This window comes from Shouchella oshimensis (assembly GCF_002019765.1).
Lineage (GTDB): Bacteria > Bacillota > Bacilli > Bacillales > Bacillaceae_D > Shouchella > Shouchella oshimensis.
Genome location: NZ_KV917380.1, coordinates 1,050,436 through 1,108,106, shown reverse-complemented (window position 1 = coordinate 1,108,106; position 57,671 = coordinate 1,050,436). Strand labels below are relative to the sequence as shown.

The 57,671-nt window shown below is 37.8% G+C and carries 58 protein-coding genes (2 of these 58 only partly in view); 19 read left to right on the top strand and 39 right to left on the bottom strand.

Annotated elements, in window-relative coordinates:
• The 6 genes from ftsE to BK583_RS05410 form a co-directional block, all read right to left on the bottom strand.
• Positions 1-564 carry the 5' portion of a cell division ATP-binding protein FtsE gene (ftsE, locus tag BK583_RS05435; protein ID WP_038482661.1) on the bottom strand. Its footprint begins 129 nt before the window's first position, so the window shows 564 of its 693 coding nt (coding positions 1-564); it begins with the start codon at positions 562-564; its stop codon lies off the left edge, out of view.
• 275 nt (positions 565-839) lie between these two features.
• Positions 840-1,163, bottom strand: coding sequence for a c-type cytochrome (locus BK583_RS05430; RefSeq protein ID WP_055737536.1), 324 nt, complete (start codon positions 1,161-1,163; stop codon positions 840-842).
• 163 nt (positions 1,164-1,326) lie between these two features.
• Positions 1,327-2,434, bottom strand: a protein-coding gene (prfB, locus tag BK583_RS05425; RefSeq protein ID WP_180316749.1) for a peptide chain release factor 2 whose coding sequence is annotated in 2 segments (ribosomal slippage) — positions 1,327-2,361 and positions 2,363-2,434 — 1,107 coding nt in all. Because the reading frame shifts where the segments join, the coding sequence is not laid out codon by codon here.
• A gap of 26 nt (positions 2,435-2,460) precedes the next feature.
• Positions 2,461-4,983 carry a preprotein translocase subunit SecA gene (gene secA / locus BK583_RS05420; RefSeq protein WP_038482664.1) on the bottom strand — a complete coding sequence of 841 codons (2,523 nt, stop codon included), beginning with the start codon at positions 4,981-4,983 and terminating at the stop codon, positions 2,461-2,463.
• Positions 4,984-5,134: 151 nt separating this feature from the next.
• The gene (gene hpf / locus BK583_RS05415) at positions 5,135-5,701 is read right to left on the bottom strand and encodes a ribosome hibernation-promoting factor, HPF/YfiA family (RefSeq protein ID WP_035394645.1); all 567 of its coding nucleotides are present in this window, start codon (positions 5,699-5,701) and stop codon (positions 5,135-5,137) included.
• A 158-nt stretch (positions 5,702-5,859) separates the two neighbouring features.
• A complete protein-coding gene (locus BK583_RS05410) occupies positions 5,860-6,057 on the bottom strand; it encodes a cold shock domain-containing protein (RefSeq protein ID WP_011247912.1) in 198 nt (65 codons plus the stop codon).
• A 606-nt stretch (positions 6,058-6,663) separates the two neighbouring features.
• Between BK583_RS05410 and BK583_RS05405 the strand changes: the two genes are divergently transcribed.
• A complete protein-coding gene (locus BK583_RS05405; RefSeq protein WP_038482665.1) occupies positions 6,664-7,506 on the top strand; it encodes a DUF6612 family protein in 843 nt (280 codons plus the stop codon).
• A 67-nt stretch (positions 7,507-7,573) separates the two neighbouring features.
• Here BK583_RS05405 and BK583_RS05400 read toward each other — a convergent pair whose 3' ends face one another.
• The 16 genes from BK583_RS05400 to BK583_RS05325 all read right to left on the bottom strand — a co-directional run bounded on the left by BK583_RS05400 (position 7,574) and on the right by BK583_RS05325 (position 19,557).
• Positions 7,574-7,918: a flagellar protein FliT gene (locus BK583_RS05400; protein WP_055737537.1), complete on the bottom strand. Its 345-nt coding sequence runs from the start codon at positions 7,916-7,918 to the stop codon at positions 7,574-7,576.
• Complete coding sequence (fliS, locus tag BK583_RS05395; RefSeq protein ID WP_055737538.1) at positions 7,918-8,307, bottom strand: flagellar export chaperone FliS; 390 nt, start codon at positions 8,305-8,307, stop codon at positions 7,918-7,920. The genes BK583_RS05400 and fliS overlap by 1 nt, the downstream gene beginning before the upstream one ends.
• A 12-nt stretch (positions 8,308-8,319) precedes the next feature.
• Positions 8,320-10,080 (bottom strand): flagellar filament capping protein FliD, encoded by a 1,761-nt coding sequence (fliD, locus tag BK583_RS05390; RefSeq protein WP_038482668.1) that lies wholly within the window; start codon positions 10,078-10,080, stop codon positions 8,320-8,322.
• Between the two features lie 15 nt (positions 10,081-10,095).
• On the bottom strand, positions 10,096-10,398 hold the full coding sequence (locus BK583_RS05385) for a flagellar protein FlaG (RefSeq protein WP_038482669.1): 303 nt from the start codon (positions 10,396-10,398) through the stop codon (positions 10,096-10,098).
• Positions 10,399-10,434: 36 nt separating this feature from the next.
• Positions 10,435-10,668 carry a carbon storage regulator CsrA gene (gene csrA / locus BK583_RS05380; protein WP_038482672.1) on the bottom strand — a complete coding sequence of 78 codons (234 nt, stop codon included), beginning with the start codon at positions 10,666-10,668 and terminating at the stop codon, positions 10,435-10,437.
• A complete protein-coding gene (gene fliW / locus BK583_RS05375; protein ID WP_055737539.1) occupies positions 10,669-11,100 on the bottom strand; it encodes a flagellar assembly protein FliW in 432 nt (143 codons plus the stop codon).
• A 9-nt stretch (positions 11,101-11,109) separates the two neighbouring features.
• Positions 11,110-12,165, bottom strand: a complete 1,056-nt coding sequence (gene flgL / locus BK583_RS05370) for a flagellar hook-associated protein FlgL (protein WP_038482678.1) — start codon at positions 12,163-12,165, stop codon at positions 11,110-11,112.
• Between the two features lie 18 nt (positions 12,166-12,183).
• Positions 12,184-13,533 (bottom strand): flagellar hook-associated protein FlgK, encoded by a 1,350-nt coding sequence (gene flgK / locus BK583_RS05365; RefSeq protein ID WP_038482681.1) that lies wholly within the window; start codon positions 13,531-13,533, stop codon positions 12,184-12,186.
• Between the two features lie 11 nt (positions 13,534-13,544).
• Positions 13,545-13,940 (bottom strand): flagellar protein FlgN, encoded by a 396-nt coding sequence (locus BK583_RS05360; RefSeq protein ID WP_038482684.1) that lies wholly within the window; start codon positions 13,938-13,940, stop codon positions 13,545-13,547.
• Positions 13,937-14,200, bottom strand: a complete 264-nt coding sequence (locus tag BK583_RS05355; protein ID WP_051667607.1) for a flagellar biosynthesis anti-sigma factor FlgM — start codon at positions 14,198-14,200, stop codon at positions 13,937-13,939. Before BK583_RS05355 ends, BK583_RS05360 begins: the two co-directional genes overlap by 4 nt.
• Before the next feature lie 16 nt (positions 14,201-14,216).
• Positions 14,217-14,639, bottom strand: coding sequence for a hypothetical protein (locus BK583_RS05350; protein WP_038482687.1), 423 nt, complete (start codon positions 14,637-14,639; stop codon positions 14,217-14,219).
• Positions 14,640-14,649: 10 nt separating this feature from the next.
• Positions 14,650-15,360 (bottom strand): ComF family protein, encoded by a 711-nt coding sequence (locus BK583_RS05345; RefSeq protein ID WP_038482689.1) that lies wholly within the window; start codon positions 15,358-15,360, stop codon positions 14,650-14,652.
• Positions 15,357-16,712 (bottom strand): ATP-dependent helicase ComFA, encoded by a 1,356-nt coding sequence (locus BK583_RS05340; RefSeq protein WP_160319323.1) that lies wholly within the window; start codon positions 16,710-16,712, stop codon positions 15,357-15,359. Before BK583_RS05340 ends, BK583_RS05345 begins: the two co-directional genes overlap by 4 nt.
• Positions 16,713-16,734: 22 nt before the next feature.
• Positions 16,735-17,574 carry a DegV family protein gene (locus BK583_RS05335; RefSeq protein ID WP_055737554.1) on the bottom strand — a complete coding sequence of 280 codons (840 nt, stop codon included), beginning with the start codon at positions 17,572-17,574 and terminating at the stop codon, positions 16,735-16,737.
• Positions 17,575-17,687: 113 nt separating this feature from the next.
• Positions 17,688-18,395: a response regulator transcription factor gene (locus BK583_RS05330; protein WP_078440058.1), complete on the bottom strand. Its 708-nt coding sequence runs from the start codon at positions 18,393-18,395 to the stop codon at positions 17,688-17,690.
• Between the two features lie 31 nt (positions 18,396-18,426).
• The gene (locus BK583_RS05325) at positions 18,427-19,557 is read right to left on the bottom strand and encodes a sensor histidine kinase (RefSeq protein WP_038482695.1); all 1,131 of its coding nucleotides are present in this window, start codon (positions 19,555-19,557) and stop codon (positions 18,427-18,429) included.
• Between the two features lie 248 nt (positions 19,558-19,805).
• Here BK583_RS05325 and BK583_RS05320 point away from each other — a divergent pair, with 248 nt between their 5' ends.
• Positions 19,806-20,438 carry a YigZ family protein gene (locus BK583_RS05320; protein ID WP_055737541.1) on the top strand — a complete coding sequence of 211 codons (633 nt, stop codon included), beginning with the start codon at positions 19,806-19,808 and terminating at the stop codon, positions 20,436-20,438.
• Here the strand turns inward: BK583_RS05320 and BK583_RS05315 are convergent.
• Complete coding sequence (locus BK583_RS05315; protein ID WP_055737542.1) at positions 20,417-21,034, bottom strand: pyroglutamyl-peptidase I; 618 nt, start codon at positions 21,032-21,034, stop codon at positions 20,417-20,419. The two genes, BK583_RS05320 and BK583_RS05315, sit on opposite strands and share 22 nt — an antisense overlap.
• Before the next feature lie 76 nt (positions 21,035-21,110).
• Here BK583_RS05315 and BK583_RS05310 point away from each other — a divergent pair, with 76 nt between their 5' ends.
• Entirely contained in the window at positions 21,111-21,713 is a 603-nt protein-coding gene (locus BK583_RS05310; RefSeq protein ID WP_038482704.1) for a trimeric intracellular cation channel family protein, read from the top strand.
• A 45-nt stretch (positions 21,714-21,758) separates the two neighbouring features.
• On the opposite strand, the gene BK583_RS05305 is transcribed toward BK583_RS05310, so the two are convergent.
• The 6 genes from BK583_RS05305 to BK583_RS05280 are packed head-to-tail and all read right to left on the bottom strand — an operon-like array spanning position 21,759 to position 27,936.
• A complete protein-coding gene (locus BK583_RS05305; RefSeq protein WP_078440057.1) occupies positions 21,759-23,594 on the bottom strand; it encodes an oligopeptide ABC transporter substrate-binding protein in 1,836 nt (611 codons plus the stop codon).
• Between the two features lie 14 nt (positions 23,595-23,608).
• A complete protein-coding gene (locus BK583_RS05300; RefSeq protein WP_055737544.1) occupies positions 23,609-24,520 on the bottom strand; it encodes an ABC transporter permease in 912 nt (303 codons plus the stop codon).
• A 17-nt stretch (positions 24,521-24,537) separates the two neighbouring features.
• Positions 24,538-25,500, bottom strand: a complete 963-nt coding sequence (gene opp4B, locus BK583_RS05295) for an oligopeptide ABC transporter permease (RefSeq protein ID WP_055737545.1) — start codon at positions 25,498-25,500, stop codon at positions 24,538-24,540.
• A 2-nt stretch (positions 25,501-25,502) separates the two neighbouring features.
• Positions 25,503-26,429, bottom strand: a complete 927-nt coding sequence (locus BK583_RS05290; RefSeq protein WP_038482714.1) for an ABC transporter ATP-binding protein — start codon at positions 26,427-26,429, stop codon at positions 25,503-25,505.
• A complete protein-coding gene (locus tag BK583_RS05285) occupies positions 26,410-27,432 on the bottom strand; it encodes an ABC transporter ATP-binding protein (RefSeq protein WP_038482717.1) in 1,023 nt (340 codons plus the stop codon). Before BK583_RS05285 ends, BK583_RS05290 begins: the two co-directional genes overlap by 20 nt.
• Before the next feature lie 45 nt (positions 27,433-27,477).
• Positions 27,478-27,936, bottom strand: coding sequence for an Lrp/AsnC family transcriptional regulator (locus BK583_RS05280; RefSeq protein WP_055737546.1), 459 nt, complete (start codon positions 27,934-27,936; stop codon positions 27,478-27,480).
• Between the two features lie 446 nt (positions 27,937-28,382).
• Between BK583_RS05280 and BK583_RS05275 the strand changes: the two genes are divergently transcribed.
• Both BK583_RS05275 and BK583_RS05270 read left to right on the top strand, forming a co-directional pair.
• Positions 28,383-29,405, top strand: a complete 1,023-nt coding sequence (locus tag BK583_RS05275; RefSeq protein WP_038482723.1) for an LCP family protein — start codon at positions 28,383-28,385, stop codon at positions 29,403-29,405.
• 204 nt (positions 29,406-29,609) lie between these two features.
• The gene (locus tag BK583_RS05270; RefSeq protein ID WP_078440056.1) at positions 29,610-33,575 is read left to right on the top strand and encodes an SH3 domain-containing protein; all 3,966 of its coding nucleotides are present in this window, start codon (positions 29,610-29,612) and stop codon (positions 33,573-33,575) included.
• A 70-nt stretch (positions 33,576-33,645) separates the two neighbouring features.
• On the opposite strand, the gene BK583_RS05265 is transcribed toward BK583_RS05270, so the two are convergent.
• From BK583_RS05265 to BK583_RS05230, 8 genes are all read right to left on the bottom strand, one after another.
• Positions 33,646-35,046 carry a polysaccharide pyruvyl transferase family protein gene (locus tag BK583_RS05265; RefSeq protein WP_055736461.1) on the bottom strand — a complete coding sequence of 467 codons (1,401 nt, stop codon included), beginning with the start codon at positions 35,044-35,046 and terminating at the stop codon, positions 33,646-33,648.
• Positions 35,047-35,069: 23 nt separating this feature from the next.
• The gene (locus BK583_RS05260; protein WP_437182795.1) at positions 35,070-36,884 is read right to left on the bottom strand and encodes a CDP-glycerol glycerophosphotransferase family protein; all 1,815 of its coding nucleotides are present in this window, start codon (positions 36,882-36,884) and stop codon (positions 35,070-35,072) included.
• Positions 36,885-36,901: 17 nt separating this feature from the next.
• Entirely contained in the window at positions 36,902-37,927 is a 1,026-nt protein-coding gene (locus BK583_RS05255) for a ribitol-5-phosphate dehydrogenase (RefSeq protein ID WP_055736462.1), read from the bottom strand.
• Positions 37,928-37,936: 9 nt separating this feature from the next.
• Positions 37,937-38,674 carry an IspD/TarI family cytidylyltransferase gene (locus BK583_RS05250; protein WP_055736463.1) on the bottom strand — a complete coding sequence of 246 codons (738 nt, stop codon included), beginning with the start codon at positions 38,672-38,674 and terminating at the stop codon, positions 37,937-37,939.
• A gap of 65 nt (positions 38,675-38,739) precedes the next feature.
• The gene (locus BK583_RS05245) at positions 38,740-39,936 is read right to left on the bottom strand and encodes a CDP-glycerol glycerophosphotransferase family protein (protein ID WP_055736464.1); all 1,197 of its coding nucleotides are present in this window, start codon (positions 39,934-39,936) and stop codon (positions 38,740-38,742) included.
• A 15-nt stretch (positions 39,937-39,951) separates the two neighbouring features.
• Positions 39,952-40,710 (bottom strand): CDP-alcohol phosphatidyltransferase family protein, encoded by a 759-nt coding sequence (locus BK583_RS05240; RefSeq protein ID WP_055736465.1) that lies wholly within the window; start codon positions 40,708-40,710, stop codon positions 39,952-39,954.
• A gap of 57 nt (positions 40,711-40,767) precedes the next feature.
• A complete protein-coding gene (locus BK583_RS05235) occupies positions 40,768-42,147 on the bottom strand; it encodes a sugar transferase (protein WP_236702402.1) in 1,380 nt (459 codons plus the stop codon).
• A 160-nt stretch (positions 42,148-42,307) separates the two neighbouring features.
• On the bottom strand, positions 42,308-43,333 hold the full coding sequence (locus BK583_RS05230; protein WP_055736466.1) for a glycosyltransferase family 2 protein: 1,026 nt from the start codon (positions 43,331-43,333) through the stop codon (positions 42,308-42,310).
• A 129-nt stretch (positions 43,334-43,462) separates the two neighbouring features.
• On the opposite strand from BK583_RS05230, the gene BK583_RS05225 reads away from it, so the two are divergent.
• The 8 genes from BK583_RS05225 to BK583_RS05190 all read left to right on the top strand — a co-directional run bounded on the left by BK583_RS05225 (position 43,463) and on the right by BK583_RS05190 (position 51,275).
• A complete protein-coding gene (locus BK583_RS05225) occupies positions 43,463-44,242 on the top strand; it encodes an SGNH/GDSL hydrolase family protein (protein WP_134258686.1) in 780 nt (259 codons plus the stop codon).
• A gap of 259 nt (positions 44,243-44,501) precedes the next feature.
• Positions 44,502-44,894, top strand: coding sequence for a class Ib ribonucleoside-diphosphate reductase assembly flavoprotein NrdI (gene nrdI / locus BK583_RS05220; RefSeq protein WP_038482752.1), 393 nt, complete (start codon positions 44,502-44,504; stop codon positions 44,892-44,894).
• Positions 44,815-46,959 carry a class 1b ribonucleoside-diphosphate reductase subunit alpha gene (nrdE, locus tag BK583_RS05215; RefSeq protein WP_078440055.1) on the top strand — a complete coding sequence of 715 codons (2,145 nt, stop codon included), beginning with the start codon at positions 44,815-44,817 and terminating at the stop codon, positions 46,957-46,959. The genes nrdI and nrdE overlap by 80 nt, the downstream gene beginning before the upstream one ends.
• Positions 46,960-46,996: 37 nt before the next feature.
• A complete protein-coding gene (gene nrdF, locus BK583_RS05210) occupies positions 46,997-47,980 on the top strand; it encodes a class 1b ribonucleoside-diphosphate reductase subunit beta (RefSeq protein ID WP_038482758.1) in 984 nt (327 codons plus the stop codon).
• A gap of 115 nt (positions 47,981-48,095) precedes the next feature.
• Entirely contained in the window at positions 48,096-48,719 is a 624-nt protein-coding gene (locus BK583_RS05205) for a hypothetical protein (RefSeq protein WP_055736468.1), read from the top strand.
• A 42-nt stretch (positions 48,720-48,761) separates the two neighbouring features.
• Positions 48,762-48,953 carry an SE1832 family protein gene (locus BK583_RS05200; RefSeq protein WP_038482763.1) on the top strand — a complete coding sequence of 64 codons (192 nt, stop codon included), beginning with the start codon at positions 48,762-48,764 and terminating at the stop codon, positions 48,951-48,953.
• Between the two features lie 122 nt (positions 48,954-49,075).
• Positions 49,076-50,368, top strand: coding sequence for a glycoside hydrolase family 18 protein (locus tag BK583_RS05195; protein WP_055736469.1), 1,293 nt, complete (start codon positions 49,076-49,078; stop codon positions 50,366-50,368).
• A 154-nt stretch (positions 50,369-50,522) separates the two neighbouring features.
• Complete coding sequence (locus tag BK583_RS05190) at positions 50,523-51,275, top strand: SDR family oxidoreductase (protein WP_055736470.1); 753 nt, start codon at positions 50,523-50,525, stop codon at positions 51,273-51,275.
• Between the two features lie 476 nt (positions 51,276-51,751).
• Here BK583_RS05190 and BK583_RS05185 read toward each other — a convergent pair whose 3' ends face one another.
• Positions 51,752-52,585 (bottom strand): NYN domain-containing protein, encoded by an 834-nt coding sequence (locus BK583_RS05185; protein WP_038482775.1) that lies wholly within the window; start codon positions 52,583-52,585, stop codon positions 51,752-51,754.
• Positions 52,586-52,896: 311 nt separating this feature from the next.
• On the opposite strand from BK583_RS05185, the gene BK583_RS05180 reads away from it, so the two are divergent.
• The 4 genes from BK583_RS05180 to BK583_RS05165 are packed head-to-tail and all read left to right on the top strand — an operon-like array spanning position 52,897 to position 55,958.
• Entirely contained in the window at positions 52,897-53,721 is an 825-nt protein-coding gene (locus BK583_RS05180; RefSeq protein WP_038482778.1) for a hypothetical protein, read from the top strand.
• The gene (locus BK583_RS05175) at positions 53,721-54,872 is read left to right on the top strand and encodes a hypothetical protein (protein WP_055736471.1); all 1,152 of its coding nucleotides are present in this window, start codon (positions 53,721-53,723) and stop codon (positions 54,870-54,872) included. The genes BK583_RS05180 and BK583_RS05175 overlap by 1 nt, the downstream gene beginning before the upstream one ends.
• A 17-nt stretch (positions 54,873-54,889) precedes the next feature.
• Complete coding sequence (locus BK583_RS05170) at positions 54,890-55,276, top strand: GntR family transcriptional regulator (RefSeq protein WP_038482784.1); 387 nt, start codon at positions 54,890-54,892, stop codon at positions 55,274-55,276.
• Positions 55,263-55,958 (top strand): ATP-binding cassette domain-containing protein, encoded by a 696-nt coding sequence (locus BK583_RS05165; protein WP_038482786.1) that lies wholly within the window; start codon positions 55,263-55,265, stop codon positions 55,956-55,958. Before BK583_RS05170 ends, BK583_RS05165 begins: the two co-directional genes overlap by 14 nt.
• A 4-nt stretch (positions 55,959-55,962) precedes the next feature.
• On the opposite strand, the gene BK583_RS05160 is transcribed toward BK583_RS05165, so the two are convergent.
• Positions 55,963-56,727 (bottom strand): MBL fold metallo-hydrolase, encoded by a 765-nt coding sequence (locus BK583_RS05160; RefSeq protein WP_055736472.1) that lies wholly within the window; start codon positions 56,725-56,727, stop codon positions 55,963-55,965.
• A 100-nt stretch (positions 56,728-56,827) separates the two neighbouring features.
• Between BK583_RS05160 and BK583_RS05155 the strand changes: the two genes are divergently transcribed.
• Together BK583_RS05155 and BK583_RS05150 are read left to right on the top strand one after the other, a co-directional pair.
• On the top strand, positions 56,828-57,331 hold the full coding sequence (locus tag BK583_RS05155) for an Rrf2 family transcriptional regulator (RefSeq protein ID WP_038482792.1): 504 nt from the start codon (positions 56,828-56,830) through the stop codon (positions 57,329-57,331).
• A 17-nt stretch (positions 57,332-57,348) separates the two neighbouring features.
• A protein-coding gene (locus tag BK583_RS05150) for a metallophosphoesterase (protein WP_051667609.1) crosses the window boundary here: on the top strand, positions 57,349-57,671 show its 5' end (the start). 523 nt of this gene lie beyond the right edge of the window; only the first 323 of its 846 coding nucleotides appear in the window; its start codon is at positions 57,349-57,351; its stop codon lies off the right edge, out of view.

Genomic DNA, 57,671 nt, shown 5'->3' with positions numbered 1-57,671 from the left:
TAACGCATTAACATTTTCAAGAATATCCATAATGCTCCACGCTGTATCAGGATCAAGGTTACCAGTCGGTTCATCTGCAATTAAGATGTCAGGACGATTCACAACGGCTCGCGCAATGGCAACGCGTTGTTGCTCTCCTCCTGATAGCTCACTTGGATAAAATTTGGCTTTACTTTTTATTTTCACTAAGTCTAGTACATCCATTACTTTTTGCTTTATCTTTGCTGGATCTTCTTCAATAACTTCTAAGGCAAAAGCAATATTTTCATAGACTGTCAACGATTGTAGAAGCTTGAAGTCTTGGAAAACAACACCGACTCGTCTTCTTAGGTGAGGAACTTCTTTTTGCTTTAATTGGGATAAATTCACATTGTCAATGTAAATCTCACCTTTAGAAGCCTTCTCTTCTCTGTATAACAAGCGTATAAACGTCGATTTACCAGCACCACTTGGGCCAACAATGTAAACAAATTCGCCTTTATTAAACTCTATAGACATACCATTTATCGCTTTAACGCTATTTGGATACACTTTCCAAACATCGTTTAACTTAATTAAACTCACTTCATCACAACCTTTAATAAAAAATGCCAAGGTCAATTTGTATTATCAAACATTTATTGTACATATTCAGACATGCTTCGCGGTAATTATATCATTAGATCAATCTAGTAAATATTACATTTTTATTTCAGTTTGATGTTTCATGTCAAAAATGATCGGGTATACAATATGACTTTGTTGAAAAAAGGGGGTTTTTCAGGCTCAGACAACAAAAAAAGCGCTCTATTCGGAGTAACCTTACTTAACCATCCTCCGATAGCACTTTTTCAATTTCCCTACCGTTCACTTAGCCATTCAACTAGCGCTGTGCGATCTTCGTCATCCAACTTCTGAGGCGGCATAAACCCTACCCCGTTTACGATAATCGTTTCTATTTCATCAGCCGTTAAAGCAATATCTAGAAGTGGCGGACCTGATGCGCCTTGTAGGCGATCGCCATGACAGCTTATACAGCTATTTTCTTTATAAACTTCGTAGCCATCGTCGCTAAAGATCACTTCGTCGTCACCTCTGCTATCATCTTGCTTCGTGTTGTCGACTTCTGGACTACAAGCAGCTAAGAGGATGAGGCAAAGAAGAATACAGCGTACATGGTTCAAGCCCGGTCACTCCTTTCTATCACAAATAAAAAGCGCATAGACGGTGTTTGTTAGATAAGTAGTAGCAACAAGATAACAAGTGTGAGACACCTTTGTTAGCAGAAGCATTACTTTTTAAACATCCGTCCGTAGCGCTACATGACGTTTATACATTACGTGTTCGTTAATCAATTCGAATGGTTTGCCTTAAATATGCATCAATGAATGGGTCAAGTTCACCATCCATTACTGCATTTGAATTTCCATTTTCATGATTTGTACGATGATCTTTCACCATTGAATAAGGATGAAAAACGTATGAACGAATTTGACTTCCCCAGCCAATGTCTTTTTGCTCACCACGAATTTCTGCTAATTCACGTTCCTGTTCTTCGATCTTTAATTGGTACAGCTTAGCTTTCATCATTTTCATGGCTTGCTCACGGTTTTTAATCTGTGAACGTTCGCTTTGACAAGTCACTACCGTGTTTGTTGGCAAATGCGTAATACGAACTGCAGAATCTGTCGTATTGATATGCTGTCCACCGGCTCCACTTGCACGGTATGTGTCAATTTTCAAATCTTCTGTATTGAGCTCAATGTCCACTGTATCATCAAGCTCTGGCATTACTTCACACGAAACAAAGGATGTGTGTCTTCTTCCAGAAGAATCAAATGGTGAAATACGGACGAGACGATGAACACCCTTTTCTGCTTTTAAATAGCCATAAGCATTATGACCTTTAATCAATAACGTTACGCTTTTAACACCAGCTTCTTCACCAGGTAAATAATCAAGTGTTTCAACAGAATAACCCCGTTTATCTGCCCAACGTGTATACATTCGCAATAACATAGATGCCCAGTCTTGCGATTCTGTTCCACCAGCTCCTGGGTGGAGCTCCAAAATGGCATTATTTTTATCGTAAGGCTCGCTTAGTAGCAGCTGTAATTCAAACTGGTTCATCTTTTCAATTAATGCACGCACACCTTCTTCTAATTCAACAGCTAGCTCAGAGTCGCCTTCTTCTCGCACCAGTTCTAAACTAACTTCTAAATCCTCATAGGCGTCAGACATATCTTTAAACGTATGCACCTGTTCTTTTAACCCGTTTGTTTCTGAAATCACTTTCTGTGCTTCTTCTTGGCTATTCCAAAAATCAGGGTCCGTCATCTTCTCTTCTAACTCCGCAATCCGCTCTTCCTTATCTGCGACGTCAAAGAGACCCCCTAAACTCGGCTAACCGTTTCTCTAGTGCCGCTAAGTCTTGCTTAATTTCTACTAAATCCAACTCTTTCACCTCATTAGTTAATAACCTTAGCCATTCGCCCCACAGCAATTTTTATATTTCTTGCCGCTTCCACAAATACAAGGATCGTTTCGGCCAATATCTTCGCCTTTACGAACTGGTTTCTTTTTGGCTTGCTTTTGTTCATTGTTTACTGATGGTTGAACCGCCTTACCTTGAGCGACTTCTTGTCTTTGTAAGTTTTGTTGAACTTCTGCTTTCATTACGTACATAGATACTTCTTCTTCAATTTCAACGATCATGGCTTCAAACATATTAAACCCTTCAAAACGATATTCACGCAAAGGATCATTTTGACCATATGCTCGTAGATGGATACCTTGACGAAGCTGATCCATTTGATCAATATGATTCATCCACTTACGATCAACCGTTCTCAACATAATCACTTTCTCAAATTCACGCATTTGTTCGGGCGAAACCTCAGACTCTTTTTCGTGATAAGCAGCAAGTACTTTTTCCGTTACAAGTTCAATCACTTCTTCTTGCTCAAGTCCAATGATTTCTTTTTCAGTTAACGCACCTTCACTTAGCAATTGTCCGTTAATGTACGTCACAATGGCAGTTAAATCCCATTCTTCTTGTACGAGTGAATCTGGCGTATGCGTTTGAACAACATGAGTGACCGTTGCTTTTAACATGTTTTTCACAATCGACTGTAAGTTTTCTGATTCCAATACTTCCATACGTTGCTTGTAAATAATTTCACGCTGTTCCCGCATCACATCGTCAAACTGCAAGATTTGCTTTCGTGCATCATAGTTATTACCTTCAACACGCTTTTGCGCAGTTTCTACCGCTCGGGAAACAAGCTTTGATTCAATCGGTTGATCTTCTTCCATTCCAAGCCGTTCCATCATATTACGCATATTATCTGAACCAAACCGCCTCATCAATTCATCTTCCATTGAGAGATAGAATTGTGAAGAACCTACATCTCCTTGTCGACCTGAACGACCTCGAAGCTGATTATCAATTCGACGTGATTCGTGTCGCTCTGTACCTAATACGTGTAAACCACCTAAATCTTTTACACCAGGCCCTAATTTAATATCCGTTCCACGACCAGCCATATTTGTTGCAATTGTTACAGCACCTTTGTGCCCTGCATTTTCAATGATTTCTGCTTCTCGCTCATGGTTTTTCGCATTTAATACATGGTGAGGAATACGTTTCTTTGTTAACATTTTAGAAACAATTTCACTTGTATCAACGTTTACTGTACCAACTAGTACAGGCTGTCCTTTTTTGTGTAATTCTGCAATTTCATTAACAACTGCATGAAACTTCGCCTGCATCGATTTGTAAATTAAATCAGAGCGATCATCACGTGCTACATCTTTATTTGTTGGAATGACCATTACATCCATCCCATAAATATTACGGAATTCTTCTTCTTCAGTTTTAGCTGTACCAGTCATCCCCGCTAGCTTTTGGTACATTCTAAAATAGTTCTGGAATGTAATAGACGCTAGGGTAATGCTTTCTTTTTGTACTTGCAAGTTTTCTTTTGCTTCTAGCGCTTGGTGAAGACCATCGCTATAACGACGCCCTTTCATTAAACGACCTGTAAACTGATCGACAATGACTACCTCGCCATCTTCAACAACATAATCCGCATCACGATGCATTGCCACATGCGCTTTTAATGATTGATTAATGTGATGATTTAACGAAACATGTTTTTGATCATAAAGGTTGTCAATATTAAATGCACGTTCTGCTTTATTCACACCTTCATCTGTTAATTGTACGGCTTTTGTTTTTTCATCATACGTATAATCTTCATCAACTTTTAGAACTCGTACAAACGTATTTGCTTGTCCATATAGCTTAGTTTTCCGTTCGACAGAACCAGAAATAATGAGCGGCGTTCGTGCTTCATCAATTAAAATGGAGTCCACTTCATCAATTAGGGCAAAATGGAGCGGGCGCTGAACCATTTGATCTTTATATAGAACCATATTATCGCGTAGGTAATCGAATCCTAGCTCGTTATTTGTACTATACGTAATATCAGCTGCATACGCCTTTTGCTTTTCTTCTCTAGAGAGACCATTTTCATTCAAGCCTACTGTTAGTCCTAAAAATTGGAATACGCGACCATAATTTCCAAGGTCACGGCTTGCTAAGTAATTATTTACTGTCACAATATGAACACCCTTGCCAAGCAACGCTTGAACATAACAGGCAATTGTTCCTACAAGTGTTTTACCTTCACCTGTTTTCATTTCGGAGATGTTTCCCTGGTGAAGGGCAAGCGCACCAAGAAGCTGAACACGATACGGATATTCATTTAAGACTCGTTTAGCGGCCTCTCTTACTGTTGCAAGTGCAGGAACAACGACTTCATCAATGGAAATACCTTCTTCAATTTGTCGTTTGAATTCTTGTGTTTTATCTCTTAATTGTTCATCGGAAAGCTTTGCCATTTCATCCGCTAAAGCTTCGACTTGATCAATAACTTTTTCATTTTTCTTTAATTGCTTTTGAGCAGGATCGCCTACTACTTTTCGAAGTAAACCGAGCATATTCATCTTCCTCTCTTAACGGCAATACACACTACATGACTTTTTTTGGGTTTATCATACTTATATTAGCAGTTTAGACCCTGGCTTACAAGACTGCCTACTTATGTACAGCATGAAAAAGTGCCAGCACGCAGCTGACACTTTATTATTATTATGCTTCAGATTCAATTAAACCATATTTGCCGTCTTTTCGACGATAAACAACATTTGTACTACCGCTATCTGCATCTGAGAAGACAAAGAAATTATGACCAAGCAGATCCATTTGTAAAATAGCTTCTTCAGCATCCATTGGCTTTAAGTTAAAGCGCTTCGTTCGAACAACCTGCAGATCATCTTCTTCGTACTCTTCTTCAATGATCTCCTCACGAAGTGGCTCTAGTTCATTTTTGAACATATGCTTGAGGCTACCCTCTTGTCTGAACTTACGATTTACCTTTGTTTTATGCTTTCGAATTTGGCGTTCCAACTTTTCAACGACTACGTCGATTGCTGCATACATATCCGCATTTGTTTCCTCGCCTCTTAATAATAGCCTAGGCATCGGAATGGTAACCTCTATACTTGATTCGCTACTATTAATAAGCTGTAGCTTTACATTTACATCAGCCACAGGAGTTGTGTCGAAATAGCGTTCAAGCTTACCGACTTTCTTCTCTACATACTCCCTAATTGCTGGTGTTACTTCAATGTTCTCACCACGAATATTATAATGCATCGTTGAACTCCTCCTTTTCCCTTGCTTACTTCTACATTTCCCTCTAAAATCCTTCTTAAACATTAAAAATATGACAAAAAAAACAACAAAAAACTCACCCTACTACTTGTAGAGTGAGTTGAGATTAGCTATTATTCATATCCTTACAGGAATGTGAATTAAAGCTTTACTACGTTTGCAGCTTGCGGTCCGCGAGCGCCTTCAACGATTTCGAATTCTACGTCTTGACCTTCATCAAGAGTTTTGAATCCATCAGAATTGATTGCAGAGAAATGTACGAATACGTCATCTCCGTCTTCACGCTCGATAAAACCAAAACCTTTTTCTGCATTAAACCATTTAACTTTTCCTTGCATGTTTCACATTCCCTTCGTTACATAAAATTCAATGTATGGTGTTATACCACAGTTTCAATATACCAGTACGATTCTTATAAGTCAAACTCTTTCTTCAAATGGCACAATAGGCATTTGTCTAATTCTGTCGATACAAAACACTCATTTTGTTAACGCTTTCTTAAAACAGCTACGAGAATAAAAGGTTTGAGTATCTTGTGAAAATAAGAGAGAATATGAAATTTGTCGAAATTTTTTTAGAAGTTTTTAAAAAGATTGCTCTAGCTGAAATAAAAATGAGTATTAACTTATTTCATTGTTAAAGAACAACAACACAAATTTCCGCAAACTTTAGAAGCAACGTTAAAAAAACGCCTTAAACCTTTACTACAGTCAGTGAATGGAAAAGCTGATTACATAAAGCTATTTGAATTTCAAAAGTAAAACCTAGTTTCTTCATTTAATTATGAAACCTACATACACGTAGTCGATAGTAGTCCGACGAAACACCATGGTTCTATTTTCCTATTTGCATTCACGGTCAGGTTTGTTACAATATCACAAGCGCTTGTAACACAAATGTAATATTCTGTAGCGCCAACTTAAACCAACCAGGAGTAGATGACTATGTTACACAGAAACTGGCTCTATTCAAGTGTGACCTTATCAATCCTTCTTGGAGCATGTTCTATAACGGATGTTGAACAAGAGGAAACGCTCATTTTATCTGATGAGATCGAGGATAAAGAGGATCTGTTCGTTAATCAAAGTCAATCGATCATTAAAAACACGATTGACGTAGAGAAAGAACTTAAAAATTACGAAGCTACTATAAAGATAACAGACTTTATTTCTTCTCAAACAAAGCAAGTAGAGAAAGTAACAGAAGGCGCATTAGCGTACCAAAAAGAACCTGAAATTACGTATACTACCTTTTCTCGCTATGGCTTAGACCAAGAAGGAAATGAAGAAAAAGTAGAGGAATCTCTTAGTGTTTTAGCTACAGAGGCAGCCTTTTTTTCTAATTACAATGGTGAAGGCTGGGAAGAATCGAATAGCGATGTCGAGTTCAGTTCACTTTTATCGTTACATTATTCTCCTAAAGCCCAATTATCTCTTTTGCAAGGCATTTCCGAGTTTGTAAGTGTTCGTGAATACGATGATCTTTATATACTTTCTATTGAAGCAAACGGTGACGACCTTGATGACATGGCTTTACATATGGAGCTATTTGATCAGTCATTACTCGGTATTGAAGATATTCCTCAACATGAGGGCACCTTCGAAGTGTCACAGTTAGACTTCTTGCTGTTTATAAATAAAGATAGCTTTCAACTTGAAAAGTCTACGACTGTGTTTGAATTTGTTATACATGCTCCTAATGAAGAATACGCTATTCGTAAAAATGTAACGGTAACACGTCCATCTGTGAACAACCCAGAAGGCATTCAATACCCTTCTGTTCATTAGCAGATATCTAAAAAGCCCTCACTTGATTGGTGAGAGGCTTTATTTTTTATAGATTGAAGCAAAGGTATTACGTAGAAGTCTTATCTAAAAACACACCAGCTTGTGTTGATGCATAGGTACGCTGATATTTATGCCGTCCGTCTTTCTGTTTCGTAAATCGTTGAATATCTTGTTTAATTTCTGTTCTCTGTGTACCAAGGAATTCATTTATCTGTTTTTCTTCATCTTGCAGAAATCCACTTTTTATCTCATCAATAGAAAGATGCTCAATCAGTTGCTGTCGCTCATTCAATAACTGCATTACTTGATCAATATAGGCATCTCTTTGATCGTCTTCAGACGGTAGTCCTGTCTCAAGGTGAGTAAGAAGAGTCTTTGTTATAAGAGACAAAGGATTTGGCGTGACTGTCATTACGTCGCAACCCCACCAAAACGATTCTGACGATCCAATTTAATGACTTCTTTCCACGTATCTCTAAATTCCACAACGTAACCTTGTGCCTCTTGTAAGGCTGTAAGGTCACTTTTGATGTTGGCTTCAATTAATTGATAATGAATGTATTCGTACATTCTCATCATATTTTCACCAACTTCGGTATCGGTCTTCAACGTAATCATTAACTCTTTTATAATGGCCTCTGCTTTTGTTAACGCTTCGTTTTTTTGTTGAAAATGACTCTCCTTAATGGCATTTTCTGCAACTCGTAGCTGCTTAAGGCAACCATTGTACAACATAAGTGTTAACTCGCCAGGCGATGCTGTTTGTACAGATTGCTGTTTATAGGCTGCTTGCTTGAGCATGTGCTGCCTCCCTTAATTATATAATAGATTAAATAAAGATTCACTTTGCTGGTTAGCCATTTGCATCGCTCGTTCCATTGCAGTAAATTGTCTCCAATACCTCGCCTCTTTTTGTTCAAGCCTGCGCTCAAAGTTACTGAGCTGCTGGTCAATGGTACGTGTCTGTTGGCCGATTGTAAATTGATGAAGCTCATGAAACCCTTCTGACCCTCCAGCTCTTCTTGCAATGGAGGACATTGAGCGTTGTAAATCCCGACGCATGGATTGTGCTAACCCTTCCGTTTCTTGATTTCCGTTGAACAATGTAAAGATAGCTTCTGGATCCGTTTCAATCGCTTTCCTTAACTTATCTTCATCAATTTCTAGCTTCCCACCGTCAGCATAATCTCTAGTAGTTGTAATGCCAATTTGCGATAGATGAGTGAATGCGCCTCCTGTTAAAATCGGTTTATACAGGCTACTTCTTAATTGATTTAAACTCGTTTGAACGAGTGAATCATTCCGTAATAAACCACTTTGTGCTCGTTCATCCCATCGTTTTGCTTCTGCCTCTGACAATCCATCTCTCTCTTCGTCCGTTAATGGATCGTAATCACGGTAATAGCGCTCATTTACTTTACCATTCATAAAATCAATTAACTCATTATACTCATTAACAAACGACGTAATGGTTTTATAGATTGAATCTACATCCGTAGAAGCTGCCAGCGTGATTGCTTGATTCGTTGTATCTTTTAACGTAATTGTCATACCACTAACTGAAAAGGTGTTCTCTCTTCTTTCTGTTTCAAGTCCGTTAATGGTAAATTGAGCATTTTGCCCATTTTTGACTTCATTCAAACCAAAAGTAGACGTAAACAAGCTACCTTCAAACGTAAATTCCTTCTCTTCTCGATTAAATGTTCCAGTACTTTTATTCGTCAGTACAAATGTCTTCTGGTGTTCATCAAAAAAAGCAGTAACATTCGCTTTAGACTGATTCATTGCCGTTACAACAGATTGAATAGAATCATTCTCACTAAAATAAAAAGACGTAGTTTGATAGTCTCCGCTCTCATTGGTCATAAGGGATAGAGAGTTAAATGTGAAGCGCTGAGCCTTTTCTTCATCTTCCACCCCAGCTATATACTCTACTTGCACTTGGGATGAGAGTGTTACATCCTCATGAAAGGTAAGCCTTCCAGCATCGTCCATTGCTACTTGGTTTCGTGCCAATTCACCAGCTTGATCACTGACAATTTCATATGCCTGTCCTTGAATCAGAATGTGCTTTACACCTTCTGCTAATGGTTCTTTAAGCTTAATGGAATGGTTTTCGTCAACTTGTACGGCTTCTCTCGTCCGCTTACCAACTACCCATTCCATCTCGTTTGTTGCAATATCTTTTAATAACGTTCTACTCGTTACTGAATCAGATTGTCCATTTGTTTTTGAGATGGTGCTACCAATAGCGGTAGTTGCTGTTGCCAATTGTTTTACTTCGTTAATGGTAAAACTCGTATTTCCTACATTTGAAGAAGCTGTCGCTGATATAATCGACTCATTGGAAGATACCACAGATCTTCTCTGCATAGAAGACGCACGCATAATAGAATCGAACATGGACGTATGGAGGGCACGAAGTTTTAAATTCATTTCCCGATACTGATCCATTTTCCAGCCTAGTTCTGTTTTTTTCTTTTCTAATTTATTTACTGGCATTCGTTCTGCCTTCATGAGATCTTTCATCATCTGATCAATATCAAGACCAGAAGATAACCCTGATAATCGCATATGGTTCACCTCTTTTTATACTTGCCGATCAATAATTAACCCAGCAGATTTCATCATTGACGCGAGTAAATCTAGTAGTTGCTCTGGAGGAACCTCTCTAACAACTTCATCTGTATCCGAATCAATTACTTTCACATAGACTCGATCTAAATCAGTATGAACATGAAAAGATAATGCTCGTTTGATTGGTTTGTTACTCACAACCATGTGTTTTTCATCATGGAAGGGTTCTTGTTGCCTTGGTTCTTGTATAGTCTGCTTAAACGTATTGCTTTCTAAAAAACGATTTACACTAGCTGGTTGGATCTCCATTGACATGACCACGCCACCTTAAAAAAGAAATGTAAAAAGCTACTACGAATCTTTCTCATGCTCAAACAATGACTTTATTGTATCAACTGTTACAGATTGAACAGCTTGCTTATTCTCGTTTTCAATGACCTCAACTATTTCTTTCCGAAATATGTCAATTGACTTCGGTGCTTGGATACCGATTTTGACCTGATCCCCGTTTACCTCTAAGATCGTCAACTCAATTTGATCCCCAATACAAATGGATTCCGTTACCTTTCTTGATAACACAAGCATTTAAGCGCCCCCCTTTGTGGAGAGTAATGCTTTTGAAGAATACGGTTGTCCTTCTTGGACAAGTTGTTTTCCTTTATTATTCCGTGTATTAATGATAATTGGTGCGTTTAGATTCGCCGTTGATTGTGAAAACGGTTGTTGGATTGTAATGATAACAAAAAGCGCAACATCTGTAGGCTGTGTTACCTCTAGCAGTTGAACCGTATTTGCATCAAGATCGATGTGATAATCTTTCCAAATTGAAAAAGGGTTCAAGCAAACAAAAGCAACATGCTTATGCACAATCGATTGTAGAAGATAAAATTCGCTTTCTGGAAAAGGAAGTAGCGCAAATTCTTTTTCTTCTGGAAATCCTGGAATACCTAAAGAAAACTGAAGTTTGTTTCCATCCTCTACTTCAATTGTTCCTAAATAATTTGTTTCAAGTTGCATAAAAACCACCTATCTTAAAAAGTCTAATAATGATGGCTGCAACACTCTGGCACTTGCAGCTAGAGCAGCGGAATGAATTGTTTCAGCCACAAGCAACTTCATTACAGTCTCTTCAAAATCAACATCTTCATTCTCAGACTTAATTTTCTCTAACAAAAATTGCTGTGTATTCAAACGATCTTCTATTAAATCAACGCGATTCATTCTGGCACCCAATTGACCATTTACATCAGCAGTCACTCGTAAATGATTGTCTGCTTTCCCTACAAACGTATCTAAGTCTTCTGCTGTTATGTTTGGATCAAGCAACGCTTTTTGAAACTCAAATAAATCACTAAAAAAATCAGTTGTAAACAAGCGGTGGGCATCTGCCCCAACTGTTATGTGGATTCCTTGCTGCAGTTCAAGTTCATATGCAGAAGTGGCGAATTGATTGTTCATCATACGGACATCTTCAGGTTGAATAACCTCGTCTCCAGCAAACAGTTGACCATCGTTAAAGGTTACCTGCTGTCCATTTTCATTTTCAAACAAGCCATTTCCTTCATAGCTGTACGTTTCACCATTGTAAAAAAGAACCGTATGCTCGTTAAAATCTTGCTCTGTTACTTGCGCTGGATTTAATGTTTTTATAGGTGGAACATTGCTTAACTCACCGTTAAAGATGTATTTTCCTGCGGTGTTTGTATTGGCAATCGTGACTAAATGGTTTGTTAATTGCTCTACTTCTTGAGCAATGCTTTTCCGCTCATCAGCACCGAAAGTATCTGTTGATGCTTTCACAGCTAATTCGCGTATTCTTGTAATGATTTGACTCGTCTCTCGTAACGATGCATCACTCTGATCCAATCGATTGTGTGCTTCACTTAAGTTACGTTGATATTGATTTAATTGACCAATTGATTCTCGATACTGCATTGATTTTCCAGCTATTACTGGGTCTTGAGAGAAACGAGAGATTTTCTTTTGTGTGCTCATTTGTTCTTGTAAAGTGGATAAACGTTGATAACTCGCTTGTGAATAGTGTAATGTATTTGCTGTTAACATTGATTGAGTTACTCTCATGAACTCCATTCCTTTCTTTTATCGACCGACGATCCCCATTCCATTAATGACCGTGTTTAGCATTTCATCCATGGCAGTCATCACACGAGCAGCTGCGTTATAAGAGTGCTGGAACTGTACCAACATCGTCAATTCTTCATCTAATGATACTCCACTAATTGACATTCGGTTTCCATCAATATTGCGCAACCTTGTAAGAGCAGCGTCAGTTTTCCGCTGCATGCTTTGCGCTTCTACCCCTAGCTGTCCCATCATTTGCTGATACTCTTTTGTAACAGATCCATCTTTTTGACTAAGGTTTGCTACAGCTTGTGCCGTATCTTTGCTTACAGTGAACTGGCTTGGGTCTGCTTTAATAGACTCTGATACCCTACCAGTAGAAACATCAAAGAAATTAGGTACTAGCTCATTTACTTCACTCATTAATTGTTGTTTAAGTTGGCCTACTTGATTTATAGCTTTTGCAACATGAGACATCGAAGCATCAATTCCGATTAGTTTCCCGCTCATCACTTCACTATAAGACTGGTCATTAACAAGTAAATGGCTTACGCCATCTTCTTGTTCAACCGTAAAACTCATTGGTGAAAACGACTCATCACTACTATCTACTAGAACAATGTCGCTGTTTAACATTTTAATGTTATAACTACCTTCTTGACCTTTATGTGCACTTGTACGTTCTACTTCAATAGGTAATAGAATGGCTAGTTCATCTATTAAACGATCCTGTTGATCATATAATTCATTCGCCGCTTGACCACTCTCTTCAATTTTTTGAATTGCTCGGTTATTAATAGCAATTTGTTCAAGCAAATCATTAATTGTAGCTTCTGTTCCTTCACGCTCTTTTTCAAGCAGACTCATTTCGGACTGAAACGCTTTTTCAAGAGACTCTAGAGTATCCATAACCGCTTCAGACTGTTCAATTAAAACAGCTTGATTGTCTTGACCAGCTGCCAGTTCCCTCCAACCATTAAAGAAATCATTGAATTGACTAGAGAGGCCACCTAAGTCACCGTCATTAAGAGGACCTTCATTAAATAAATCTTCTAAGCGTGCAAACGTACGACTTTGAACAGCTGTATAACCTGATACATGAGCTTCTAGTTGAAATTGTTTGTCTAAAAATTGATCACGAACTCTTTGAATACGATCAATTCCAACTCCCGTACCAACCCTTCCTTCCATAACTGGTCGACCAAAGGGACCCGTTCCGGGGTAGCCAGGGGTTGATTGCATACTTACTCGCTGTCTTGTATAACCATCTGTACCTGCGTTTGCAATGTTATTTCCGACCGTTTGCAAAGCTGCTTGATTAGCGGCAACTGCTCGCCTCATCGTTTCCATACCTAAAAAAGTTGACAACGTTACACCTCCTATACTTGTGAATCAAAAATGGATAATTTTCCAGACTTTGATTTTGCTTCTTTTGTGTAAACTGAACGATCTGTTTGAAATAATTGTAGTGACCCTTTTACAAATGAAAGTGAATCCTTTATCAACAAGGTATTTCGTTCATTTCTGTGCTTCAGTTCCATAACGGATCGTAACAATTGTTCTTTTAATGAGGAAAGATGATCAGCTGAAAAATCAATGCTTCCCTTCATTTTGTTCTCCAAACCATTTGCTTTGGAAACGAGAGCCGATTCTTTTCGAACAATCCCTTGTAGATCTTCAAGGTGGTTTTCGATTAGAGCGTTCTCCTTTTGTTTCGCTAGTTCAATTAATGCCTCTTGTACTTCAATCATCTGGTGGATTAACGCTTCGCTCATTTAATGACTCCGCTTTCTTTCCATGCAGCCATAATGGCTTGTGCTGTTTTTTCTGGTTGAAACACATAGGTACCTTCTTCAATTTGTTGCTTCAACTCTTGTAATCGCTCTTCTTTCACTTTGCTAGTCTGAGCATTTAACTCTAGAGCCTCTTTTGATATTTCGACTTTATCTTTTTTATCTTCTTGTACAGTTGGTGATTGTACTTGAGTCTTATACAACTTGTTTGCTTGAATGTATTGAGAAGAATGAATTTTCATTGTTGAAGAGCCTCCTTTATCGATTCTTCTTTAGAGTATATGTGAGCGATTGATTGTCATCCTGTTCTCTTACTAATGTAACCTTATCATTTTTTCCTTCTTCATAATGAGATAATTCTCCATTTAACTCGTTTACACACGAATGACAAAAGCGAGTCTCTTGTGTTGGCTTTTGACATCTTTCGCAAAAGTGTTCTAAGTGAGGGAACTGAGACAGTTTAAGCCTTCCAGAACGGATAAGTGATTGTAAAAACTTAAATGGTATCTTTGTGTTGTCCATTAACATTTGCTGTGTAACCATAGTGTCCTCGTATTCTTTCAAATACGTACGAATCGTTTTTAACCATTGCTCTTCTTCCATTTGACATTTCTTACACGTTGGTTGATGCACCTTAACAAACAATCCTCCACAATGTCGACAATTCGCAAGCTGTTGCACGTTTAATCCCCTACCCTTTTATCGCTCTAGCAACTGTTAATGACGAAACACGTTCTGCTCCTGCTTCGAGCAATGTCTTTGCAGCCATTCGCACAGTTACGCCTGTAGTATATATATCGTCTATTATTAAATATTTTTTACCCTTAATAAACGACTTTTCTTCTTCTACAAGATTAAACGGATTTTGCTTCACTAAACTAATTCTCTCATACCGGGTCTTTTTGCTCTGTTTTCGATCATCTTTTCCTATATTGCGGGTCAAACACTGATGAATTCCAATACCCTTTATAAGTTCATCAGCCTGATTAAATCCCCGTTCTTCCACCCTTTTCTCTGAAAGAGGAATGGTCGTAACAACATAATCGTTGAAGTGATCGCAAATAACTGCTTGCAACGAAAATGTGAAGATATGCCCAATTGCTACATCTCCCCGATATTTATAGTGCGAAAGCAAGGTTTTCAAAAAATCATTATATTCATATAGGGAAATATTTTTATCGAGGTAATCCACAGCTAAAAGCTTTCTCCACCTAATGCAATCTCCACACTCTTGTTCAATAAAAGGACCAAATCGATTTGGCTTACGGCATCGTTTACATCCATTACAATGAATAAGCTGTTTTCTACACGCTTCACAAACACTCTCTTTCTTAGGCGTAAAAAGAGAATGAACAGATATTTCCTGAAAAAAGTTCCGCTGACAAACAACGCAGTTGCTCATAGCATTCCTTCTTTATTCATTTTATCAATATGGTGCTTTGCTTTTAACATGGAAGCAGTTATTCCGTAATGCCAGTAAAGAATATCACCATCTGGAAACTCTTGTTTCCTACCGACTCTTCCTGCTATTTGCACAAGGCACGCCTCATCAAATATTGGTTGCTCAGCACCAAGTACGGCTACTTGCAAATTTTCAACGGTAACCCCTCTTTCTAATATTGTCGTGGTTAATAGCAAAGAAAGACGCTTTTGTTTAAATGCTTGAATGACTGGATGTCGATTTGGTGCTTCAGAGTAAACGGAACCATGATCAAGCTCAAGCTCATTTAATATCATGGAACATGTCTTCAATGTTTGAATAGAAGGGAAAAAGATTAATCGTGGCTTGTCTGTATGGAGTTGGATCCACCGCATCATTTTTTCCGGTAGTGTTCCTTTTTGAAGATGTCGATTCCAGTTTCCAATCCATTGAAAAGCTGGCAAGGGAATGGGCTTCCCGTGAAATCGTCGTGGAATTTTCGTTACTATAAGATTGGGCGTGTTTCTCAACTTTACGGAAGGTGTTGCACTTAAAAAAATCGTGGTAGCTTGAGGTTTTTTTGCTCGCATACTTGCGTATTGTAAGGAAGCATCATACGTGTAGGGAAATGCATCCACTTCATCAATGACGAGAACATCAAAAGCATGAGAATAGCGAATAAGCTGGTGGGTTGTTGCCAGCACTAGCTGGGCAAGTGGGTTCTTATCACGACTACCGCCATAGAGACTGGCTTGGCTAACTGTAGGAAACGCATATTTTAAACGAGGACTTAATTCTTTCACAACATCTGTTCTAGGCGTGGCAATGCCTATTCGAAAACCTAATTCAATGCTTTTTTCAATCATTGGAAAGAGAATTTCCGTTTTACCAGCACCACAGACTGCCCAAATAAGATGCGCTTGATTTCTTTGTTCAACTGCTACTACAAGCCGATTGCTGGCTTGTTTTTGGTAAAGAGAAAGTTCTCCTTCCCATTGACAAGTGGTTTCTTTTCGTTTGTAGTGAAGAGAATCTCCAGTCCAAACAAGAAACTGTTTACAGGAAGAAGCCTTTCCCATTTGAATACAGTGTCGACAATACGTACAGGTAGTTTCACAATGATAACAAAAATGACTATAAAAAAGGGACGGCTTATCATTTCCACACCGTACACATTTCCAGATACCCTTCTTATATACTAAAACAGGTTCTGAATGCACGAGCTGCTTCTGTTTTGATTGAAGCAATAATTCAGCCGAAAAAGGCCATTCACTAGACAGCATACAACGATGATGCAACCAATGCTGGATCTTTTTAACGTCTTTCTTGTTCAACAACATACCTCCCTGTATTGAATTAACACCAACCAATCCCTAAACTACTCGGTCCTAAATGAGTCCCAATGACTGGACCAAAATAGCTAATTTCTACATTCGCTTCAGGATAAGCGTCTTGAATTTTTACTTTTAGGCTTTCCGCTCCTTCTGGGCGATTAGCATGAATAACGGCGATTTCATTCACATGACCATTCTTCAAGTCATCGAATAATAGATCAAGCATGCGGTTAAGCGCTTTTTTCTCTGTTCTCACTTTTTCAAACGGCATAATTTGACCTTCTTCAAAATGAAGAATCGGCTTTATTTGTAACAAACTTCCAAAAACGGCTTGAGCTCCGCTTAAACGCCCTCCACGTCTCAAATGGTTTAAATCATGAACCATAAAGTAGGCACGAACTTGTTGTTTTTGCTTTTCTAAATATGTAAGTATATCTGCACCACTACTCCCTTCAAGAGCTAATTTAGCTGCAGAGCGAACATAAAACCCTTGTGGAGAACAGCTTATTTCCGAGTCAAATCCATATACGTTTAACTTCTCTTTCATTTCCCCTGCAGATAAAGCGGTTTGAAGCGTTCCACTTATTTTCGCTGAGAGATGAATACAAACGACGTCTGTATAACCTTCTTGCTCAAGACGATCAAATAACTCAACAAACTCTCCTATCGCTGGCTGAGAAGTTGTTGGTAACGCTTCCTCTTCCTCAAGCTTTTGATAGAAAGCCTCCGTTGTTAGATCCATTCCTTCTCTATAAGTGCCATCAGAAAAATTAACACTTAAAGGAATTGTATTGATCTTCAGTTCTTCAATCGTCTTTTTTGCTAGGTAGGCTGTTGTATCAGTAATTACCGCGGTTTTTATCATTCGTTATTCCTCGCTTCTTTTCTACAATCAGTCACTTCCCTTAAATTTAGCGGAAATAGTCCTGACATTCAAGAAATAATAAAGAATTTCCCGAGAAATAATATCGTTTCTTATCGAACAATGACATAACCTTTTTTAATCGCTTCAACAACCGCCTGAGTTCGATCATTTACATTCATTTTTTGCAAAATATTACTAACGTGATTTTTTACGGTTTTTTCGCTAATGTAGAGAGATTCACCAATTGCTCTATTATTCTGGCCATCCGTCATTAACTGAAGCACTTCACACTCTCGTCTCGTTAAAATATGAAGCGGCTTACGATATTCAACTTCTCTATAACCAACAGAATCTTGATGCTTTTCATCTTGCTTTGCTAAACGACGATACTCTTTAATTAAATTTGACGTTACTTTTGGATGAATATACGCTCCACCAGTAGCTACCACTTTCACTGCTTCTACTAGTGATTCCGCATCCATCTCTTTTAATAAATAACCTGATGCTCCTGTACGCAATACGTGGGATACATACGATTCATCATCATGAATAGACAGGATTAATACTTTTACTTTTGGAAACACTTTTACAAGTTCCTTAGTTGCCTCAACGCCATTAAGCTTGGGCATATTTATATCCATTAAAATAACATCTGGACGATGGTTACGGACAAGATCAATTACTTGGGAACCGTCCTCTCCATCTGCTACTACATTGAAGTTCTGTTCCATTGAAAGAATTCGTTTAACTCCTTCTCTAAACAATGGGTGGTCATCTATTATGACAATTCTAATTTCATCTGTCTCTTGTAAAATCACTGTTTATCACCTCTCGTAAACGACTACATTATTAAACTGTTGTTATAGGCAGCTGTATTAAAATACTTGTCCCTTGCTGTATTTCCGAATGAATCGTTATCGATCCGTTCAACATGTTCACTCTTTCTTTCATGCCAATTAAGCCAAAGGATGCTTCTTTTTTCTGGGATGGGTTAAAGCCAATGCCATCATCTTTCACGACAACCATCACTTGATTCGGTTTCATTTCAATTTTCACAAGAATCTCTGAAGGCTTGGCATGCTTTAATGCATTTTGAACGGCTTCTTGCACAAGCCTGAAAAGAGCAATCTCAAAATGCTGCTCTAACCTGTTATCAATGCCAAAATGTTTAAAATGAATGGTTAAATCATGGCGTTCTTCGCTATTTTCCAAATACTTCCTTAGAGTCGGTACTAAACCAAGATCTTCCAGTGCCATCGGTCGCAAATCATAGATAATTCTTCGCACTTCTGCTAAGGAGGACCGAACCATTATTCGCAATCCACGAATTTCTTTTAATGCCTCTTGAATTCCTTTTTCATTGTAAATGCGTTCAATTAATTCTGAATGCAACATTACATTTGCCATCATTTGAGCTGGTCCATCATGAATTTCGCGAGATAACCGACCTCTCTCTTCCTCTTGAGCTTCTATTATCTTCAACCCAAAAGATTGCTTTTCCTTCGCATCTTCAATAATTTCTCCAACTTTTTTCAAATCGCTAGCTAAAAAATCAAACACCACTGACATTTGAACGGAAAGTTGTTCAGCACGACTTATTGTATCTTGTAAGTTTCTTAATCGTCTTTCAATATCGTCTCTTCTCGTCCGTAATAGTTTTTCTTCCTGTTGTAAAACGGCCATCTCGACTTGAAATTCACTAGCTTGTTCATATGCCGCTCGAACTTCATCATTCGTATAGTTATTAAATTCTTTACTAACTTTTGCTAAACGGTTTCTTGCATGCCTTGCATTGAGAGACGATTTATCCACTTTTTCAATGACTTCTAACACTTTTTGTTTGGTTTGCTCAAGTTCCTTACTTAAATAAACATGCTCAGTTCTTGATCGTTCTCCAATTTCAAAAATCTTTTCTCTACTTGTTGAAACTGTATCTATTGTTTGAGAAATAATCTGATTTAAAACTTTTACTTCTTCCATTTATATCCCCACTTTATTAAAACAATGGTTTCGTTGCTACAACTGGGCTTAAAGCCTTATACTTTAAAATTAAGCCACTATCCGTTATTCTTATCTTACACTATCCGATGGAGAAAGAAAGACGTATATAGTAAAAGAGTATGATTTTTATCTCAGTAGTAGAGAATACCGCCAATACTATCAGACCAGTGTTACATCACGGTTTCGTGAATATGTAAAAATATAAAAATTATTATAGGAGGAAACCATTGTTAGCGAACTATAAAACGGTGAAACAATCAGGTAGTCATGAAATTGTAATTCAAAAATCACGATTTATTTCCCACTTTAAACGCACACCTACAGAGCAAGAAGCCCTTGATTTTATTCAAGAAATCAAAAAAAATCATTGGAATGCGACCCACAATTGTTCCGCCTATTTAATTGGTGAAACCGACCATATACAAAAGGCGAACGATGATGGTGAACCGAGCGGAACAGCTGGTGTACCCATGCTTGAAGTCTTAAAGAAACGGGGATTAAAAGACACTACCGTTGTTGTCACCCGCTATTTTGGTGGCATTAAACTAGGTGCAGGTGGGTTGATTCGTGCTTATGGTGGTTCTGTAAGTGAAGGGTTAAATCAAATTGGCATGGTAAACCGTACTCTCTGTTATACAATGGCCACGGCTATTGATTACACATGGCTCGGAAAAATTGAAAATGAAATTCGCCAATCTTCTTATCCTTTAAAGGAAATCACCTATGCTGATTCTGTCACGGTGCACGTATTTGTTCAATCCGATCAGATCAATGCATACAAAGACTGGATAACAGAACTGACAAATGGACAAGCTGAAACAACACAAGGAAAAAGCGTCTATTTAGAGACAGACGCTTGAATCGAAAGAGACAATCTATCAAGTAATACCGTTACAGCATGATGAAGATTTTCTTGTGTGAGTGGGTTTTCTTCCTTTAATTCTTTCGTAAAGGGGATATGAATAAATCCGCTCGGGACACGCTTGTCCCAATGCTTTAGCTCATGCAACGTTTCATACATAAGGGCATTGCAAACATACGTACCAGCTGTATTTGACACATAAACATGTGGATCGTATTCCTTCACCGCTGTCTCTATCTCTCGAAGTGGGAGCGTTGAGAAATAAGCAGCTGGTCCTTTTTCGTTTATTCGTTGATCGTTCATAACAACCCCGTCATTATCTTCTGGACCATCCATTACATTAATTGCTACTCGCTCTAACGAGATAGCCGTTCGTTTTCCTGCAAGACCTAACATCACAATAGCTGCTGGGTTCTCTTCCTTTATTAGCGTTTTCATTTTTTCTGCTGCTCGTTGAAAGGAGACTGGTAACACAACGCTTTTTACCTGTAGCCCATTTATCACTTTTTCATCTAATGCTGACACAATTAACTCACTTGGATTCGCATCATGATCAAGGAATGGTTCAAATCCAGTTACAATCATTTTTTTCATTAAAAGTATGCCCCTTTACTTTCCATCTTGTTATCACTATCATATCATATGACAACATAAGAATGAGGGACGCTACGTGGACACTTGGGAAATCTTTACGATAATTGGCACAATTGCTTTTGCTCTATCTGGCGCAATCGTTGCCTTTGAAGAAAAATATGATTTATTTGGCGTGTATACACTCGCTTTCATTACGGCCTTTGGTGGTGGAATGATTCGAAACATCGTTGTAGGCATCCCTGTTTCCGCTTTTTGGAGTCAAACATCTTTGTTTATCATTACCTTCTGCCTCATTACCGTTCTATTCTTTTTACCTGCATTTTTATTTAAACTATGGGATCGATGGGGCGTCTTTTTTGACGCAGTCGGCTTATCTGCCTTTGCCATTCAAGGTGCACTCTTTGCCAAAACGGCGAACGAATCTATATTTGCTATGATGCTCGCTGCCGTGTTAACCGGTGTAGGCGGAGGCATTCTTCGTGATGTTCTCGCCGGTAGAAAACCGATGGTGCTTCATAGCGACATTTACGCTGGCTGGGCGTTGATGGGCGGTATCGTAATCGGACTTGGTTTAGACCACCCCATTATGCAATATAGCTTATTTGTCTTAATTATTGTCATGCGTATGCTAACCGTTCATTACAAATGGCGATTGCCACAAGTGGATAAGAGGATTTAGAAAAGAGCTAGGCAGAAATTCTACCTAGCTCTTTCGCTATAACTATTAATCAACTGCTGCGTTTTCATCATTTAACTGAACTGTGTGCCAGCCATAATCGTTGTTTCCAACTTCATATGAAATCCCGCTCACACGCTTATTAATTGGGAATGTATCAATTTGATAAAGTGTTGGTGCAAGTGGTAGTACTTCATTAATATAAGATTGAAACTCATTATACACTTCTTGACGGTATGTTAGATCGAAAGATTCTTCAGAAAGCCCATCCGCTAATATTTCCTCTAACGTATCATCTGTATAACGTGGGTAGTTAAACATTGCTTGTGGGCCGAATAAACTTGATGGATCAATATCAGATCCTACGCCCCACCCAGCTGTATACATGTCAATCGCCGGATCGTCTTCTTCAATGCGATCATAAAACGCATTTGGCTCAGTTAAAGAGCCTTCTAAAAGTTCAATATTTAAACCAATATCTTTCCATGCCTGCATTTCATAATTGGCTACTGCCTCTGCTGTCGCGTCACCTTGACGAGCAGCATATGTGATAACGAGCTCTTCTCCATTTGGATCTTCAACAAATCCATCGCCATCTAAATCTTCATAGCCAGCTTCTGCTAAAAGCTCTTTTGCTCTCTCTGGATCGTAATCAAACCCTGGGTTCGTATCATCATGATACAAAGCATGGTATGGAGTAATCACTGTTGTTGCTGGATATCTTAAGCCTTTGTACATCCGGTTACCTAAATCTTCGTAATTTACAGCTAGTCTGACAGCTTCACGAAGTGATTGGTTAGACATCTTAGCGTCAGGATCATATGCTACTTCTCCTGCGTCTGCATCCCAAGTTCCTAGTTTAAACCCAGTATACGTGTAGAATCTTGACGTTCTGCCCAACCAATCCACATTACTCATATCTGCATTATCTGCAAATTGCGTAGCCGGGAATGTTGTAACGATATCAATTTGGCCTGTTTTTAACGATTCGACTACAACATCTGGGTTTACAACTGTCAACACAACTTCATCAACGAGAGGTGCCCCTTGCCAATAGTCTTCATTTTTAGACAGCGTTACAGACTCACCTGGAACGATGTTTTCCACAACGAATGGACCGTATCCTAATGGCTCTCTACGCACTTGGTCAGATGAAGACATATCTGCTACTTCTACACCTTCAAAATAATGTTTTGGCATCGCATAGTACCAAATACCACCGCTCATTAGCGATGGGTTCGCTTCTTTGAACGTTAATTCTACTGTTTTCTCATCAATAATATTAAATCCTGAAATCTCGTCCGCTTCTTCATTGTGGTACTCTTCCATCCCAACAATGTTTCTTAACGAAGCATCGTAGCGGACACCGTCATAATCTTTATGACCAATAACTTCATGCGCAAAGACAAAGTCTTCTGCTTTTACAGGTTCGCCATCGTGCCAGTTAACATTATCTTTAATCGTAATCGTATATGTTAAATTATCTTCAGAAACGTCAATAGTTGCCGCACCTTCATCTGTAATGTTAAAGGCTTCATCCATCGTAAACAATGATTCACTAAAAAATTGAATGATATCTGCATCAGTTGAACCAGAATAATGTTGCCAATCAAGTGTGCCTTCAAAAGGGGAAGCAGCTACAACACCAACATTTAAAGTACCACCTTCAATGGCTTCTCCATCTGCTGTTTTTGTCGGTTCAAAATCGTCTAAAGAATAAATACCATCTTCATTTTCAATGGTTTCTTCTGAGCCCTCTTCTTCTCCAGTACCACTTGGTTCAGACGATCCTCCCCCATCACCATTATCACTACAAGCCGCAAGTGCTAGAACGGCAACAAGCGTAGGTGCTAAATAAAATTTAGGCTTTAAAAGCTTTTTCATAATTGCTCCTCCTTTTAACCTCTTCTTTGTTTTGCATCAGTCGCGCGTTTTAATGCTTGACCAACATTATTTATACACAGCATCAACACTAAAACTAAAATCGATGCAGGTAACCATACCCAGGGGCGTAGCTCAAAAATCTGTGGATTTGTCGCGTGACTCATTAATGTCCCTAAACTTGGTGTGGACTCTGGAAAGCCAAATCCTAAAAACGATAATCCTGTTTCAATTCCAATATTCGCAGCCAAACTAAGCGTTAAGTTTACGATAATAATAGAATTTAAGTTTGGTAGTAAATGACTAAAAATAATCTTGTAATGGGGTGTCCCTAATGTACGAGCTGCTTGTATATATTCGAGTTCACTCTGTTGTAGAGCTTTTGAACGTATTAACCTTGCCATTGATATCCATATAAAAGCAGACATAATTAATGTAAATTGAAGAAGTGAGTAATTAGGCACAACCGCCACAAACGCAATGATAATCATTGTAGTTGGCAGTACTAAAAAGAAATCAACAATTCGCATAACTACGTTATCAGTGTGACCGCCAAAATAGCCTGCAATTAAGCCCATTCCTAATCCAACAATTCCAGACAACACCGTGACCGCAATTCCTATTAATAAAGAATTACGTGTACCAATGATTAATTGACCAAACACATCACGTCCACCATGATCGGTACCTAACCAAAATTCTGATGACGGAGGTTCAAAAATTGCTAGTAAATCAACCGCGACAATTTGATCTTGATCTAGAATAAATGAAACACTGAACACAAACACAGCAATTAACAATAAGAAGATTGCTGAAATTAATGCAACTTTATCTTTTAAAATTTCAACAAGTATAACTTTGGCTCCTGATGGTGTTTTGATAAGAGCATCTTTACTTGGATCGATTTGTATCTTTTTTTGTGCTTCCATTTTTAATCCTCACCCTCTTACTTAATACGAATTCGTGGGTCTACCATGCTTAAAATAATGTCTGACAACATTGTTCCAATTACAGCTAAACAACCAGATAGTAATAAGAGCGCAGTGACGACACTATAATCTCTGTTATTAATTGAAGATATTAGCAAATCCCCAATTCCCGGAAAGCTAAAAACCCTTTCAATAAAAACAGAACCACCTAATATCCCTGTAATTTCGTATCCGAAGAAGGCAGCGATAGGAAGTAGGGAATTTCTGAAAATATGCTTATTGTAAACTCTATTTTCACTTGCTCCCTTTGCCTTAGCTGTTAAGATAAATTCTTTATGTTTAATATCAATAATCTCGCTTCTTAAATACTGCACAGTTCCAACAGTCGTTATGAGAGCAAGAGATAGTGCCGGTAACGTCATATGATAGATTTTACTTATATAGTATTCAAACGTCCCTGTTACAAGACCAGGAGAAACACTTCCGCTAACAGGAAACCAGTTTAAACGGAAACCAAAAACAAATAGTGCGATAAGCCCAAAAATAAAGCTTGGAACTGCGAAACCAACGTATGTATAACCTGCAATAGCACGGTCTGCCCATGTATCATTAAAGCGTCCACTTACAATTCCTAAAGGAATGGCAATCAAATAAGAAAAGAGTAAGGTAAGCACCCCTAGTCCCGCTGTGTTTAACAAGCGATCGCCAATGAGTTCTGTAACATCCATTTTGTAGCGAAACGACTGACCAAAATCCCCTGTTATGGCGTTTCCTATCCACCGCCCATACTGTTGATACCAAGGATCGTTCAACCCATGTATCTCCCGTAATTCTGCTAAACGCTCTGCCGTAATACTAGGATCTATCATCCCTGTAAACGGATCACCTGGCATTTGACTAGCTAAAATAAACACAAGTATACTTAGAAAGAACAACTGTGGAACTGCAATTAACATACGTCTAACAATAAATTTCCACATCGTTAACTCCCTTCCGGCATTGCAACTCTATGAGTTGGAGACAAACTTTTTAAAGGGTATGCAAGTCCTTCGTTATCAAAATAATCTTGTGTATTCGTTTCATACTCTTGATTTATTTTCTTCCGAATCAATTGAATATCTCCTCTTTTAGTTGGATCAATATCTGGAATAGAGGATATTAACCTTCGCGTATAGATGTGCTGCGGGTTAGTAAAGATGTCATCAGGTGTTCCTTCCTCTACAAATCGACCTTTATACATAATGCCGATATGATCGCATATATGGCGTATGATGCCTAAATCATGACTTATAAAAAAGTAAGTTAAATTTAGATCTTTTTGAATATCTTGCATAAAGTTTAATACTTGAGCTTGCACAGATACGTCTAATGCAGAAACTGGTTCATCCGCTATTATTAATTTTGGCTTTAAAGCTATGGCCCTAGCAATACCAATACGTTGACGCTGCCCTCCTGAGAATTCATGTGGATATTTAAAAATACTATCAGGACTTATACCTACTCGTTCTAGCAATTCTTGTACAGCTCGTTGTTCTTCTTGCTTTGTCATTTTTTCGAAATTCCTAAATGGTTCTGCAACAATGTCTATGATTCTTTTTTTAGGATTTAATGAAGAATAGGGGTCTTGAAAAACCATTTGTACATCTCTTCTAAACTCTTTTATATTTCGCTTCGTTACTTCTTTATTATTAATAAAGATCTGACCAGACGTAATATCATTTAATCCAATAATGCCTCTTCCAGTTGTTGTCTTTCCGGAACCGGATTCACCAACTAGACCATATGTTTTTCCTTCCTCTAATGAAATGTTTAATCCATCAACAGCCTTTACATACCCAACGGTTCTTTTTAAAATACCTGCTTTAATAGGAAAATGTATTTTTAAATCTTTAATTTGCAGAAATCCCATCCGCTACTTCCTCCTTAGGTGCAAATTCAAATGTCTTGTAGCAACTACAACGAACATAATGATTTGGTGATATTTCATGAAGTTGAGGGTTTTCTTCATGCGCTGCATCACCAATCCATGGAATGCGTTCTGCAAATCGACAACCCGTTCTAGGTAAATTCACTAAAGAAGGCACTACCCCTTGAATAACATGTAACTTGGTTTTAGCTGTATTATTAGTTGGGTTTGATTGTAATAGCGATCTCGTGTATGGATGCTTTGGATTAGCAAATAACTCTTCAACTGGAGCTAATTCAACAATTTGACCAGCATACATAACAGCCACTTTATCTGCCATTTCCGCGACAACACCTAGATCATGGGTAATTAAGATAACACCACTGTTTAATTCATTTTTAAGTTTGCTTATAAGTCCTAATATTTGCGCTTGTATCGTTACATCAAGTGCAGTCGTTGGTTCATCCGCTATTAAAAAAGCAGGATTACAAGAAATGGCGATTCCAATTACCACTCTTTGCCTCATTCCACCAGAAAGTTCGTGTGGATATTGACTATAAACCACATCTGGTCTTGAAATACCAACTTGTTGTAAGAGTTCTAATACTCTATTTTTTCTCTCCGTTTTTGATAAATTTGTATGTAAAATAAGCGATTCTTCAAGTTGTTTCCCAATTATCATGAGTGGGTTTAGCGCTGACATTGGGTCTTGAAAAATCATCCCTAACTCTCCACCTCTTAACTTTTGCAACCTTGCTTCAGATACTTTAGCAATATCCTCACCTTTATAATTGATTTCACCTTCAATTTTCGATTTATCTTTTGGATGTAATCCTAGAATGGAAAATCCTAATGCACTTTTCCCTGAACCGGATTCTCCTACAATTCCAAGAATTTCATTCTTATTTACAGTGAGCGTGACATCGTCAACAGCTGCATAATATTCATTATTAATTCGAAAAGATGTTTTTAAATTCTGAATCTGAAGAAGTGTATTGTCCGACATCTTATCCCACCTAACTAATTAAATGTTTCGTTCACATACGTTATCTCATTTATCTGTCAATGAATAACCTAAAACATTCTTGTACGCTTTTAGCTGTATACTGACGTCCAGTTGTTGAATAAACGGTGATTGCGTCAGTGTTTCATTCACAAACCTTAGTAGTCGCTCATTGTCGTTGAAATAGGCTTGAACAATGAAGTGATGATAGCCGGAAACAGAGTCGACGCAAATGATTTCTTTAAAAGAAGCTAGCCATTTCCCAACCTCATCTTGTTTTCCAGCCTTGACATTTAGGCCGATAATCGCTTTTACACTTAAGCCTAATTTGGTTGGATCAATCTTAATAATAAAGTCGAAAACACCACTGTTGACCATTTTTTTTGAGCGTTGCCTGATAGTTCCTTCACTTACATGCAATTGTCTTGCCATTTGGCTATACGTAAATTTACCGTTTTTTTGGTATAAATCCAATATTTTAAAATCTAGCGAGTCAAGTTTCTCCATCTCGTATCACTCTCTATTTCCCAACTTCGATTTAAACTTCCGCTACGAATTCATGATAAAATAATCAGATTTATTCATTTTTTCGTAAAAGTTATTGTCAGTATATAAGAACCATTTGAAGAAAGCAACAAATTTTTTAGACAAATGTGACTATAATTTATAGTTTTACAAACTTTTTGATAGTCACGTTTTTCCAGTATACCATATCTTAAAATAATGTATATTATTATTTTTTCACATTATTCTAACCTTTAGTACGCTAAAAACAAGCTCATTTATTATACTGTCAAATTATTCTTGCTTGTTGTGACATGTTGTCAAGTAATCTAACTTAATTTCTATTATTTTACGTGCTATTCTCACGACAGATTATGCTATAATTTGACTTTGACATGTAGACAAACTTTTTATTTATAAATTAGTAGGTGAAATGAGGGATTAATAAGATGGATGATACGCGTAAATATCGTCGGAAACAAAAGAAAAGACGGTTACTATTAAAGACGATATTAGCTACAGCGTTAATTGCTATTTTAGCAGTCGGCACTGGTGCTTGGTATATTGTCAATCAGTTAAATGATACAGCCTCTAGTGCGTATCAAGGATTAAATCGTGGTGAAATGTCTGAACTAAGGGTCGAGCCTGTAGACATCGGCAAAGATAATTTTTCCATGCTTATACTCGGTAGTGACTTCCGTGAAGGCGATAGCGGCGGTGAACGAACAGACACCATGTTAGTCGCTACTTTTAATAAAGGAGATCGCTCCATTAAACTAACGAGCATTCCTCGAGATACGTATACGGAAATTATTGGTTATACAGAGGGACCTTTTTACGATAAAATTAACCATGCAAACGCCTTTGGCGGCATTGATATGGCAATTGATACGGTTGAAAATCTTCTAGACATACCAATTGATCATTATGCATTAGCCCGCTTTGACGGATTAGTTGATATTATTGATGCGTTAGAAGGAATTGATATTGATGTAACGTATGAATTTGATTTTAAAGAAAAAAGCCGCAATGTTGATTTTACATTCACAAAAGGACCGACTCATATGGACGGCGAGAAAGCTCTTGCCTATGCCCGAGAAAGAAAATCGGCTGAGAGTGGTGGAGACAAAGGACGAGGCATTCGTCAGCAACAAGTTATTGAAGCCATCATTGATCGAGCAGCATCTCTTTCTAGCATCACACGATTTAACGATCTATTTGATGCTGTTGGAAATAACCTTCAAATGGATTTAACATTCGGAAATATTGTGTCTCTACATGGCTACGCTTCTTCTATTGATACCATTGAAACACTTCAAGTTCATACAAATGGTCAAATGCGTCCAGATATTTATGGAAACAACATTTGGTATGAAGATGCAGTTGAAGAAGACTTATATGCATTGCAACAAACATTAAGAGAGCACTTAGAACTCCCGACAGATACTGAAAATGAACTTTATACGCAATAACATTAAAGACTAGACATTGATCTAGTCTTTTTTTTTGTTAAAAAAGAAAAAATGAGTCATTTTAACTAGGTTTTATTCTTTATAATAAGAGGTATAGTGACAGGATCTCTCATTATTTGCGGGATGACTAAAAATCACCTCAACTCTATTAATATATGAAACAATTGTTTCGATAGTATAGTTGAGGAAGAACAAAATTCGGAGGTGTTTATCATAAAAACGAAAATGTTAGTTACAAGTGGATCAGCCTCCGCGCTTACTTTAATCGCAACGGCTTTCCCTCTCCAAGCAACGTTTGCAAATTCTTTTAACGTTGTTGAGAATCATTACCCCATCTCATTTAATGATGCCGTCGACCGTCAAATGGGGTTGTCCGCTCCTCCACAAACCGACCGGAACGGCCGCTGGCAAAATGCGTCTAGGAACGATGTAGCCTACTACATGAATCCTAATAATTTTAATCAAGGAACATCTGCTTATTTACAGTTTCTTGACTTAAGCTCTAGTGCCGGTTTAAGTGCACAGTCCATTAACTCCCAACTTTTATCTAATAAAGGGACTTTATCTGGACATGGTCAAACCTTTATCAATGCGAGTAAACTGCATGGTGTAAATGAAATTTACCTTATCTCTCACGCTTTATTGGAAACAGGTAATGGCGGCTCTCAGCTAGCAAGAGGGGTTCAATATAACGGTCGAACCGTTTACAACATGTATGGAATTGGTGCTTTCGATGGAAATGCAGTACAAGCAGGTGCCCGTTATGCTTATAATCAAGGCTGGTTTACACCTGAAGATGCGATCATTGGCGGTGCTCGTTTCGTTTCCAATAATTATTTTGCCAGAGGTCAGACTACACTTTATAAAATGCGCTGGAATCCTGCTTCACCGGGGACATACCAGTATGCCACTGATGTAGGTTGGGCTGTCAAGCAAACCCATCAAATGGCAAATTTATATGGATTAGTCGATAACTATAATTTGCAATTTTCCGTTCCTGTCTATACGAATCAGCCGGTAGGAAATCAACCAGGTGACAATGAACTTGAGCCATTACCACCGAATACATACGGTACTACTACCGCAAGATTAAATGTAAGAACAGGTCCAGGTACAAATCACTCTGTTTTAACTACATTAAATAAAGACGAACGAGTTGAATTAATTGCTAAAACGGGACAATGGTACCAAATAAAAGTTGGGAATGTAGAAGGCTACGTTTCAGGACAATTTTTAACGTTTTCGCGAGAAAGTGAAGACCAAATTGAAGAAGTAGATGAAGAAATAATTGCAGAAGGTAAAACAACGGCCCGTTTAAACCTTCGTGCTCAGCCAAATACGAATAGTTCGATTCGCACAACTCTTTCCAAGAACCAAACTGTGCAAATTGTAAAAAAAGAAGGCAACTGGTATTTTGTCAGAGTTGGCTTTCAAACTGGATGGGTTTCTGCTGATTTTATTAAAATTGATGGGAACAATGTTGAAGACAACAAGCCTTCTCTTGGCTCTGCGACGACTACAGCTCGCTTAAACCTTCGCTCTGGCGCTGGCACGTCTCATCGCGTTTTAACGACTCTTCCGGTTGGACAAAAGCTTGAGCTTCTTCAAAAACAAGGTAATTGGTATCAAGTTAAAGCTGGTAACCAAACTGGCTGGGTCTCCGCTGACTTCATTAAAACCGATGGAAACAATGTCGAAGACAACAAGCCTTCTCTTGGCTCTGCGACGACTACAGCTCGCTTAAACCTTCGCTCTGGCGCTGGCACGTCCAACCGGGTCTTAACAACACTCCCGGTTGGACAAAAGCTTGAGCTTCTTCAAAAACAAGGCAATTGGTATCAAGTTAAAGCTGGTAACCAAACTGGCTGGGTCTCCGCTGACTTCATTAAGACCGATGGAAACAATGTCGAAGACAACAAGCCTTCTCTTGGCTCTGCGACGACCACAGCTCGCTTAAACCTTCGGTCGGGTGCTGGCACGTCTCACCGGGTCTTAACGACCCTTCCTGTTGGACAGAAGCTTGAGCTTCTTCAAAAACAAGGTAATTGGTATCAAGTTAAAGCTGGTAACCAAACTGGCTGGGTCTCCGCTGATTTCATTAAAACAAATGGTAATAATGTCGAAGACAACAAGCCTTCTCTTGGCTCTGCGACGACTACAGCTCGCTTAAACCTTCGGTCGGGTGCGGGTACGTCTCATCGCGTTTTAACGACTCTTCCGGTTGGACAAAAGCTTGAGCTTCTTCAAAAACAAGGCAATTGGTATCAAGTCAAAGTCGGTAACCAAACTGGCTGGGTTTCTTCTGACTTCATTAAAACTGGCAGGAACAATGTCGAAGACAGTAAACCTTCTCTTGGCTCTGCGACGACTACAGCTCGCTTAAACCTTCGGTCGGGTGCGGGTACGTCTCATCGCGTTTTAACGACTCTTCCGGTTGGACAGAAGGTAGAGCTTCTTCAAAAACAAGGCAATTGGTATCAAGTCAAAGCCGGTAACCAGACTGGATGGGTTTCTGCCGATTTCATTAAAACAAATGGTAATAATGTCGAAGACAACAAGCCTTCTCTCGGCTCTGCGACGACTACGGCTCGCTTAAACCTTCGGTCGGGTGCGGGTACGTCTCATCGTGTTTTAACGACCCTTCCTGTTGGACAGAAGGTAGAGCTTCTTCAAAAACAAGGCAATTGGTATCAAGTTAAAGCTGGTAACCAAACTGGGTGGGTTTCTGCCGATTTCATTAAAACAAATGGTAATAATGTCGAAGAAAACAAGCCTTCCCTTGGCTCTGCGACGACTACGGCTCGCTTAAACCTTCGGTCTGGTGCAGGCACGTCTCATCGCGTTTTAACGACTCTCCCGGTTGGACAGAAGGTAGAGCTTCTTCAAAAACAAGGCAATTGGTATCAAGTTAAAGCTGGTAACCAAACTGGGTGGGTTTCTGCTGACTTCCTTTCCACTAAGTCAGAGGTGAAAAAAGAAACAAGCGTAACAAAAGCTGGTGAAACAACAGCACGATTAAATTTACGTGAAGGTGCTGGAACGTCCTACAAAGTTCTCACTACTTTAAATAAAGGCCAAGCCGTTGAAATTCTAAACACGAAAAATGGTTGGCATCAAATAAAGGTTGGTTCACAAACTGGCTGGGTTTCTGCACAATATGTCCAAGAAAAGACTGCTGAGCCTAGTATTCAAGCCATGTCACGATCATTAATGGCTCCAATGTTTGTTGACGAACAAGAGATTGTGAGTGAAGAACCTCTACAAACAGCAAAAAATGACCAAGAGGATAAAGAAAATCCTTCCGCTAAGCAAGAAAAACCTGAGAAAAAACTAGACTCCGACAAGCAAGATACTGAAACTGTTTCAAATACGGAAGATGATGTAGTAAAATCGGAAACCGATATTAAAAACAAACAGGATTCTACTGTCGAGGTTGTAGAGAACGACTCATACGTTGACAGTGACGATGATTCTTCTTCTGACGTTGAAAACGACTCAGATGCTGACAGTGACGATGATTCTTCTGATGACGTTGAGAACGACTCAGATGCTGACAGTGACGATGATTCTTCTGATGACGTTGAGAACGACTCAGACGCTGACAGTGACGATAATTCTTCTGATGACGTTAAAGTCGACTCAGATGCTGACAGTGACGATGATTCTTCTGATGACGTTGAGAACGACTCAGATGCTGACAGTGACGCTAATTCTTCTGATGACGTTGAGAACGACTCAGATGCTGACAGTGACGCTAATTCTTCTGATGACGTTGAGAACGATTTAGACGCTGACAGTAATGATGATTCTTCTGATGACGTTGAGAACGATTTAGACGCTGACAGTAATGATGATTCTTCTGATGACGTTGAGAACGATTTAGACGCTGACAGTAATGATGATTCTTCTGATGATGAAGAGGTAGCCAATGGCGAAGAAAACACCTCTTCTGCTGAAAGTACACCGATTACAGAGCAAAGTGAAGAAGAAGGCAACTTTATTACGTTAACGATTGACACCGATCTGTTGGCTTCAGCTGCTGATGATAGTGCCATTTTGCTTCAATTGGTGAAAGGACAATCTTTTGAGGTTCTAGATACTAACTCAGGCTTTATCAAGGTTAAGATTAATGGCCAAGAAGGTTGGATAAAAGAAAACGTTATAGTTTAAAAATAAGTACCCCTGCTACTGAAATTAGCAGGGGTACTTATTTTTCAAAAGTGACCTTTTAAGAAATTTTTTATTTAACTTTTTTATTTACAATATTAGCCGTCTTTAAAGCTAATTTAACTGACCTTCTATTAAGTGTTTTTTCTTGATTTTTTATAAGTTTACGCGCTTCTTTATTTTTATTCTCAAGGTTGTTCACTTTCTTTTTAAGCTGGTCCTCTTTATTTAGAAATGAATTGTTCAGTAGATTTACATAAGTGCTGTACCTTTCAGCAATCTCTTCATGAGAAATTGTTGAGATAGGATAAATAGGATCTAATTGCTGTACTTCTGAAATTAAGCGGTCTAAAGGTGCGATTCCATTATAATTTTCATCATAAATATGCGAAATACCATTTGTATTTAGAAACTCAATGAATTTATCAAAATTCTTGTGCTGCACAGTTTCAGGTGACTTAAAATCAGCTTGTTCAATGAGATCACTCAACCTTGTATCATCAGTAATTTTGTCAGCAAAAACATGTGTTAATTTATGGTATTCAGCTAACTCTCTCATTCTTGCGTCTTTTGGTAGTAAAATACTCGGTGTTCCAGCAATTGTTGCCGTGATGTTTCCATGTAATCTTGCACCAAAACTAAAATCAACATTTTTAAGAAAATCAATCCATGTCTGGGCATTTAAGAAAAATGGAACTCTTCCATTTTTATAAACGTCATCTTTCATACTTGTTGGATAGTATTTATTTTCTTTAAGTGAACTTACACCTGTGTATACCAAGATTTTTTCTTTCATCCATTGGGGAATAAAGTAATGATTAGGATATTCCTTCATACTCCTGTCTATGAAAGACAGAACATTTTCAGGTGAAAGCATCGAAGAATTAACACTTATTTTTGAATTTGGAGTAATATTTGTTTCACGTATGTTAAGATCTCTTCCGAACGAATACATTGAAGGGCACCCAATAACAATATGGTCAGTTCCTTCTTTAAATCCTAATTTAGATAAATACTTAGCAGTTATTTCCCCTCTAACACCTATCATACTGGATTTACTTAAGACAGCACTTACAAAGTCTTTTACTGCTTTGTCGAAAGGAAAGCCTTCATCAAGCTTAGGCTCAAATGGTGCTCTTAAGCCTACACCGATAACATATACCGGTATTGTCAGCTTGTTAATTAGTTCTGTATATCTCTTTAAAGCTGGTATAAATTGTTCACGAAAAGCATCTGCTAATGGTATTACATAAGCATCATATTCTTCATTAATTTTTTCAGCATCGTTATGGTTTATTCTATAATTGTCTGGAACAAGCTCTACTTCGCTTGTTGTCAAGGTTCGATAAATTGAATATGCATATATTAAGTTACCTACATTACCTCCTATAGAATTATTAGCAATAATTTCTTCTGGAGTCATCGTAGTTAATGGAGAAATTCCAGATCTGATCAATATTTTTCTTTTTTTCATATTACACCTCGTGCATTAAAAATTTATTGTTCTTTTTCTAAAATCAACTGTTCTACAAAACGTCTAGAAGCAAAACCATCAAGATCATCAAAAAAGTATTCCACGAACGGTTTTATTTTTTTGAAATCATAATCTTCATTACGTATACTACTAATTATATCCTCTGTAGATTTTGCTAATTTACCGGGAATAAATGATTGGTATTCAAAGTAAAAATCCCTTTGTCTAATATATTCTTCCACATCATAAGCAAAAAAGATCATCGGTTTTTCTAACAAAGCAAATTCAAAGCATACAGAAGAATAGTCGGTAATGAGTATATCTGTAACAAACAGAAGATCATTTATTTCTTGGTAATCAGAGAAATCATAAAAAAAGTCAACATACTGATAGGGAATAACTACTTTATTGTTAACAAAAGGGTGGATCTTAAAAACAAAAACGTATTCATCCTTTAAGTTATTATACAATTCATCAAACTTCAGTACATCAAAAGGGTAATGTGCTGAGCTTTGACCATTACCTCTAAAAGTCGGTGCAAAAAGAATTACTTTTTTATTTTTAAGTTCTGGGTATTCTTCATAAATTTCTGCTCTTTTTGCTTCTTTGTAGACATCGTCAAAGAAAACATCTGTTCTTGGAGCACCAATTGGAACAATGGTCTCTGCCTCTTCTATTCCAAACCCTTCAGCATAATGTCGTCCAACGTTTTTAGAACTGACAACGGCTTTTGTATAATTCCGATGATTTTTTGACTTTATTGAAGGACCACCTGGTCTACCAATTCTACTGTATCCAAAGGTTTTAAATGCTCCTACAGCATGCCAGACTTGTATCAAATCAGCAGATTTTCTTATTCTTAGGGGATAAATCATTGGATAAAAGTCATCCAAAATAATCTTCTTAGATGTTGCGCACCAATAGGCTAAATTCCATATATCGGTGAATGATTTTCTTTCATCAATTGAATTTTTCAACATGAATTTATAGTCAATGTCTAAATTCATACTTCTCATTTCATCATAAATAAACGAGAAATTTCCATTCATTTCTGATCTGCTGTCAGTAGCAAATAAAACTCGGTTTTTCTTAACAGAGAAAATATGGAAGAAGATATACAACATTTTAAAAACATACTTCCGCATGAATTTATATTGCTTTGATTTAGTAGTATTAAACTCCAACTGACTTGGATGAATATCCTTAAGCTTTGTTGATGTCATCTCCAATGTTTTTGTTTTTCGGTTATAGACTGCCATTAAATTATACTCTAGTAATTTTTTCGCAGAGAAAAACTCCATCTTTGAAGAATGAAATTCATTTTTTAAGAATTCACTTATATTGCCCAAAGGTAATAACGTTTCGACTAATTCAGAGTCTTTATTGAGTGCCGAAACTGAAATATAACAATTATATTTACCGGCAGGAAGTGGTTCCCTTTGTTCAGTCAGTTGTGCAAAATTTACCTCTAACTTAAAACCTGCCCACTTATAATTCTCTTTTTCAAATTCATTCATATTGACGTTAGTCTTTAAATCGATCATAGGCACTTCATACGAAGTTCCACAATCATCTAAATTCTTTACAATAAGGCTTTTTGTTATATGGTCTTCTTCTATGTTTGTTATTCCATTTATATATGCAAAACCTTCTATGTTCAGGTAAGCACCGTTCCAAGTCAAATTGGTTACTTTTTTTGTACCAGGTAGTTGCTTTCGCATATCTTCTATTTCATTTAATTTTTTTAATTGATCAGCCAGCTCACCTTCTTTGATTTTTAAAATACCATCCTCTTCTTCATAAGGTAGCTGACTATTACTTCTATACACGCTATTCATCCTTCCTTGCTAAACAACTAAATTTTCCATTCCATTACTGTTTTTCCCCAGCTTGAGACTAAATCTTCCTCAAACGCTGAGTCAATATCTTTAATTGAATAGACGTCAATTACGTTTGTAACCAATTGGCTTAAGTAATCAATTACTTCCTTATTCTGTTGCAAGAAGTTTACAGCATCTTGAAAATCTACGGTACCACTTCTGCTACTTCCAAATAGTGTTAAACCCTTTTCTAATACTAACCTAGTATTTACTTCAATAGGTTCTTCACTTACTCCTAATAACGATACTGAACCCATAGGATTAATACAATTAATAATTTGGTCGACGGCACTCTCGCTACCTCTTCCTCCAACACATTCAAATGCATGATCAATATTCAAATCTTGAGGAATATCATTTATTAAAACTTTTTTATCAACAAATGTAAAATAATCAAGTTTATAATCATTCTTACCAAACACAACAATAGTAGACTCCGGATACATTTTTCTTAATAAGAGTGCAGTGATGTACCCTAAATTTCCATCTCCCCAAATTCCTAATGTTTCTTTTCGTTTATGCGTTTTCTCTTTAAATCGTCTTATAGCATGAATTGAAACACTAACAAGTTCTAGAAATGAGGCTGTATGATTATTTAGTTCAGTAAATAAAGGCACTACTCGGTCTCTATTTAAAAATACATAGTCCTGTGTGAAACCATCGTAACCACTGGATCGAAAATTGCTTGATGGTAAATAGTTTTCTTCTACTACCTCATCTGATTCTGTAGGTGTGTTCGGAACCATTACTACTGCTTGACCAATTTCAAACTCATTTGTTGGATCAAAAACAACTTCTCCAATTCCCTCATGAATTAATGCCATTGGTAATTTTTTTTGTAGGATGCTTGCTTCTCTTCTTCCTTGGTAATATCTCTGATCAGCAGCACAAACAGACAAGTATTTTGGACGAACAACTAGCTTATTTCCATTTAAAGACATATCTCTATAAGTAATCTCAAATCTCCCAGGAGACACTAATCGATAAATTTGATTAATCATTGTATCCTCCTACATTTCCTCTTCTAAATCGATTTTAGTTATTTCTGAATCACGAATAATAGCTTCAGCAACTTTTAAATCATAAGGTGTTGTCACTTTAATATTAAATACTTCTCCTCGGACTAATCGGACTTTTTGTCCTTTTAATAGCATTATTTTTGCTGCATCGGAGAGAATATTTCTTTCATTCTCGCTTAAATCATCATAGGCTTTCTTTACTGCATTTATATTAAAGCTCTGAGGCGTTTGTCCTTGGTACATTTCATCTCGAACAGGAATGTTGGAGATGAAAAAGTCATCTTTTGATTCAACAATTGTATCGACTGCCTCTATTACAGTATCAACTGCACCATATTCTAATGTTTCATTAATGTTTTCTTCAATTATTCTATGGGTCAAAAATGGTCTAACGGAATCATGCGTTACAATAATATCATCATCATTGATTCCATTTACATTTTCAATATGATGGATCGCACTCATGATTGTTTCATTTCTAGTTTGTCCACCTTTTATCACTTCAACAACGTCATTACTAGGAATATGTTGATTAATAATATCTTTTGTATACGTCATCCACTTCTCAGGAACGACTACAAGTATTTTATCAAAACGCGTATTTAAAATGAATTTTTCAATTGTATGGATAATGATTGGTGTTTTGTTCAAGTTTAAAAACTGCTTTGGTAACTTGGTGTTTCCCATTCTTGTTCCTTGTCCACCAGCAAGTATAGCTGCATAAATCATATAAATCCCTACTTTCAATTTTATTTAATAATCTTTTAAAACTATAACATGAATAATTTAGGTCGTTAACTGAGTATCTTTTCTTGAATAAAATCTACTTGTCTTTTTAGAACAGGTTTCTGCACTTCTTTAGAATAAAATATGTCTCTTACCCTAATACGATCTTCTTTAAATTCATCCACATTATGTAAGCAGTAATTTTCAATCTCCTTTACCAACTGTGAAAACGTGGTAACCTTTGGTCCAGGGGTAGTATCATCATAATTAAAGTACATTTCATTTGAGTGCATTAAATATTTATCTAAATCAAAAGGAAAGAAAATAATCGGCCTATTCAGCAGTAAAAAATCTGTGTAACAACTCGAGTAATCCGTAATTAAAACATCGGTATATTTCAGTAAGATCTGTGGTTCAATCTCATCACTACTTACATCTAATATGTTCTTTAAATTACCGGGTATTTTCCCCTTACTAAACATATGGCGTTTAAGGATAAACAGAATATCATTTTCCTCACAAATCTGATCTAATTTCACAAAATCGATCACATTATTAATATCCGGGTCATCAAGACCATGATTTCTGTGAGTTGGCATATATGTAACTGTTTTAGAATACTTTATCCTTTTATCAACGCTTTCATCATCAATCGACTTTTGATAGAAAACATCATTTCTTACTTGCCCTAAAATGGGAAGCTGTGATTGAGAGAGCAGAAACGTTTCAGGAAAGAATTTAGACACAGTTTCACTCGTTGAAAATACATAATTTTCTTTACCTCTATTTGTTTTTTCTACTAACATCATAAAATAACGCTTTACTTTGTTTTTTTCATGTATTGCGCGATAAGTAAATGTCTGAGAGCGAGCGGCCCAAACTTTTTTTAGACCTACACCATGCCAGGTGTTTATTGAAAGAACTCCGCCAAGAAAAACCTTTGTAAAATCATCATGTATAGAGTGAGAATGAACAACAGTAGCAGCTCTTAATTGATAGTATATCCCTTTTAATGACCATGATGAATATACTGTATGCTCCATTTCTCTCATAGTTCGCAATGTCTTTTTATTCTTTGTTATCCAGACACATTTAAAGTTACTATTCCTTACAAATGCCTTATAAAGATACTTTGTATTGCCTCTAAAAGCCTTACCGTTTTCTCCTCCAAACACAATAATTTTCTTAGATCTAGGAGACAATTTTGACAGCTGATAGATTAATACGATAGGCACTCTTTTTACGACACTTAATAGTTTATTCATTTAAACTCTCCAATGTTACATTCTTATATAAGTAAGGACACCTCTTAAAATGGCTTTTGCAAAGGTTAATACTGTGAACAGCAACAAGAAATATAAGTAAATCGATGGTGAACTAAAGTAAATATTAAATGGAATGAATATCAATAAAATAGTAAAAAAACCAGGTACTCCCGTCCAAAAAGCAATTTGATCAAAAAACGTTCTTTTTCTTAATCGATAAACCGGGTCTTCTTCGTCTTTTTTTGTGAAAGTAAGCTCGTAAGATAAAGGAATTTGTAAGCTTAAAAATGCAAATGTAAATCCTGTGTATAACAATAAGCCTATCCCTAGAGGAACCACTCCCCATAGATAAACAATGGAAAGAATAACGGCAAACGAAATAATAACGGTATTTCCTCTAATAATATTATCTAAAAATGCACCTTTTTGAGAGGTGATTTTTCTTAAACGAGCCATTTCACCATCAACACAGTCAAACAGATACCCTAATACATAGCAAATAAATGAAATGAATAATGCTAATGGACTTCCTTCGATAAGAGTAAAACCGCATAAGAAAAAGAATAGCAACGATAAAAAACTCACAAAGTTTGGTGTCAGTCCAAGTTTATTAAATATTATCGTGAAGTAAATAGAAATTCTTCTTAAAAAGAACCGAGCAAAAGGTTCCTCCACAACAGTGGGCTTTTGACATTTAGCTCGTAGCTTCTTAATAGCTTCGCTTTCCCACGGGATTATTGGGTAATCGTTTTTCAAAATTAAACTTCCTCTCATAATAATACCCTGCTCAGTGTATGTGCAGGGTATTATCTTACAAAAAAATTCATAGCTTTAATTACTCTGTGTGCTACTTTGGTTAGGATACGTTTTCGTTTTCGCTTTTGTTGAATTCGTTTCTCCTTCTGACTTCGCCTTATTAATCACCACAAGTATGGTCTGCATTAAGATGGTTAAGTCTAACCAGAAAGAATAATTTCGGATATAGTGTAAATCAAATTTTAGTTTTTTATCCGCGTCTGTTGTATATTTACCCATTACTTGCGCATAGCCAGTAATTCCTGGTTTTACAGCATGGCGATAATTAAACCATTTGTTTTCTCGTTGAAACTGTTTCGTAAAGAATTCACGCTCTGGTCGTGGACCGACAAGAGACATGTCTCCTTTCAATACATTAATCAACTGCGGTAATTCATCAATTCTTGTTTTACGGATGAATTTACCCATTTTCGTAATTCGGTCATCATTTGATTTTGCTAGTACAGGGCCAGTTTTTGATTCGGCATCAATGACCATGGAACGGAATTTTAAAATGTTAAACGGCTTATGGTTTTTGCCAACCCGTTCTTGTTTAAAAAATACGGGTCCACGATCTTCAATCTTAATCCCAATTGCCGTAACAACCATTACAGGTAATGTAGCCACAATCATTGCTACAGCAGCAGCAATGTCAACCCCTCGTTTAATGAGGAGCTGTGTTAATGAAAGCGTAAATGGTCTAACTTGCATCACCATCGTGTCATCCATTGTTGTCACAGATGTGTTCATAAGCAGCATGTCATTCACTTTAGGAACAACATAGACAAGCTTTTTATTTTTCATCGCATGGAACATTAAACGATCTTTCTTTTCTTCTTCTAACTCTGAACCAATGAAGACGACGTTAAATTGGTTAATTTGTGTGCGCAGTTGGGCTAGCGATTCTTTTTTATCATACCATCTAACATAGCTACTCTTTGAAAGGAAAGAGGCTAAGCTATCTTCCATTTCTTCAAATTCTTTTTCTGTTCCGATAAACATTACTTTGCCTTTTCTCGATAGCTGGCTATATTTCGTGAAAGCCGATTTCCATACTAATAAAGCAATAAAGGCAATGCCATGTGCGGATAATAGAACTGAACGTGGCATGGCGAACTCACGGAAAAAGAAGGAAACCGTCATCGTAATTAACAAAATGAACGTTACCGCTATAGCTAATTTCCTAACAATATCCCATACATCGTATTGAACTAAACGATCAAGCTCATAAATACCCAAAAAAAGGATGCTAATCACAATAATCCAAGGTAAAATCCCTAAAAACGCGTCATAGTTCTTAGGTGTCATTTGCTCATTAAAAAGAAGAAAGGCAAGACCATATGATAATACAATTAATACTAAATCCACGACCATTGTAAGCGCGCGTGTCGCTCGGTTTGGAATCATATTTGGCATCGTCTTAACTCCTAGTTTCATAGAATTTTAAACTAAGGTTCATTTTAGCATAAGTGTGATCGAATGTCTTTTATCAAAAAGAGGTTTGATAAAATACCATACAGATTGTTTTCTTCACATATTCTTTCATAACTAAACCATTCCAATCATTTATGAATACTCACGTATTTGTACGTCTTATACGCCAATAGCTACGGGAGAAAAACGCTTGAAATGATGCATAGCCTCGTACGAAATGGAGCACGAAAAAAGTTGCTGCACATGGAAGCCAAGCGCCCATTCCGTTTTCTTTTGCACATGGATACGACACGGTTAAATTAAGAATCGCGTATACGAGAACAACAATACTAAACAAGATGAGTGCACTTGTACTTAAAAACGAGGCAATCAGTAAGATTAAACCAGCTAAAAACGCCAGCAAAGGAATTCGGTGACGTAACCCTAGGGCTCCAGGTGTTGCTGCATTCGCAATGATGTTCCATTTGCCGTCACCGAGAGATTTATCAATCAGCCCTTTTACTGTCGGTCTTACAAAATAGGTTGATTGGATACTAGTAGATAAGAAAAAAGTCTTGCCTGCATCTCGCATCCGTTTATGAAATTCAATATCTTCGTTTCGTTTTAATCGCTCATCAAACAAACCTACGTCAGTAAAAACGGCTCGTTTATAAGCCCCATACGGTACGGTATCTACAAAACCTTCCCATTCCTTCCCTTCAAGTGTTCGGAATTTTGAATTCCCTACTCCAAATGGATGTGAATAGACATATTCATTAATCTTCCCTTGTTTCCCTAGACCACGAGATTGGATAATCCCTCCAACTACATCAGCACTGGGCTGCCGCTTTATACAGTTGACATAGCGCTGCAAGAAATCCCTTGGAACAGTTGTGTGGCCATCAATTCTCAAAATATACGACCCACTAGCACCTTTAATTCCAATATTCCAACCGATTGGTAGTGTTTTTTTCGGGTTATCGAATAGACGTATTCGGTGCCCTTGCTCAACAAACCCTTGAATTATTTCCAATGTACGGTCCGTAGAGCGACCGTCAACAACGATTATTTCAAAATCAAATCCATTTTTCTCTTGCTTTAACAAGTTTTCCATTAACGTCGCAATATACCGTTCTTCATTTCGTATAACGAGTAACACACTTAATAAGATTGTTTTATTCGTAGACATGTTTTCTCCTTATTAATCGGCTTCGTGATGGTGACAATGACATTCCTTGGATCAAATAAACTCTTTCTATGTTCGCCAACCATGACTATAATAGATTGTAGATAATTGTCAAGAAAGGACGTAATGATGTTGAAAAAAATAGGTTTCCCTCTTGTTATTCTGTTTAGTATAACAGGAATTATTTTAAGCTATATGTATGATCAACAGCAAATTGCAGAGATTGCCGATGAAGCTACATCATCCATTCCTGTTGAAGAAACCAAGCCAAGCGAAGAAATAGAGGATGAATCAGTCGTAGACGAAACCGTTTCTTTAGGTTGGCTAGGAAGCCACATAGACAATGATCCTTCTCTTAGTCAAAAAGTGGTTTTTGTCGGATCTTCGTCGTTTACGAGTACTGAAAGTGATCACGGATGGCCAAACCTTGTTATGGAGGAAACCGCTCATGCGATTGACACTACAACCATTGATTACGAAGTATTAACTTATTCAGGGGAAACAGTCTCTTCTTCTCTGATTGCTGATACAGCAAGGGACATTACCGCAGCGGATCCTACCGTTCTTATAATTGAATCGTTCTCACTAAACGATAACCAGTATTACTTACCATTTACTGAACAAGAATCCTTTGATAATCTTTCTCTTTTTCTAACGCATATGGAAAGCGAGTTACCCGATACTGAAATCATTGTCGTTCCTTCAAACCCTTTTCCTAATGCCTTACACTATTTAGAAAGAAAAAACGTGCTTGATGAACAAGCGTCTACACTTCCAGGTACATATGTTGATCATTGGGGAGCGTGGCCTACAGGCGAAGGGCTAGAATCCGTTACTCAAAATTTACGTCCTAATGATGAGGGACATGAAATTTGGTCAGAGGCATTTCTAGAATTTTTTATCGATTCATAAGCTTATGTGTTTCTTTTTTTGCATGTTAAACAAAAATATTTCCGTTATAATGGACAGCGTTCTACAAAAAGTAGGGCGTTTTTTCTTTGTCGAAAAAACGTTAAATTACGCTTATCCACAAAGAAAGAGTTGAAACAACCGTGTTTTTCTCACTTTCCCACAGGCTGGGGATAAAATCAATATGTTGATTTATTTATGTTTATCGTCTACCATATGTGGTATTAAAGATATAGATCATTTATATTGGAGATGTTCACTAATGAAGATACTTTTCGATTCTAGAACTGGTAATGTGAAGCGATTTACTGAAAAATTACCATTCGAATGTGAACAAATTACTGAGTCGTCATGTGTGGACGAGCCCTATGTTCTTCTCACATATACGACGGGATTTGGTGACTTGTCTCCTAGAACACGCCAGTTTCTAGAAAGCAACCATAGATGGCTAGTAGCTGTTGCAGCAAGTGGAAATCGCATTTGGGGCGATCGTTTTGCAAGAAGTGCAGACTTAATTGCAACGATGTATCACGTACCAATTCTTCATAAATTTGAATTAAGTGGCACAGCAACAGATGTTGCACACTTTATACAGGAGGTTCATTCTATTGACAACACTAACGCAAAACTCAGTACCAAAGTGGGTTCAGCTTAACAATGAGCTCATGATCGCAAAAGACGGCTCGTATCAATTTGAAAAAGATAAAGAGGCTGTACATAGTTATTTTGTCGATTATGTGAATCAAAATACGGTCTTCTTCCATGACTTAGAAGAGAAAATGGAGTACCTGGTAAAAAACGATTACTATGAGGAAGAGCTTTTAGACTTATATACAATGGATGAAATAAAAGAAGTCATGAATGTTGCTTACAATAAAAAGTTTCGCTTTCCTTCTTTTATGTCAGCATTCAAATTTTATAACGATTACGCATTAAAAACGAATGACAAAACAAAAATCCTTGAGCGGTACGAAGATCGCGTTGCTATCGTCGCGCTTTTCTTTGGTAAAGGCGACGTTAATAAAGCAAAAGACCTTGTGAAAGCCATGATCTCACAAGAGTTCCAACCAGCAACACCGACCTTTTTAAATGCAGGTAGAAAACGACGTGGAGAGCTTGTCTCTTGTTTCTTACTGGAAGTCAATGACTCGTTAAACGATATTAGTCGTGCCGTTGATATTTCCATGCAACTATCTAAGCTTGGCGGGGGGGTTGCGTTAAACCTCTCTAAGTTACGTGCAAAAGGTGAAGCGATTAAAGACGTTGCCAACGCTACTAAAGGGGTTGTTGGCGTTATGAAACTGTTGGATAATGCCTTTCGTTATGCAGATCAAATGGGACAACGTCAAGGTTCTGGTGCGGCTTATTTAAACATTTTCCATGCTGATATTAATGATTTCCTTGATACACGAAAGATTTCTGCTGATGAAGATGTTCGTGTAAAAACATTATCTATTGGCGTTGTCATTCCAGACAAATTTATCGAACTTATGCGTGAAGATAAAGATGCGTACCTTTTCTATCCTCATACGGTCTACAAGGCGTATGGTGAGCACTTAGATGAAATGAATATGGAAGATATGTATGAGACATTAGTAGATGACCCAAGGGTGCGTAAAGAAAAAATTAACCCTAGACGCTTGTTTCAAAAGCTTGCGATTCTTCGCTCCGAGTCTGGGTACCCGTACATTATGTTTGCAGATAATGTGAACAAAGCCCATGCAAACAACCATATTAGCAATGTTAAATTCTCGAACCTTTGCTCAGAAATTCTACAAGCTTCACAAGTTTCAACGTATAATGATTATGATCAAGAAGATGACATCGGATTAGACATTTCTTGTAACCTAGGTTCTATTAACATAATGAACGTAATGAAAAATCGTTCACTTGAACAAACCGTTTCGCTAGCAACAGATGCCCTTACAAGAGTATCCGAATCAACCAATATTACAAATGCACCAGCAGTTCGCCATGCCAATGAGAAGATGAAATCTATCGGCCTTGGTGCAATGAACCTTCATGGTTATCTTGCTGAACAGCATATCGCTTATGAAAGTCCTGAAGCACGTGACTTTGCTAACACATTCTTTATGGCAATGAACTTTTATTCCATCAAACGTTCAGCAGAGATTGCCCGTGATCGTGGCGAAACGTATTATCGTTACGATGAGAGTACGTACGCTACAGGAGACTATTTTACGCCTTATCTTACGACAAACTTCACACCTCAATACGACAAAGTCGCTACTCTATTTGAAGGTATGCACATTCCTACAATAGACGACTGGAAAGAACTACAAGCTTTTGTTCAAGAGCATGGTCTTTTCCACAGCTATCGATTGGCTATTGCACCTACTGGTTCCATTTCTTATGTCCAGTCAGCTACGGCAAGTGTTATGCCCATTATGGAGCGTATTGAAGAACGAACATATGGAAACTCAAAAACGTACTATCCAATGCCAGGCTTAACAGCCAATAACTGGTTCTTCTTTAAAGAAGCATATGACATGGACATGTTTAAAGTCGTCGATATGATTGGGACTATTCAGCAGCATATCGATCAAGGCATTAGCTTTACATTATTCTTAAAAGACACCATGACAACAAGAGATCTAAACCGAATTGATCTCTATGCACACCATAAAGGAGTTAAAACGATTTACTATGCACGAACGAAAGATACAGGCCAAGATGACTGCCTATCTTGTGTCGTTTAAAGCTTATATCGTCTAACATCAAAAAGGAGCGCACCCTATGACACACGTTTACGACGCAGCAAATTGGTCAAAGCACGAAGATGATTTTACACAAATGTTTTATAACCAAAACGTTAAACAGTTTTGGCTTCCTGAAGAAGTCGCTTTAAATGGCGACCTTCTTACATGGAAGTACTTATCTGCTAACGAAAAGGATACGTATATGAAAGTGTTAGCTGGGCTAACCTTACTTGATACGGAGCAAGGCAATACAGGAATGCCTATTGTTGCTGAACATGTGAACGGCCATCAGCGAAAAGCGGTACTTAATTTCATGGCGATGATGGAAAATGCTGTTCATGCAAAATCCTATTCAAACATCTTTATGACTCTTGCCACAACCGAGCAAATTAATGATGTATTTGAATGGGTAAAAGAAAATCCACGTTTGCAGAAAAAAGCAGATACGATTGTTTCTCTCTATAAAGCGATTCAAACAGGAGATGACATCTCACTATTTAAAGCGATGGTCGCATCGGTTTACTTGGAAAGTTTCTTGTTTTACAGTGGATTTTATTACCCGCTTTATTTCTATGGGCAAGGTAAGCTTATGCAAAGTGGAGAAATTATTAATTTGATTCTCCGTGACGAGGCTATTCATGGCGTATACGTCGGCTTACTGGCACAAGAAATTTTCAATAAACAAACACTAGATACGCAAACAGCGTTAAAAGAGTTTTCAATTGATCTCTTAAAAGAACTTTACAAGAATGAGCTTGCCTACACAGAAGAATTGTATGATCCAGTTGGCTTGTCACACGATGTGAAGAAGTTTATTCGTTACAACGCGAACAAAGCGCTGATGAACCTTGGATTTGATCCTTACTTTGAAGATGAAGAAATTAACCCAATCGTTTTGAACGGTTTAAATACAAAGACAAAATCACATGATTTCTTCTCAATGAAAGGAAACGGTTATAAAAAAGCAACTGTTGAACCATTACGAGACGATGATTTCTTTTTTGCCGACCAAACATCATAATGTACGGATTAAAGAAAAAAGAGCAGGATCATCTTGCTCTTTTTTCTTCTTGCGTCTTAAGATACAGTATAAGATAATGTAGAAGTTAATCGTTTTTTGACAAGGAGGTACTATGATGGGCAAGATGGATGAAATGATTGTTGTTGCACCACGTAAACACGTTTTCCATGATGAGTCTCTTGCATTTCAAGGCGTTGTTAGCAACCATGAGCAAGTTGCGACCATTATGAATCGGATTAATCGCCATTTTAGCGAGATGAGACGAGGAAACGCAGAGGAAGACGAGTTATACAAGCAACCAATCCCATATGTCGTCATTCGTAAAGGATCAGCTATTTACGCATATGAACGGTTAAAAGGTGGCGGCGAAGCGAGACTACATCAAAAGTTATCCATTGGGTTTGGTGGTCATATGAACGCTACATCGTCTTCAGATTTTAAAGATATGCTTGAGGCGAATACAGAAAGAGAACTACATGAAGAACTTCAATTCGATCCTACACATATAAAAGGTATGAAAACCATTGGACTTATTAACGATGATGAAAATGATGTCGGACGTGTTCATATTGGTATTTTGTCTGTATTGGACCTAGCGGAAGAAGCAACCGTTACAGTAAAAGAAACCAATCAACTTGCAGGTATGTGGCTGACAGTTGACCAACTTAGCGAAGAAGAGACATTCGGCCGCCTTGAAACATGGTCACAATTCGTTATTGAGATTTTAAAAAAGGGGTAATTCCCTTCTTTTTTCTTTAGTCCATTCTAAGGAGTGAAACGAATGAAAACCGTTCAACAATTAGAAAGTGAGCTTGCAGAACTAAAGAGTGATTTTATTCGTATCCAAGGAGACGTCGAAAAAATAGAAACAATTGGCGGTAATGTAACTAAAGCCGTTGAACAGTTAGACGCTCTCGAAAAAGAAATTGCTAACGTTAGACATCAGCTCCGTGAAGCACGAATCGAAGACTAAATTGTACCAAGCCTGTCGAAAAAATCGACAGGCTTTTTTTGGGCTTCCCTTCACTCTCTTCTTTTTTATACCTTTCACGCATATCTTTAAACAATTACGAGTACTTACAGAGGTGATAAATCATGCAAATTCATGTTGTGCAACAAGGAGAATCACTTTACGGCATTTCACAAGCGTACAATACCACAGCTGAAGCGCTTATTACCGCCAATGAGTTAGATGCACCTAATGAGCTCGTTGTTGGGCAGGCACTCGTTATTCCGATAAACGGTCGCTACTACTTCGTTCAGCCAGGGGACACACTCACTCTCCTTTCTTATCGCTACGGTCTGCCTGTTCAAGAGATTGTTCAATTAAATCAGCTTAACCTTAACCAAGACCTTTATCCTGGTCAACGCCTTTACTTTCCCCCTGCACCAAAAAGCCCGATCGAGACGAACGCCTATATTGAGCCGATTAATAACGTACTGAGCGAGAACCTCATAATGGCAGCTCAAAGTGTTGTAGCCTCTCTTACGTACTTAGCACCTTTTAGCTATCAAATTCAACGAGATGGCAGCCTAAGCGATTTGAACCTTGGTTCTCTGCCTGACATAGCCGGTGAAGCGGGAGCATCCTTAATGATGGTCATTACAAATTTAGAAGATGGCGCCTTTAGTGGCGATCTCGGTCAAACTGTGCTAGAGAATGAATCCCTCCAAGATGCTTTGTTGGACTCCATCATTGCTGAAGCAAATCGTGTCGGACGTTTTTCAGACGTACATTTTGATTTCGAATTTCTTCCAGCCACTATGCGCGAGCCTTATAATCAATTTTTACGAAAAGCAGTTGAACGATTGCATCCACAAGGGTTACTCGTTTCCACTGCACTTGCACCGAAAACAAGCGCAACCCAAACTGGTCAATGGTATGAAGCCCATGATTACAGTGCACATGGCACCATTGTTGATTTCGTTGTATTAATGACATATGAATGGGGTTACTCAGGCGGACCTCCCCTCGCTGTTTCCCCCATTGGCCCCGTTACCGATGTTGTCAACTATGCTCTGTCTGAGATGCCGTCTGAAAAAATAATGCTCGGGCAAAATTTGTACGGTTATGATTGGACATTGCCCTATGAACCAGGTGGTGAGTATGCGCGTGCTGTAAGCCCACAACAAGCCATTACCAACGCACGTGAAAACAATGCCGTAATTCAATACGATGAAAACGCACAGGCTCCTTATTACTTTTATGTAGATGAAGATGGTGCCACTCATGAGGTTTGGTTTGAAGATGCTCGCTCCATCAATGCTAAATTTAACCTTATTCGTGAAAAGGACTTGCGCGGTATTAGCTATTGGAAATTAGGGCTGTCTTTCCCCCAAAACTGGCTACTATTAAATGATCAATTCACTATCACTAAGCGTAGCTAATTTTCACAATGTAAGAGGCTCTTTGTCTGTTACAGGCTGGGACATTATGTACGTGATGAATGTGTAGTTGTTGCGCTTTCATCACTCTTTTTTTCTGTTTAAAAAAGTGAAAACAGGGAACTACATGCGAATAAAGAAAACGAGGTGAATAGACATGAAACATTTTGCCGTTATTACAGGTGCAGCTTCTGGAATCGGTCGGGCTACAGCAGATATCTTTATTCATCATCATGTACCAGTAGCTCTAATCGACACAAATGAAGAACAGTTGAATGAACTTAAACAAGCAAACCCCCACCGCACTATTCTTGTATACAAAGGAGATGTGTCAAATCATGAGGAGATGGAACGTATTTTTTCATCTATCCGTACTTATACCTCGTCCATTTCAACATTATTTGCAAATGCCGGTATAAATGGGAAAGTAACTTCCATTGAGGCATTTCATCCTGATGAGTGGGACCAAACAATTCAAACGAACTTACGAGGTACGTTTTTAACCGTGAAACATGCCATTCCTTTCATGAAAAACCACGGAGGCAGTATTATTTTAACAAGTTCCGTGAATGGAACAAGAACCTTTTCCAATATCGGAATGAGCGCCTACAGCGCTTCTAAAGCAGGAATTGCTGCTTTTGGAAAAATGGCTGCACTAGAACTTTCTTCTTATCACATCCGAGTAAATACACTATGTCCTGGAGCTATTAATACGAGTATTGATGAACGGACATATCGTGATGACGCTGCTTTAGAGAACCTTACATTTAAAAAAGAAACAAGCCCTTTTCCTGTACCTGCAGCAGATCCAAGTGAAGTGGCTAATACCGTCTATTTTCTTTCATCTCCAGAAGCAAAACATATTAGTGGTACTGAAATTGTCATAGACGCTGCACAAACATTACTATAAACGCCATTTTGTGCATCTATCTGTTTTATCGGAGTATAAACAAAAGGGTCACAATAATAATGAACCACATGGGAATGCTTAATAACACGCCCCAAAACAAGCCAACTAAAAAACGAGTTCCGTACATAGGTCATCCCTCATTTGGATACGTTTTTATTTTAGTTTTGACGAAAAAATGGACACCTATGCATGTAAACGTCCTTTTTTTCTTTCTACTATATGCGGAGCTTGTTTTTTATGAACCAAAAAAATTTTTAGATCGGTGTTTGAATAACATATAAACGGGGAAGAGAAAAATAGAAGACAGGTTCTAATGCATACAAAAAGAGACAGGGTATATCCCTGCCTCTCCTAACGAATTTGTCTAACGCATAAATGTTTTATCGAATTGTAACGAATCATTTGTCTATCCCTATAATATGAGAGACTTATCTACAAGTCAACCCTTAAGATTCGACAAACATATCATACGATCATTACATTTTCGTTAAGGGCGCTAACCAATTGCGTCCTTCTTCTGTTAACGCAATACTTGGCTTGACATCTCCGTTTTTCAGCTCTTTATTTTCCGACCCAATTAACTTTTCTATTTTTAATAAATCAATCAGTTCACTTGCAGAATTAGCTGGCATCCCGAACTTTACCGAAAATTGATTGCGCAACCACGGTGCGCCAAGGTACAATTCGTTTTCCGTTCCAAACCTTGCTTCCCACTCTTCAATAAACCGTAAAGCATCTACTTTATAAGATTCTAAATGATATTCTTTCACTTCTAACTGTAAAAATTCTCTTAAATCCTCACTATAATGAGAGTAATTTGTTATATCTGTATGCTTTGGTGCAGCTTCCGATAAATAATAGAGCTCGACTCGCTTTCCTTTGTACATTAAACGGCTCATAATCGGTACCATGTCACTATCTGCGGTAACAAATACATAGCACGAAATATTTTCATCTTTATACGTCATTTCGATTGCATCTATACAAAGCTCAATATCAGAAGAATTCTTTCGAGAATCCCCCTCTTTATCATTTGAATACACATGGCGAATTTGAACGCGTTGTTTCTGCAAATCCGTTAAGCTAGATCGGATTCGTTGAAAATCTGCATACGCTCGAAACGTCCGCACTTGATCCTGACCATAACGTTCCCATAAAGAATTGAATAGATTTTTTTCTTCACTCTCATGATTTGGATTATGATTATAGCGATTCATTAATGTCCAATAGACATTATCATAATCAACAAAAATCGCAATGTTGTCGTGATCTCCTGTATGAAATGCACTTTCTATCTGTCCTCTACTCATTCTATCAACCGCCTATGAACGATCGTACGTTGCCCTCAATTGACGGTCTTCCTCCTATTCATTTCCATGAGGCACATGGCTTATCACGTATATGCTCAAATTCTTTAAGAATATCCTTAGTGTACGACAAAAATGAATTGTTGCCTACACGAATTTCGTAATTTTACATTGGGCAATATGACAGCCCTCTTCTCATTAAATACAAGAAAAAAGTGTAAAAAAACAGGAAATTGATTTGACATCCAACTGTATGAATCATATAATACACACATAAAGTGTATGAACTAGATAATACATACAGGAGGCTTGTTATGTCGATTATTAAGCTTATGATGTTTGAGTACAAACGCATTTGGAAGCTCTACCTTGCTTTGGTAATAGCTGTTACCTGCGTTCAATTGTTCTCTATATGGTACGGCTCCTATACCTATGCGGAGATGTATAAAGAACTGGCAAGAGAAAGTGGCCGTACATACTATCAAATTGCCCAGCAAGATGGAATATCCTTTATCCATGTCTTTCACAGCTTCCCTACCATTGCTTCTATCATGGTGTCCATTGCTGCTCTGTTGCTTTATAGCTGCTTCATTTGGTACAGAGATTGGGTTGGGAAATATCCGATGGCACAGCGACTTTTAACACTCCCTATTCACCGATCGGCTCTTTACTTTTCAAAATTAGGTACGATTTTCAGTCTTGTCTTAGGTATGATTGCACTTCAATATCTTATTATTCTTGGTGGAATTGGACTCGTTCACTTAACTGTACCTAGCGAATTTTTACAAAACAACGGACTTGCACTTTCATCAATTGCTACATTTGCACAAGTCTATCCGGTTATTTTACCTCTTTCATTCAAAGCCTTTTTGTTAATGTATGGAACTGGCCTCACGTTCTTAACCGTATTATTTACTGCTATCGTCATTGAACGATCGTTTCGGATAAAAGGATGGTTTATTGGTGCAGCTTATATGGCTTTAGCAGTGGGAATAAATGGACTTGGTACCTATACATCAATGAAATTCCATTTGTTTGAAAGAGAAGTCTATCTTGTATTCGGCTGCACATTAGTAGCCACAAGCATTCTTTCTAGTCTGTTATGTATCTATCTCTTACAACGAAAGGTGACGGTTTAATGAGGCAGAGACGGTATTTTTTTCTTAGTTTCTTTCTGTTTTTTATTATGGCTACATTCATAACGGTTTTTACCGTTAACGCATATGAAAAACGATTTGTTCAGCATCCTCTTGAATGGGAGCTTGTTGAGGGGGATCGCCATTTTCTAGACCAGCTTTCATTTGAAGGCTATGGAATAGGAGATTCTTCTCGTTCATACCTATTCCAAAAAGAATCTGATTCAATTACATATAGCCCTATTCATCAATCACTTGATGGCCACATGGGCTATAGCGCTCAAGCTGAACACATTTTACACGAGGATCGAAGATTTTTCAGGCTTCCACCTATGGAACGAAACCTTGTACTAGAAAGCGAGGACTACTTGGTTGCTGTTGGATCAAAGGATTCCTACGATGATGGGTACAAACAATTTCTAACGATTCATTCTAAGGAAAAACTAGGGAAAGAAAAAGAACCACTATTTATCCCTATTGATCAACTTTACTTTTCAAACCTTAATGGCATCATTCAAGGAGATCGACTCCTTCTTTTAGCTGGAGACTATACGTACCTAGAAGAAGAAGGCTTTCTTAATGCATACGAAATTGATTTAGCAACAAATACAGTGGTTCATTCAGATACCATAGTGGGTCCACAATTTATCGAGGGACTAGGAGCAGAATTTGAGGATTTCCTATATACATATGAACCTCATACTGTTACATTCCATCCAGATCAGCCTATAGCCATTTACATCCATAAGCGTTCAGACGGAAGAATGGGATACAGCATTTATCACTTTCAATCACAAAACCTCTTTACACTTGAGACAAGTCAAACCTATCAAGATACATTGATTACGCCTTCACCTGACGGTTTTCACCTTTTAGAAAAACGAAATTCGAAAGGACATTTACTAACCGTCGCATTAAATGATGATGGCATCGTTTCTGAAGAACTGCTTGAATTAGATTTACCTGCTTTGCGTCTTACAAGTACCTTTGCTTATCAGAACCATCAGCTTGCGTTGCTTCGTCAGGAAGATGGCTCAGAATATCAATTAGAACTCTTTCATGTTTCGGATAACAATTCATTACTATCAGCAAAACTACCAATTGAAAAAGAGCATGGAATTGTTCAGATTACATCTATGCAGTTAGAAGAATAAGGGGGACCGAAAAAGACATGAACATATTGTTTAACAACCGTGAACCCGTCTACATTCAAGTCATTCGACATTTTAAAGAACAAATTGCACTCGGTCATTTAGTTGCTGGCCAAGAGATCCCCTCTCGTCGCGAGCTTGGCTCAACGTTAAAGATTAATCCGAACACCGCCCAACGTGCTTATAAAGAAATGGAGGAACAACAATTGATTGAAACGGAACGGAATAAACCAAGTCGTATTACGCAAGATCAACAGGTTCTAAATCAAATACGAGCGGAGCTGATTCACGAATCCGTCGACCTCTTTCTTGATTCGATGAAGACAATTAATGTCTCTGTTGATGAGCTCATTTCAATCATTCGGAAGCGTTATGAAGACGGAGGCACATCCTATGATTCGCGTTGATAAGCTCTCCAAATCATTTGGTCGTAAGGTGATTTTTGATCAAGTTAGTTTCACTGCTGAAAAAGGAGAAATTACCTGTTTAATCGGCATTAACGGAGTAGGAAAAACAACGTTACTAAAAGCGATTGCGCACTTAACGCCTGTTAACAGTGGCAAGGTTACAATAAACGGTGAGCCGCTACGAGCACAACAGTATCGTGACATTGTCTTTATTCCAGATGTACTTCCTATGGCACCTAGTTTTTCCATCCAAGAAGCCATTGACTTTATGAAAGACTTTTATCCAAATTGGAATGATGCGCGATGTAGCGACCTACTTACATTTTTTAAACTTGATCAGCTTCAAAAGCTTAGTCATTTATCAAAAGGAAATGTTGCAAAAGTCAATCTCGTTCTCGGTTTATCCGTAGACGCCCATTACATTTTAATGGATGAGCCTTTCTCTGGAATTGACATTTTTAGTCGAGAAGAAATCGCTTCGCTCTTTTCAAGTGGGTTTCTTGAAGACAAAGGCATCTTAGTAACGACTCACGAAATACGTGATATTGAACATCTAATTGATAAAGCCATATTATTAAAGGATGGGACAGTAGCGAAAGAGTTCTATACAGAGGATTTACGCTTTGAAGAAGGCAAATCGATTGAAGATGCGATGAGGGAAATCTATGTAAACCATGGCTAGAGGGTTACCCTCTAGCCACTTCTTTTACTTGATAATCTGTTGCAACATGAAAGCCTTTCTCTTTGACCTCTTCGATTGGAAAGGTCTCATCTAAATGCATGCAGCATATTGAACGACGCTTTTCTGTTGGAATTAGGCTTTCTAGCTTTGTTAGCGAAAGATGCACGTTCCCAGGATAATCTAAAAAGGATGTATCTTGATAAACCATCTGATAATAATCTTCCTTTATTCGGTTTAAAACAGATTGAGGTATATCTTTTGCATCTCCACTATAATAAAAATGTTCGTTTTTCGTTTCGTGTACACATTCATAGCTATAACATTCCAAATGCGGAGCGTGTTCAGCAGGAAGTGCCGTTACATTATATGGTCCAAAAGTAGAGCCCTCCTCTAATGGTTGCCATATCGCCTGTCCTTCTTCAACTCCCATACGCATCACTAAGTCTTTTGCATGCATCAACAAGGTTCGTGGTGCTTTTATGCAAAGTTTCGCCTTAAATGCAGGTGTCATTTTTATATACGAATAAAAAATAAAGTCTCCTAATGAACCAATATGGTCGGGATGGGTATGGGTTAATAAGATCGTTATTTTTTCAACATTTTCTAAGACACCAAAGCGAAGAAGCCGTTCAAATGTCGCACTTCCACAGTCGAACATACCTAACTCACCTTGATGATAAAAATACCCGCCGTTGTTTCCTAACGCTGTATGAAAAGCACTACCGCATCCTATAAACGTTAGTGGGTATGTGAATCCTTCATTTGACAATGGCTATCCATCCTTTCTTTTTTAAAAAGCATTTGCGTTGCTGTCTTGTTCACTTTATAGTAAAACAAAGAGCAATTTATTAAAAGGGTGCGATTCAACAATGAAAGTAAAAAGTGGTGTGGAGCAAGCGGTCTGTATACTTGTTATGCTTGCAACGCAATCAAATCAACAATATGTTAAAAGCGATACCATCTCGACACGATTGAATGTTTCACCTTCTTATTTAAAGAAAGTGATGCGCAAGCTTGTCGTTCACGAATTAATTAAATCGACACCAGGGAATAGCGGTGGATTTTCATTAGCTCGACCAGCCGAGTCGATTACAATGCTTGATATTGTGGGGGCTATTGAAGGAGAAGGCTCTTTTATGAGATCGGAAGGTTTAATTGAACGAGTCTTTCCAGAAACTGATGCTGCTAAAATTGGTTCTCTACAGCTTGAAGCCATTTTTTCAGATGCACAAGATGCTTATTTTCATTCATTAAAAAAAGTCACATTAAAAGATGCTCTGCTGTCAACATTGAATCGAGAAAGCATTCAGCTTGTGGATTGGAACGATTCTTTTGGACAAACAGATATTAAAAAACTTCAGAAAGAACGTTAAGAAAAGGAGCTATCCTGTTGTTTAGTCGCAAAACCATTCTTGTTTTACTCCTTCTTTTCGTCGTAGCCATCTTTTTTTTCTACACACAAAACCACAGAATCGTTTTATCCAGTCATACGATTGAAGTGCCACAAATGGATTCTACTCACAATGGGATCACCATCGTCCATTTATCTGATCTACATTCAGCAGAATTCGGTGAAAAAAATGAACGGCTCCTACAAAACGTAGAGCAACAAGAGCCAAGCTTCATTTTCATGACCGGAGATTTAATTGATTCCTATACGTCGAACAATGGAGAAGGCGTTGATTTAATGAGGGAATTGGTGTCTATTGCTCC

Bases quoted from the DNA above. Each gene is read 5' to 3' on its own strand.
- BK583_RS05185 (WP_038482775.1), bottom strand. From the start codon at position 52,585: ATGAGTAGAGGACAGATAGAAAGTGCATTTCATACAGGAGATCACGAC.
- hpf (WP_035394645.1), bottom strand. From the start codon at position 5,701: ATGCATTATAATATTCGTGGTGAGAACATTGAAGTAACACCAGCAATT.
- BK583_RS05240 (WP_055736465.1), bottom strand. From the start codon at position 40,710: ATGAGAGGAAGTTTAATTTTGAAAAACGATTACCCAATAATCCCGTGG.
- BK583_RS05195 (WP_055736469.1), top strand. From the start codon at position 49,076: ATGCAAATTCATGTTGTGCAACAAGGAGAATCACTTTACGGCATTTCA.
- BK583_RS05280 (WP_055737546.1), bottom strand. From the start codon at position 27,936: ATGGAGAAACTTGACTCGCTAGATTTTAAAATATTGGATTTATACCAA.
- BK583_RS05385 (WP_038482669.1), bottom strand. From the start codon at position 10,398: ATGTCAATGGAGATCCAACCAGCTAGTGTAAATCGTTTTTTAGAAAGC.
- flgL (WP_038482678.1), bottom strand. From the start codon at position 12,165: ATGAGAGTAACTCAATCAATGTTAACAGCAAATACATTACACTATTCA.
- nrdF (WP_038482758.1), top strand. From the start codon at position 46,997: ATGACACACGTTTACGACGCAGCAAATTGGTCAAAGCACGAAGATGAT.
- nrdI (WP_038482752.1), top strand. From the start codon at position 44,502: ATGAAGATACTTTTCGATTCTAGAACTGGTAATGTGAAGCGATTTACT.
- BK583_RS05170 (WP_038482784.1), top strand. From the start codon at position 54,890: ATGAACATATTGTTTAACAACCGTGAACCCGTCTACATTCAAGTCATT.
- BK583_RS05290 (WP_038482714.1), bottom strand. From the start codon at position 26,429: ATGGGATTTCTGCAAATTAAAGATTTAAAAATACATTTTCCTATTAAA.
- fliD (WP_038482668.1), bottom strand. From the start codon at position 10,080: ATGCGATTATCAGGGTTATCTTCTGGTCTTGATATTGATCAGATGATG.
- BK583_RS05345 (WP_038482689.1), bottom strand. From the start codon at position 15,360: ATGAGCAACTGCGTTGTTTGTCAGCGGAACTTTTTTCAGGAAATATCT.
- BK583_RS05235 (WP_236702402.1), bottom strand. From the start codon at position 42,147: ATGCCAAATATGATTCCAAACCGAGCGACACGCGCGCTTACAATGGTC.
- BK583_RS05300 (WP_055737544.1), bottom strand. From the start codon at position 24,520: ATGGAAGCACAAAAAAAGATACAAATCGATCCAAGTAAAGATGCTCTT.
- BK583_RS05250 (WP_055736463.1), bottom strand. From the start codon at position 38,674: ATGATTTATGCAGCTATACTTGCTGGTGGACAAGGAACAAGAATGGGA.
- BK583_RS05285 (WP_038482717.1), bottom strand. From the start codon at position 27,432: ATGTCGGACAATACACTTCTTCAGATTCAGAATTTAAAAACATCTTTT.
- BK583_RS05315 (WP_055737542.1), bottom strand. From the start codon at position 21,034: ATGAAAAAAATGATTGTAACTGGATTTGAACCATTCCTTGATCATGAT.
- BK583_RS05230 (WP_055736466.1), bottom strand. From the start codon at position 43,333: ATGTCTACGAATAAAACAATCTTATTAAGTGTGTTACTCGTTATACGA.
- BK583_RS05400 (WP_055737537.1), bottom strand. From the start codon at position 7,918: ATGACAGTCACGCCAAATCCTTTGTCTCTTATAACAAAGACTCTTCTT.
- BK583_RS05205 (WP_055736468.1), top strand. From the start codon at position 48,096: ATGGGCAAGATGGATGAAATGATTGTTGTTGCACCACGTAAACACGTT.
- BK583_RS05325 (WP_038482695.1), bottom strand. From the start codon at position 19,557: ATGGAAGAAGTAAAAGTTTTAAATCAGATTATTTCTCAAACAATAGAT.
- nrdE (WP_078440055.1), top strand. From the start codon at position 44,815: ATGTTGCACACTTTATACAGGAGGTTCATTCTATTGACAACACTAACG.
- csrA (WP_038482672.1), bottom strand. From the start codon at position 10,668: ATGCTTGTGTTATCAAGAAAGGTAACGGAATCCATTTGTATTGGGGAT.
- BK583_RS05360 (WP_038482684.1), bottom strand. From the start codon at position 13,940: ATGAGCGAAGCGTTAATCCACCAGATGATTGAAGTACAAGAGGCATTA.
- BK583_RS05175 (WP_055736471.1), top strand. From the start codon at position 53,721: ATGAGGCAGAGACGGTATTTTTTTCTTAGTTTCTTTCTGTTTTTTATT.
- fliS (WP_055737538.1), bottom strand. From the start codon at position 8,307: ATGCTCAAGCAAGCAGCCTATAAACAGCAATCTGTACAAACAGCATCG.
- fliW (WP_055737539.1), bottom strand. From the start codon at position 11,100: ATGCAACTTGAAACAAATTATTTAGGAACAATTGAAGTAGAGGATGGA.
- BK583_RS05180 (WP_038482778.1), top strand. From the start codon at position 52,897: ATGTCGATTATTAAGCTTATGATGTTTGAGTACAAACGCATTTGGAAG.
- BK583_RS05355 (WP_051667607.1), bottom strand. From the start codon at position 14,200: ATGAAAATTCATTCTTCTCAATACATTCAAGCAAACAAGTTGTATAAG.
- BK583_RS05245 (WP_055736464.1), bottom strand. From the start codon at position 39,936: ATGAATAAACTATTAAGTGTCGTAAAAAGAGTGCCTATCGTATTAATC.
- opp4B (WP_055737545.1), bottom strand. From the start codon at position 25,500: ATGTGGAAATTTATTGTTAGACGTATGTTAATTGCAGTTCCACAGTTG.
- BK583_RS05260 (WP_437182795.1), bottom strand. From the start codon at position 36,884: ATGAATAGCGTGTATAGAAGTAATAGTCAGCTACCTTATGAAGAAGAG.
- BK583_RS05410 (WP_011247912.1), bottom strand. From the start codon at position 6,057: ATGCAAGGAAAAGTTAAATGGTTTAATGCAGAAAAAGGTTTTGGTTTT.
- BK583_RS05190 (WP_055736470.1), top strand. From the start codon at position 50,523: ATGAAACATTTTGCCGTTATTACAGGTGCAGCTTCTGGAATCGGTCGG.
- secA (WP_038482664.1), bottom strand. From the start codon at position 4,983: ATGCTCGGTTTACTTCGAAAAGTAGTAGGCGATCCTGCTCAAAAGCAA.
- BK583_RS05405 (WP_038482665.1), top strand. From the start codon at position 6,664: ATGTTACACAGAAACTGGCTCTATTCAAGTGTGACCTTATCAATCCTT.
- BK583_RS05275 (WP_038482723.1), top strand. From the start codon at position 28,383: ATGGATGATACGCGTAAATATCGTCGGAAACAAAAGAAAAGACGGTTA.
- BK583_RS05200 (WP_038482763.1), top strand. From the start codon at position 48,762: ATGAAAACCGTTCAACAATTAGAAAGTGAGCTTGCAGAACTAAAGAGT.
- BK583_RS05255 (WP_055736462.1), bottom strand. From the start codon at position 37,927: ATGATTAATCAAATTTATCGATTAGTGTCTCCTGGGAGATTTGAGATT.
- BK583_RS05265 (WP_055736461.1), bottom strand. From the start codon at position 35,046: ATGAAAAAAAGAAAAATATTGATCAGATCTGGAATTTCTCCATTAACT.
- BK583_RS05305 (WP_078440057.1), bottom strand. From the start codon at position 23,594: ATGAAAAAGCTTTTAAAGCCTAAATTTTATTTAGCACCTACGCTTGTT.
- BK583_RS05155 (WP_038482792.1), top strand. From the start codon at position 56,828: ATGAAAGTAAAAAGTGGTGTGGAGCAAGCGGTCTGTATACTTGTTATG.
- BK583_RS05165 (WP_038482786.1), top strand. From the start codon at position 55,263: ATGATTCGCGTTGATAAGCTCTCCAAATCATTTGGTCGTAAGGTGATT.